The organism is Streptococcus sp. bf_0095 (genome assembly GCF_004166885.1).
Classification (GTDB): Bacteria; Bacillota; Bacilli; order Lactobacillales; family Streptococcaceae; genus Streptococcus.
The window spans coordinates 572606-630276 of record NZ_RCYU01000001.1; the positions used below are offsets into that span (position 1 = coordinate 572606).

Below are 57671 nucleotides of genomic sequence, written 5' to 3' on the forward strand. Positions count from 1 at the left end.
GCGAACGGTCAGTTTATCTCTCCTAATGACTCCTCTAGTTTTAGTAACCATGAAATCATCAGCCAGCCTAGTCAAACAAACCAACCAATTTCCGTCTCTGAAAAAGAACAGGCAAACTTTGAAACGTCCTCTGAGGCAAGCGAGACTCAAAGCGTCCAGTTTGAAAGCAATTTGAAATTTTAAAAATCTCTTCCATTTCTTCTTAGACATTTTCATAAAAATAACGTATAATGACTAAAGTGTTCACATAAAAGAACAAAAAATGAAATGAAGAGGAAATAGAATATGTCACAATACTCACGAAAAGAAAAACACCAAGACAGCAACAGACCATCAAGAAGCGAAAAAGTGAAACAGAGCCTTTCTTTATTCCAGATGATTGTCGCAACGATTGCTAGTCTTCTCGGTATTATCGTTACTTCCTTTACTATTTACAGTATCATGAAACCAACAGCTAAAACAGAGGAGAAAAAAGATGGCTCCACTAGCGTTGTTGTTGTCCATGAAAAGGATGGATCTGCTACTGATTCAAGTGCTACGGGAACAGATACCAGTGCTAGCAGTAGCCAAGCATCCGAAGCAAGCTCTGAACAAACTGACTCGTCACAGGTAGAAACCAGTGCCAGTGAAGCTCCTGCAGACACAACACCGTCTGCTACGGATACCGAATCATCTGCTAATTAATAAAAAGACCAGTTGGTCTTTTTATTATAGAAAAGAGTACTTTTAAAAAAACTTTCCTTAGGTGAGTACGGACGTCAGCGAACTTCGAAGAAGTTCCATGACTTAGTTTTGGACCTAAGGTTCCAAAACTCCCGAGTGCTTGAAACATTATTGTTTCAAGCACTTTTCTCACAGCGGAAAGTTTTATAACTACATAAATGAATCAAACCATCAAACATCACCTTTTTAAAAAAATTAACTAGTTATTTTATCAAAAAAAGTTTGTATGCATTCTAAAAAACAGTATAGTCTATTTTAAAAATATAGAAAAGCCTCTGTCGACCAGAAATCCTGATCAACAGAGGCTAATTTTTATTTGATCACTTCTTGTGTCTTCGCGTAATTGGCTTCGACAGCTTCTTTTTCAGCTTTCCACCAGTCTTGGTTGTCTGTGTACCACTTGATGGTTTCTTCTAAACCTGCTTCGAAGTTTGTGAATTGTGGTTCCCAACCCAATTCTTCACGCAATTTTGTTGAATCAATAGCGTAACGCAAATCGTGACCAGCACGGTCTGTTACACGGTCGTAAGCATCTTTTGGTTGTCCCATTTTTTCAAGGATGAGCTCAAGCACTTCCTTGTTATTCTTTTCACCGTCAGCACCGATCAAGTAAGTTTCACCAATACGACCCTTAGTAAGAATCGCCCAAACACCAGTTGAGTGGTCGTTGGTGTGAATCCAGTCACGGACGTTCTTGCCTTCACCATAAAGTTTTGGTTTGATACCAGACAAGATATTGGTAATTTGACGTGGGATGAACTTTTCGATGTGTTGGTATGGTCCATAGTTGTTTGAACAGTTTGAAATGGTTGCCTTAACACCGAAGGAACGAACCCAAGCCTTCACGATCAAGTCTGAAGCAGCCTTGGTTGATGAATAAGGGGATGATGGGTTGTATTTGGTTTCTGCAGTGAATTTTTCACCAGGACCTTCCCCATGTCCAGGAAGATCTTCGCGCAATGGAAGGTCTCCATACACTTCGTCTGTTGACACGTGGTGGAAACGAATATCGTATTTACGAGCAGCTTCCAAGAGTGTGTAGGTACCAATGAAGTTTGTGTGGATAAATGGTGATGGGTCATTCAATGAATTGTCATTGTGGCTTTCAGCCGCATAGTGAACGATCGCATCAGCCTTAGCAGCCAGTTGGTCAACCAATGCTGCGTCAGCAATGTCACCCACAACCAATTCAACACGGTCCCCAAGGATTTCTTCGATGTTGGCACGGTTACCTGCGTAAGTGAGTTTGTCAAGGACAATCACATGCACGTCTGGATGGTTGTTGTAGACATAGTGTACGAAGTTTGAACCGATGAAACCAGCGCCACCGGTTACGATGATGTTTTTGTATTCAGTCATTTTTTCTCCAAAAATATTAGTTTTTTAATCGTTCCTTAAATCAATCTTTTTTTAGCTTTCCTTAGGTGAGTACGGACGTCAGCGAACTTCGAAGAAGTTCCATGACTAAGTTTTGAGCCTAGTGTCTCAAAACTTCCGAGCACCTGAAATATTATGGTTCAGGTGCTTTTCTCACGGCGGAAAGCTAAGCATATAGCTCGCTTCGCTCGTTTATAGCAAAGCTAAAAACTATATAATGATGTACTTGATTGTTTTAAGAGCTTCATTTTTACAAATCTTCTGCTTTTAGGGGTTTGACGTCTTTGAGCAATGGGTGGTTCTTATCTGCTTCTGAGACTTCTGCTTCTTCCAAGTTTTCCCATTGGATGTCTAGGCTTGGGTCTGCATAGTTGACAAAGGCATATTTTGGCTTGAGCTCCAATGCCCAGTAGTCATTGACCAAATAGCTGTAGGCTACTTTGTCAGACAAAACTTGGAAACCATTGGCTACGCCACGAGGAACAAAAATCCCTTTAGAGGCATCGATCACAGTTTGATAGGTATTCCCAAATGTTTCACCTTCACGAAGGTCTACCCAAGTGCCAAGAACCTTTCCTTCATCTGCCACAGAGATGTACTTGTCCCAAGGTTCTGCATGCAGACCACGTAATACATGCTTGCGCGAGAAAGAAACGTTATTTTGCAACTTGCCTTCGGCAAAGAAGCTTTCAGGAAATCCAAGAGGAAGCATTTTTTCCTTTTGGAAGTTCTCCTTGAACCAACCACGGTTGTCCCCATGAACTGGAATATCAAACTCCAACAAGCCTGGGATGGCTTCAATCTTGCGGGCTGCTAATTCTTTTCCGAAAAATTGTTCTGTCATTAAGCTTCTCCAATCAAACGGAGCAAGTATTGTCCGTATTCATTTTTCTTAAGAGGTTGCGCCAATTCATGGACTTGTTCTTTGGTGATATAACCCATGCGATAGGCGATTTCTTCAAGGTTGGCAACTTGGACGTTTTGCAAGCGTTGAACAGTTTCGATATATTGAGAAGCCTGCAAGAGACTTTCGTGAGTTCCTGTATCCAACCAAGCAAAACCACGACCCATGAGCTCAACAGAGAGGTCTCCACGCTCCAAATAAGCCTTGTTGACATCGGTGATTTCAAGCTCTCCACGAGGACTTGGTTTGATGTTTTTAGCAATCTCTACTACATCATTGTCATAGAAGTAAAGTCCTGTCACCGCAAAGTTGGATTTTGGATGTTCTGGTTTTTCTTCGATAGAGATAGCATTCATATCTGCATCAAACTCTACCACACCAAAACGTTCTGGATCTTTAACTTGGTAACCAAAGACAGTTGCCCCTTTTTCTTTTGCTTCAGCCCGTTGCAACATCTTGGTTAGGCCATTTCCATGGAAGATATTATCTCCAAGAACGAGGGCAACATGATCGTCACCAATGAACTCTTCACCAATGATAAAGGCTTGTGCTAAGCCGTCTGGGCTTGGTTGCTCTGCATAAGAGAGGGAAATACCAAGTTCAGAACCATCTCCAAGAAGCTCTTCAAAACGAGGAAGATCTTGCGGAGTTGAGATGATCAAGATTTCTTTGATCCCTGCTAACATAAGAGTTGACAATGGGTAGTAAATCATTGGCTTGTCGTAAATGGGCATCAACTGTTTGGAAGCGGCACGAGTCAAAGGATACAAACGAGTACCCGAACCACCAGCTAAAATAATACCTTTCATAATGTTAGGCCTTTCTACGTATTCATTACCCCTATTTTATCATGTTTATATAAAAAAGTCACCTTGCATTTGTGTTGCAAGGTGATGACCGGAGATGAGAGTTGTAGAATTGTTAGCAGTGGTCTTACTCATAATTCAAATAGATTACTGCTCCTTGACTGAGTCGTCTGAAAGCCTTACCTTGTAGTAGAGCCCACTCAACCACTGCGTCTTGCTCGATAATCCAAAGACAATTGAGAGGCTAGGACTTTTGTCCCAGCCTACTTCTTCACATATTGTTCAACTGGATAATCTGCTGGATCTAAGCGTAGGTTTCCTCCTGCCACTAGTTGGGCTAGATGCCAACCAATGAGGGGACCTGTTGTGAGGCCGGACGAACCTAGGCCACTGGCAACATAAATACCAGCTTGATCGGGAAGAGCCCCCCAGAATGGTGAAAAGTCACTGGTGTAGGCCCGTGTTCCCACGCGCTCGCCGACAACTGTCGCTTGAGCTAGTTCTGGATAGTAGGCCAAAGCTTCTGTTTCCATCTGATTTAGCTGAGCTTGATCCACCGTCAGGTCAAAGCCCATCTCATTCTCATGAGTGGCTCCCATACTGATTTTGCCCTTTTGGAAGGGAATGATATCCAGCTCTCCTTCTGGCATGACCACAGGATAGTCATCAGTATCTAGGTCTAGCTGATAATCCCGCAACTGTCCTTTTTGGGGACGGACATCGACTTGGTAGCCAAGTGGCTCGAGCATTTGTCCCAGCCAGGCTCCTGTTGCTAGGATGACTTGGTCATAGTTTTCTCCTGCAATCTGATAGCCATGATCCGAGACTGAGAGAGCAACCTCTTCCTTAATCACTCTTGCCCCACTGGCTTTAAGGAGAGTTTCCGTGAGAAGCGCTCCTTCAACATGAGCTCCACCTGAGGCATAAAGGAGCTGTTCAAAACCATTTAGACCTGGGAATTGCTGGGCCACCTCTTCTTTGTTTAAAATCGCCAAGTCTCCAATCAAGGGAGATTCTTCCCGACGGCTCAGCGCCAACTGATAGAGTTCGTCTAATTTGTCCTCCTTTTTCTTGAGGAGATAGACACCGGTCTGCTGGTAAAAATCTGTTTTAATTCCGTCCTTGGCCAGGTCTTCTACCAATTCTTGGTAAAAATCAGCTCCCAGACGAGCGAGGCGATACCAGGCCTTGTTCCGCCGTTTGGAAAACCAAGGGCTAATAATGCCTGCCGCTGCCTTAGTTGCTTGGCCGACTCCATGGTCATAGACAGTCACATCCACTTGTGCTTCTTTGGATAAATAATAGGCTGCAGTGGATCCTACGATCCCTGCACCGATAATGGCTACTTTCATCATGACCCCTTAGATATGGTAAAAAGGATTGGTGCTAGCTTGACTGCCAATCACTTCAATCTCCCACGCTTCCTCAGCCTTCCACTGATTGAGCTTTTCTACTAGTTTCGAGACAAAGAGAACTTCGATATGGTGCCCTGGATCCAAGGCCAAGAGCCCATCGCTCAGCATGTCTTGAGCCGTGTGGTAGTAGATATCTCCTGTGATATAGACCTCAGCCCCTTTAGCGAGAGCATCCTTATAAAAGGACTGGCCACTTCCTCCACAGATGGCGACACGCGTAACAACCCGATCCAAATCAGTCTGGTCATAACTGACCAAGCGCAAAGCATCTAGTCCAAAAGTTTCTTTGACCTTTTCAGCCAACTGACCAAAGGTTTGGGCGGACACCTGACCAATCCGGCCGATTCCGAGTCCTTCCCCTGTCATGCTGAGGGGCTCTGTATCTTCAATGTCCAAGAGTTGGCAGAACCAATCGTTGAGACCATCTGGGACAATGTCAATATTGGTATGGCTGACATAGACTGCGATATCATGCTTGATCAGGTCAATATAGATCTGATTTTGAGCCCGATCTGCTACCAGATCTTTGATGGGACGGAAAATCGGTGCGTGCTTGACGATGATCAAGTCTACCCCATGGGCGATAGCTTCTGCCACCGTCTGCTCCCGAATATCTAAGGCTACCATGACCTTATGGATGTCTTTATGCAGCGTGCCGACTTGTAGACCACGGACATCTCCCTCCATGGATAGTTCCTGAGGACAGTAGGCTTCATAGCGTTTGATGACTTCACTTGCTAGCATTTAGGACCTCCTTGATTTGTGCGATGCGCTCTTCTAACGATGCTCTGGCAGATTGATTCTCAACTGGGACTTGCTCCAAGGCAAAGGCCAATTTTTCCACTTCCTTGGACCACTTTTGGACAAAGGCTGGAGTTTGTTCCCGCATCAAATAGGGACCAAAGCGCAGTTCCATAGCTGTCAACTCTTGAGAACCCTGTTCCACTACAAGGATCTCATAGAACTTCTCATTTTCTTCCAAGATCGCTTCATCAACAATGCGGAAATCATGGTCTACTAACCAAGCCCGCAATTCATCCTCTCGATTATTGGGCTGGAGGACCAAGCGGGAGACATTGGCTAATTTTTCAAGGCCTGCCGCTAGGATATCCGCAATCAAGCGTCCTCCCATACCTGCAATAGTGATACAAGAAATGCCGTCTGCTGGTTCAAAGGCAGCCAAACCATTGGCCAGGCGGACTTCAATCTTGTCCTCTAAGCCATTATCGGCGACATTTTGCAGGGCAGACTGATAGGGTCCCTCTACCACTTCACCAGCAATAGCAGCCTCAATCTTACCTTCTTGTAAGAGGGCGATTGGTAGATAAGCATGGTCACTCCCCACGTCCAACAGACGCGCTCCAGCTGGGACGAAGCTAGCCACTAAGTCCAAGCGATTTGATAATTTTGTAAATTCCATGTGCTACTTTCTAAACTTTTATTCCATCCCTTAGTATACCATGTTTGCACCATTAAAAAAAGGCGCGACGGCGCCCTTTTCTTATGCATTAATTTCCTTATAGTCCACTTCCAAGCCACGTTTCACAGCTGGGCGATTGGCGATTTTCTCTGTCCAGGCTTGCAAATGCTTGTATTCCTTCACATCTAGGAAAATTCCGGCACGATCCCAGACCTTGTCTTGGGCTAGACGGCCATACCAAGACCAGATGGCAATATCTGCAATGGTATAGTCATCCCCTGCGATATAAGGTTTGGTCGCCAATTCCTTGTCCAGCAGGTCCAATTGGCGTTTGGCTTCCATGGCAAAACGGTTGATGGCATACTCAATTTTTTCAGGAGCATAGTGGAAGAAATGACCAAAGCCTCCACCTAAGAATGGTGCCGCACCCGTCTGCCAGAAGAGCCAGTTGAGCACTTCTGTCCGCTTAGCAGGATCTGTCGGGATTAAATGGCCAAATTTCTCCGCTAGATACAAGAGAATATTGGCTGATTCAAAGACCCGAATGTCTCGGTCGCCTGATTGATCCAACATGGCTGGAATTTTTGAGTTGGGATTGATGGCTACAAAGTCACTACCAAACTGATCTCCCTCACCAATCTTGATGCGATAAGCGTCGTAGCCTGCATCCACTCCCAACTCTTTTAATTCTTCCAGCATAATGGTCACCTTAATCCCATTTGGAGTTGGAAGGGTATAGAGTTGGAAAGGATGATCCCCTTTTGGAAGAGTTTGTTCAAAGCGGGCACCTGCTGTTGGTTGGTTCAAGCCACCCCAGGCTCCTCCCATTTGGTTTGGTGCTTCCCATACTTCTGGTAATTGATAATCTGACATCTCTTTTCTCCTTTGTCTATGTTACTACTAGCATATCAAATCCAGTCGCTACTTTCAAAAATCTGCTACGCTGGCTTTACTTGACATTTCTTGGCAAAATGATAGTATAGAAAAAATACATTTTGAAGGAGAAAAAACATGTCCACGATCGACTTTCATAGTTTGGCAAAGACAGAACTACACTGCCACTTAGACGGTTCCTTGTCTCTTCCGACCATTCGCCAATTGGCAGCCATGGCCAATATTGACCTCCCTGCTAGTGATGAAGAGCTCAAGCACCATGTCACTGCACCTGCCCACTGTGAGAATCTTTTGGACTATTTGGAGGCCTTTGACTACATTCGCCCTCTCCTTCAAACCAAGGAAGCCTTGACCCTTGCTGCTTACGATGTGGCCAAGCAAGCTGCTCTCGAAAATGTCGTCTACATTGAGGTTCGTTTTGCCCCAGAATTGTCCATGGACCAAGGGCTCACTGTCCCAGAAACAATCGATGCTGTCTGTGAAGGACTGCGCCAAGCCCAGGATGAATTTGGCATTGTTGCAAAAGCCCTCGTCTGCGGCATGCGCCAGTCGGATCAAGAACTCACCTCTCGTATCCTAGCAGAAGCCAACCAAGTTAGGGATCAAGATTTTGTCGGCTTTGACTTCGCTGGGGATGAACACCACTACCCACCACAAGCCATTGATGCCCTCATCCAACAGGTTAAAAGTTACAACCGTCCCATGACACTGCATGCTGGCGAGTGCCACTGTCCAGCCAACGTCGCTCAATCCATGGCCTATGGCATCAAACGAAATGGTCACGTGACCTTGCTAGCGGATGAACAAGAGCTTCTAAAAGAGTTTGTGAAAAATGGTGTTACTGGTGAGCTCTGTTTGACTAGTAACCTTCAAACCAAGGCAGCTGCCACTGTGGCGGACTTCCCTTACCTCAAGATGAAGGAAGCACAAGCCCATATCAGCATCAACACCGATAACCGCACCGTCTCTGATACCGACCTGACCAAGGAATATGCCCTCTACCATCGCCACTTCCATACGACGCCAGCTGACTTTTACCAGCACAATGTCGATGCCATCCAAGCTTCCTTTGCTAGTGATGAGGAAAAACAAGAACTCCTAACCAAACTAGAAAAGGCTTACGCGGACTATTTATAAACAAAAAAAGCTAGCACTTTATGAGTGCTAGTATTTTTTTAATCTTTCCACAAATCCATCGCCTGTAAGAAATCATCTGAAACTGTGACATTTTCAGGCTGAAGGGCTTCCCGTTCTTGTTGTTTGATTTTTAATTGTGTCAAACTGGTAATGCCCTCCCGTCGCCAATTGCGCAGGATGGCCTGAATGTATTTCCAGTGAGGTTTGCCATTAAAGACAGCTTCTCTCAAGGCAGCCTTCACAATATCAGGGTCTGTTTGGTCCTGCTTGACTGTCTGCGTCAAATCTTCGATTTCAAATGGCGTCAACAAACGTCCTAACTCCTGCTCAAAAGTTTTGACCAAATTAGCCAGTTCATTTTCTGCTTGCTTATCTTGCCCGCGCTGTGCTACTTCTGTCTTACTTTGAAGCAGGTCATCCAAGCGTTCGAGGGCAATGGTCGCATCAAAAAGAACTTCAATCTCCCCATCTAGCTCAATGGTCCGATATTGGAGCAACCCTTGGTTGGTCAGGCGAGACATGGACTGGTTGACTTCTGCGACAGACTTGCCAATTGCATCTGCAATTTGATTAGGTGTGAGGCTGGATTGGTTGGTCGTGTTTTGCAAATAAAAGAACTGCCAAACCAGAAAATCCTCTGCGTCTTTAAATAAATGCTGATAATGGAAAAGTAAAGCACTTGGTAAAACCAAATTGCCCGACTTAAATGCTTGTGAATATGTCATACTACCCCTTTATAGGTAACCATAAAATGAAATATCTTTTTCTAACTCCTCCAAACGATAAGGAGTTTCTTGGTAAACTGCATAATTGATCCAATTACTAAAGAAGTTGGCTGCCGCTAAGTTCCACCGCATCCGTGGGTCACGACTACTGTCATCCTGATCGTAATAATTCTTCGGAAGATCTGGATTCAAGCCTGCTTTGACATCCCGCTGGTATTCCTTGGCCAAGGTATCACGGTCATATTCCAAATGGCCAAAACTATAGACCTCTCGAAGGTCTGGACTGGCCAGGATGGATAATCCTACTTCACCCCCCTGAGCCAGGACTTGCAAGTTACTCTTCTCTAGCACTTCCTTGAGGGGGACATCTGTATAACGTGAGTGAGGGGCCAAAAAAGCATCGTCAAAGCCACGCATCAAGCGATTCTGCGGATTCATAACTGTTTGCTCATAGATCCCTGATAGCTTGTCGCAGAGGGCTACTTTTTCAATCCCATAGCGGTAATAGAGACCAGCTTGCGCACCCCAACAAAGATGCAAGGTTGAAAAAACATGTCGTTTCGACCAAGCAAAAACCTTTGTTAACTCCTCCCAGTAATCCACTTCCTCAAAGGCTAATTTCTCTACTGGAGCTCCCGTAATAATCAAGCCATCATAATAGTTCTCTTTAATATCCTCGAAGGATTTGTAGAAGACTTCCATATGTTCTGCCGCTGTCGTCTTGGACTCATGGCTGGTCATATAGAGAAAATCCACATTGATCTGCAAGGGAGTATTGGCCAGGAGGCGTAAGAGTTGAGTCTCAGTGGCTACCTTAGTCGGCATGAGATTCAAAATCAGAACATTCATCGGACGAATATCTTGATGCGTTGCCCGAATATCATCCATGACAAAAATATTTTCTGAGCGAAGAATATCAACTGCTGGTAATTTCTTATCTAAGGTAATTGGCATAAAAAGCTCCCATCTTACAAGTTGTTACCTCTTATTATAAGACAGGAGCATATAGTTTTCAATTATGGTTTTTCTCTATCTAGATATAGCTCTAAACTATATTAGTAATGCATCAAGACCTTGTAATCGTAGTCTCCGATAGCTTCGCGGCCTTTGAGATCATCGAGCTCGATCAAGAAGGCACAACCTGCAACCACTCCACCGAGTTTTTCGATCATTTCGATGGTTGCTTTAACCGTACCACCTGTTGCCAAGAGGTCATCGACGATAAGGACGCGTTGACCTGGTTTGATAGCATCAGCATGCATGGTCAAGGTGTCAACACCGTATTCTTTTTCGTAGTCAGCTGAGATGACTTCACGTGGCAATTTGCCAGGTTTCCGAACAGGCGCAAAACCAATACCGAGCTCGAAAGCGACCGGACATCCAACGATGAATCCACGCGCTTCAGGGCCGACGATCATATCAATCTTCTTATCCGTCGCGTATTGAACGATTTCACGAATCGCATAACTATAAGCATTGCCATCTGCCATCAAAGGGCTGATATCACGGAAGGTAATTCCTTCTTGCGGATAGTTCTCAATGCTTGCAATGTAATCTTTTAAATTCATGGTTAACTTTCTTTCATAAAAAAATTTTTACATTCCATTATACCATGAATTCTACTAACGTGCATCATTTTTTACTAAATCATTTTCCCACCCTCCTACAAAGAAAACAAAATCCCACATCCAAAAAAGATGTGGGATTGGATTCGAAAAAATGTCTTACTTCTCTTCTAACAATTCATTGTACTGGATTTTCATATCGCCCAGATTTTTCATGGAATAACGAGAACTTCCATTTTTAAACCAGGTACCAAGGATGTATTGTTCGGCGACTTTCTTACTTTGGTCTCGAAGCCAAGTAAGGTCTTTGCCATAGGTAGCAAGTTTCTGTAAAAAATCACTTCCTTCAACTGTTTGATTATCCTCGTAAAGATACACTTTTTCTTGAATCAATGCTCTTTTTTTAGAATTGTATTTGAAGGTCATCCAAACGTATGCATTTTTGTTTAGATGGTATTCATACCATTAAACCCATTCAGAACTATCTCGAAACATCATGACGGATAGCTCTTCTTGACCACCAACGATTTTATCTGAATAGGGGTACATTTGAAATCCTTCATCCTCCTTCCAGATGCGATCACTCCCGATCGTTTCTGTAAAGGGCCTAAACATCACATAGCGCATCCAGCTGCCATTTTCAGCGTAGTTGATTTCTTCCATGGGATTTCTCAAACTCCAGTAGATCCCCAGCCAATAGAGGGCAAAAAGGAGGAAAGGGCTGAGCCAGAGAAATATTTTCTTTTTGTTCATTAAATCGATTCCGTTAAATAGTCATAAATTTCTTGCACAGATCCTAAAGCCATGAGTTCCTGGTCTTTGACCGTCTGCACCAAGTCCTGATAGATGGAACTAGAGGCAATCTCCTTCTTCTCCGCGTCCTTGTTGACCGTCATGATGCCATTTTCAATCTGGACAAAGCCCAACTCTTGGAAGATTTGGATCATCTTAATCAACAAAACTTGTGGAATCTTGAGGTAGTCAGATAGTTGGCTGAGCTTATGGCGAATATCAAACTCAGGGAACTGATACAGCGTTTTGTAGAGTTTGGCATACTGATCCCGACTACCATAGCCAGTCAAATAATAGGCCTTGTCTAGGTGATTTTTAAAATAGACCGCTTGGAAGCTCTGTTCTTGGAAGAGGGCTTTTAAGTCAGCCAGGTCATCCGGTATGCGATCGATGACAATGGCAGGAGAATCTTCCCCTTCTTCCAACTGACTAAAGAGGGGAATAGCTTGTGGGAGAGGAGCATTTTTCCCTCGGATATTATAGAGCTGTACTCCTTCTACACGGGCATCCACCACCATCAGTTGCAGGGTGGTCTGTCCATTCCACTGATTGACGGACAAGGATACCACCAACTCCAAGTTTTTCGCTTGGGAGTACTCCAATTCCAAATGGCCCTGACCAAAAGCCACCACATCAAAACGGGCATCGCCTTTTTGAATCTTCAACTTCAGATGGCTATTGCCGGCCCCCATAGTCCGGCTAGACTCAACTTGAAAATCACGAATGTAAAAGACTGGTTTCTTATGGTCCATCCCAAAAGGAGCGAGACGGTCGAAACTCTTCAAGGTATCCAAAGTCAGCTCTTCTAGGTCCAACTCCTCATCCACAAAGAGTGTGGATTTGGCCGTCAGGTCAATCCCTTTTTCTACAATATAGTCAGAAAAAATCTCGGTCAGACGAGGGAGCTTGTCAACTTCCAGAGTCATACCAGCTGCACCCGCATGGCCTCCAAAGGCGATAAAGAGATCACGATGGGGATCTAGGGCTTCAAAAATATGAACACTTTCAGGGCTACGTGCGCTCCCCTTGGCCTTGCCTTGGTCTATGGTGAGGACGATAATGGGCTGATGGAGCTCTTCAAGTAGTCGACCGGCCACGATCCCTAAGACACCTGGATTCCAGCCTTCCTTGGCCAAGATTTGGACGGGAAGACTTGGATCAACCATGGCTTTAGCTTCATCATAGATGGCTTGGACAATTTCCTTGCGCTCTTCATTCTTGGCTTGAATCATCAGCGCAATTTCTAGCGCTTCTTCGTCATCAAAACCTGTCAAGAGTTCAACCGCTGGATTTGGGTCATCTAAGCGCCCCAGCGCATTGAGACGAGGGGCAATCTGAAAACCAACTGTTTCTTCATTTACATCTTGAGGGGCGATGGAGGCCAGCTTGAGCATTTCCTGGAGGCCGATCCGTTGGGTTTGACGAAGGACACCAAGGCCATACTTGACTAGGATGCGGTTTTCATCTGTCAGACTGACCATATCCGCAATGGTCCCAATGGCCACCAAATCAAGGAAATCTAGGGGCACCTCTTCTAGGAGGGAACAAGCCAACTTAAAGGCAACCCCGCATCCTGCTAGGTGCTTGAAAGGATAGTCGGCATCTGGATGCTCGGGATGAATGATGGCATAGGCATCGGGCAAGACTTCTGGCATGGCATGGTGGTCTGTCACGATGACATCTACTCCCATGCTTTGGGCCAATTCAATGGCTTCGTGTCCAGCTACCCCATTGTCCACCGTGATGATGAGGGAAATCCCCTGCTGTTCGATAAAGTACTTGTAGACACTGGCATTGGGACCATACCCATCTGTAAAGCGGTTAGGCAGATAGACGGCTACTTCCGCCCCCATCTGCTCCAGGGTTTCCTTCATGATAGAAGCGGCCGTCATCCCGTCTGCATCATAGTCTCCGTAGATCAGGATCTGCTCATAATCTTCGATGGCCCGTCTGATGCGATCCACTGCCTTGTCCATATCGTGAAGCAGGTAGGGATCATGCAGATCTTCTAGCCGAGGTTCAAGAAAACGATCCAGCGCCTCTTCCGTCTGGATCCCTCGTTCTCCCAGTAACTTGGCTGCAGATGCTTCTAATCCTCTCTTCTTTGCTTGCGCCAAAAAAGTATCATCTGAAAAGGGCGCAGCAAATTGCCATTCATATTTTGACGTGATCATCTCGGTCCTTGTCTCCTGTTTTTCTTATCAGCATATTATAACATGAAAGCCGGGAATCCGGAAAATGAAAGCTAGCTTTGAATCAGTAGGGGTAAAATCTTTTATCCAAGGTCATAAAAATCAAGCTTAGTCCAGCTCCCAAACTGCCTCTGTTACAAGCCTTCTTCCTATTTTTTCTACCTTTTGATCTAACGATAATACTTCCCTATAAAAAAATCTTACTAAATTTTAGTATTTCGTTACAAATTACTTGACACTGCAAAGGATTGTAATATAATATAAGAGGCCTAAAATTATAGGGAAACAAAGCGATCGGTTTTTCAGCCGTCTTGGTTTGAAACTCTTGACTTTATGGCCCTTGGAGTTATTAATTCTGTGTGTGGAAAGGACAATCAGTTTTTTATTTTAAGATGTCACAGTCGACTTTCGCTTTTCTCTGGCTACAACGATGGTCTCTACCATTCAGTCCTAGCAGAAAAACCGTCATAAACATCTAGCCGACTTTTTGTCGGTATAGAACTGGACACGCTTAAAATGTGTGGAAAAAAAGTGATATACTTCCAAACCAGGAAAAAGGAATGGAGGAACAAGTGAAAACTTTCTATAAAAAATTATTCGCGTTTGTAGCAATGATTAGTGTAGTTGCTCTTGGCTTGTCAATCATTAAGCCAGTTTCTGCAGCAACTGTTACACCAACCATTACAAACCTTAAAGCAGATACATCTGGTCAAAAGGTCAATTTTTCTTTTGACTGGGACTTAACAGGTATTTCTGTTAAGGAAGGTGATACGTTTACTATCGACGCTCCAGAAGGTGTCAATATCACCAAACTTGCAACGGAGTCACTTCAAGCAAACGGTGCTGAAGTAGCTACCTTGTCGATGACAGACAAAAAGATTACTTTTACCTTTAAAAAAGCAATCGAATCCATGAACCAAAACGTTAAGGGTGGTTTCTCATACCAAGCAGTGTGGGATAGTACTCCAGGAAATCCTGGAAACAAAACCGCAACTTCTAAAGTTGGTTCAGAATCCGTTGTCATCACTCGTCCTGATGGACCTGGCGTATTTGAATCTGTTTTGAACAAGTACAACCTTACTGGTGACTATGTATCTAAAGAATTCAAACTCGATGCATCAGAAAACTATGCATGGATGAACGTTGGCGATGACTACTACCTTACAAAATGGTTCATCCGTATCAATGGCGATGGTAAAAAACAAGCCATCACAAATCCTGTTGTATCAGATAAAATCCAAGCTTCAGCTGTAGATTACTCAAAAATCACTTTTAAAACACCTGCTAATCACGCTGCAAGTGAATTCTTCGTTGGAACTTACTTGAAACCATCCTTCACATTAAGAAAAGGTGGACAAGTGGTTGCTTCCGGATGGGACTTCTGGCAACATGTGACATTTGATCCAGACGGTAATGGATTTACTGTGAACTTATCAGATGTCAGTGATGTCTTTAAAACAGCTTCAGATGAAGAAATCATTGTTGAATACCAAACAATCATTCCTAAAACAACTATCCGTGTTGATAACAACGCTACCTTGAAAGCTGACGAAATCACAACACCTCAAACAGACCCAGCATTCTGGAACAATACAGAGTTGAAATTCTGGGTATCTGGTGATACAACTGTGACAGTTCAGAAAGAGTGGGTTGGTGACGAAGAAGCTGACCGTAAAGATATCACTGTTCAATTGTATGCTGACGGCAAAGCTTTAGAAGGAATGACACAAACTCTTACAAAAGCTTCTGGTTGGCAAGCAGCATTTACGAAATTGCCAGGTATCAAAGACGGTAAGAAGATTGAGTACTCAGTAGTGGAAACAAATACACCTGAAGGTTACACTTCTAAAGTTGAAAAAATTGATGATGCAAACGTGATTAAGGTCGTCAACACATCAAACAAACCAACTACAACGACTACAACAACCACTACTACTACAACCACTACTACAACAACTACTACGCCTGGTGAGCCTAAGACTACAGTAACTACTACGCCTGATGAGCCTAAGACTACAGTAACTACTACGCCTGGAACACCACCTACACCACCTACACCATCTACACCATCTACAACACCTGAAGGACCTACTACAACACCTAGTACAACACCTAAAGGACCTAAAAAGAATGGTTCTACTACCACTACACCTGAAAATCCAACTGGACCGAACGCTGGAGGCAATGGTGGCGGACGTAAGAAACTTCTTCCAAGTACAGGTGAAGTTGTCGCAACAGGTCTTGTTCTTACAGGAGTATTGGTCTTGGCCGGTGCCGTTGTATTGAAACGTAAAATGACTGATAACTAATTCAGTTCAGAAAACTACTATTAGCTTGCACTAGCTCCACCTCCTAGTCACTAATAGCACGAGAGAGAATCACATTCTCTCTCTTTTTTATGGACCTATGACGATAGAATAAACTAGAAAACCAAGTCCTACCTCATTCTCATTTTTCTGTCCTAGAGGTTATATAAAAGAGCCTGTGAAAACTTCACTAGGCTCTTTTGTATCTTCACTTATATTCCAGTCTATTTCATATATGGGAATGTTTCTATTATTTTCTTCCTTAATTTTTCATTTTCTATCTTTTCAATATTGAGGACCTTTTGAAATTGGAGCACATCTTGAATCACATGTTCTTGCCCATCTTTTGAAAACTCGGCGGGAATGGTTAAATTTTTAAAAAGATCTCTCCTTATGTATCCTTCTGGTGTTTCTTCGTAAAATATATTCATAAGAGCCAACTCAAAATTAGTACTGTTTTTTTGAGGCTGAGATTTGAAGTATTGAAGAAATTCTTCTTTATTCTGAACAAGGTGCTCTTGCCCATCTATTGAATAATCAGCAGGAAGCGTGAAATCTTCAACAAATGAATTATAGGGACTTGTTAGTAATTCTAAAAAGGAGAGACGAAACTCTACATCTTCCTCGCCTAAGAAATACAAAACGGAGCGATAGTGATTTTTCAACATCTGATAGGCCTTTGGATAGGCTGCTGCTAGAGATATTTTGTATCTTTCAGTCTCCCTAAAACTTTCATTAAACCTAAGTTGTAATCCTCTAGAAATATAGTCATTTCCTCCGAAACCAGATAATCTCGTTTTTGGCATAAGAGCGAATGGATGTCTATTCTCAAGTCTCTGTTTTGACTCCGTTTTAACTTCTTCAACACTTTTACCAGAGGAACTCTTTTTAGATATTTTTCCTGTTTTTGCATCAATCAGCCCCACTCAACCGGATACTGTGAAGTCTCGTTAAACCCCTCCGTAACAACTTTCATAGTTCCATTTTCAATCACTGCTTTTGATTCCTTGGGTGCTAACATAGTAATAATAAAGTAGGCTTCATTATCCTCTGTTTCATATATTTCTCCTGAAATATCGAGTGGGATATATTTCTTATTATAGTCACGCACCATTTTAAAGACATCATAGGTTTTAGGTTTTAGTTTTCGATCCTTCGTGTCGTATACATCAATCAACCAATACTCCCCTTCTTTGGGCTCATTATAGCTTAGATAAGGCGCCGAATCTGGTGCAGTACGATAGCGTGAAAACTTATCACTACTCGCTTTTAACTTATAGCTTTCTTGCATGATATAGCGCTCACCACTTGCACCATCATGTGTATTAAGTTGGTACGCAAATTCTGGTTTACCTTTATTCACTTCTTCAATTAATTCTCTCTCATCACCATCGTCCCATTCGATAACTAGTGCTTCCCCGTTATGAATAAATTCATAGTCCTTAATTACTGGCCTCGGTTTCCATTGAACATACTGACGCAATTCTCTTATACGAATTTGTTCTTTGATAGAAGAGATCGATCCAACCACCACGACGAATAAAGTAAATAAAAACAACTTTGACTTAAATAACTTGGGCATAAACAACTCCTCCTATTCACTAGCTCCTACAAACTATTTTACCATGATTCTTATAAAGTGTCAGTGGTTGAAAAAAGGAATTCTATTCTTGGAAATCCTTGCATTATGTGAATACTGTCTGATAGAAAAACTCAAAGTATACAAACATCCGACTAAACCTACTCCTCTAGTCCATCAATTCCTTGCTAGAAGTATCCCTTATTTTTGAATGACCCATTTCGTGTCACCATAAACGACTCTAAAAGGTCCATCCCCATCTGTTAAATAGTTATTTTTATAGTTAGCTGACTCCCCCGCCTCAAGGACCGTTGGCTGGACGTCATTTAAAGTATTATTCAGCATATAAGCAGATTTTCCTTGGCCATCATAGAGTTCGACATTGAAATAATTCGAGGTATTTGAAACGGTTAGATGAGTTGGATTTGATATGGTTACTTTTCCATGAAGATCATTTTTGTTACACACTTCTGTGACAACCTCTTTGGCTTTTTGTAGTCACTAGGTGTCATGCACTTACAGCTAGTGACTACAAAGGCAAGAAAGAAAAAGCAGAAACCCCACCAATAGTTTGGAATAGTTGGATTTCATAACCTAACCTCCTTATGAAATTTACAAAATGCGTGTTCTCATTTTAGTTCTGATCGGAACTCTCTTTGAAATATTTGAAAAACTCTTCTTTATTCTTTACAACATGCTCTTGACCATCTTTTGAATATTCTGCTGGAATCCTGTAATTGTAAAATAATTTTGAAGTATCCGAACCTCCCATTGGATAGAACAGCTCTAGAATAGATATATCAAAGTTGAGATCTTCTGTTCCAAGAAAGTATAGGTAGGCTTCCTCACCCTTTTCATAGTCTCCATCTGTTCTTTCATTATGCCCCTTACTTAAAATAGAATAGACTTTCGGGTAAGTAGACTTTAATGGAATCGACTCGTTTTCATAATCTTTTATTTTATATCTTAAACGTGAATCAGAAAAAGAGATTTTCGAATCAAAATTATAATTAGGATTAGGATTAGATTCAAAGGGATGAGTTACTTTATAGTTTTTTTCATCATCATCTCGAAGTTGATCATACTCTTTTCCTGATGATGTTGTAAGTGAAATCTTTCCTGTTTTAACATTCATTAAGCCGACTTGGGTATTGTATTCCGTCTCCACATGAATGTCTCCTGGATCAAACACATATTTAACTTTCGATCCTACTAAAATACCGATAGAAAGATAGGTTTCTTGATCATCCTTATCATAATATAAAGAGCCAGTATTTGTAGCCAATGGAAGATAATCTTTATTGAGATCTCTTACAATTTTGAACATATCAAATGTTTTCTTTTTTATTCTATTATCTGAAGTGTCGTAAATATCAATAAGCCAGTATTCTCCTTTTTCCGGTTGCTTACTCCTATTATTGATACTATCGATACCAGAACCACCGAGAGTTTTATACTTTCTATAACGCCCAGGAGTCCAAGCATCTGTTTTTAACTTGTAGCTTACTTGTGCAATATAATTTCCACGATGACTTCCCTCTATAGGTCTCTCTACACTAATTTCCCTATCGTAATCTTGTGCCTCTAGAGCCTCAGCTAATTCTTTTTGAGTTTCCCATTGGATTGCAACTGCTTTTCCATCTCCTATAAATTGAGATTCAACCAGTTTAGGACGAGGTTTCCAACTGATAAATTGTGTCAGTTCCCGTTTATGAAGTTCATGCTGTATTTGCAATCCCCCGATTAGTAGGATAAAAATCAACAATAGATAAAACTTAAATGATTTCAAAATCTTCTTCATTCCATGGCCTCCTAATCTCACACTCATTTTACCATCAATCCCCTCTTTTGTCAGTCAAATATATAATAGAGAGTGGGACAGAAATCGGTAATTCGTTAGAATTCGATTTCGTCGTCCCACCTCCGCACAGTTGAGTAGGGCTGTAAAAGCTGATGAAATCAGCGTAATAGAGCCCACTCAACCACTGCGTCTTGCTCGATAATCCAAAGACAATGGAGAGGCTAGGACTTTTGTCCCAGCCTCCATTTAAGTAGCATTATAAAAATAGATTTATTAAATCTTATTAGGATACCCAAGAAGTCTCATTTTAGTTTTGATCCTCTAGTTCATCCTTTTGATCTTCATAAAAAACAACTTTCCCATCTTTCACTTTGAAGGAGTAACTGAGCGTGTCTTCCGAATCATCTTTATGATTGGAATAGTAGAAACTATAGGAACCATTCGGTAGTTTGCTCGCATCTAGCTTTTTAGCTGCTTCTTCTAGGTCTTGCTCCTTAACGGACACGGCATCATCTACATAAATGGTCATACGGATTAACTCCTGATCGATCAAGGTTTGAAAAGGAATTTGATAGTAGCCGGCAAAGTCTTTTTTCCCTTCTTTGAGATTTTGTCTTGCAATGCTATCCAGGATTTCCTCTTTTTCTTCCTGATAAAAGTTACTTAAAAAGATAGAGAATTCAATTGGAAGGCCGAGAGATTGCTTCTTTATTTCCTTCTCTAGTTTTTCCTCGATATTTTTTATGGATTTCTGCTCTAAAAACACTTTCTTATAGTCTGGAAGAAAAATAATAGATGAACTTGACCAGTCATCATGAAAAGTTGTTTCATTTTCCAATCGTACCGTTTGATCATCGTAGGTTTTCTCAGAGTAGGTGTAGCTTACATGATAAGTTGGGAATTCTAGGGCAGTCCAAGATAACTTGGTGATGGTTACTTTTCCATGAAGACCAGCTTGAGCAAGCTCACTGCTAACAACTTCTTTAGCCTTTTTGTAATCACTCGATGTCATGATCTTACAACTGGTTAGAACCATCGTTAAGAATAAAATGGGAACTAGGAGTAAAAGGGAATAACCTTTGTTTTTCATAGGTCTACCTCCAAAAATAGAAAATTTCCAAAAGTTAGATAGAGGACTATATAGGATGAAAGATTCTCACAAGTTGAATTACTCATCAACGTATTTATTTATCTAGCTCTATTCTACCATTATTTACAAGGAATGTCAGGAAAAACAAGAAAAGAGGCTGGGACAAAAGTCCTAGCCTATTAATTGTTTTTGGATTGTCGAGCAAGACGCAGTGGTTGAGTGGGCTCTACTACGCTGGTTTCATCAGCTTTTACAGCCCTACTCAACTGTGCGGAGGTGGGACGACGAAATCGAATTCTAACGAATTACCGATTTCTGTCCCACTCTCTCTCCGTCAATTACTATAAATCATCCCTGTACAGGCTTGCTCTGAAAGTTCAACAAAGCCCAGGGATTGGTAAAAGGCAAGATTCTTCTCGCTCCGTTCAGTGGCGAGGAGTCGTTGGTAGACAGTGGGAAAGGTCGCTAAAGCCTCTTTTAAGAGTTTCCTTCCGATACCTTGGCGCTGGTGATCTGGTCGTACCAGGAGGTCCTGCACAAAAATGACTGAGTGACCATCTCCTACCAAGCGGATGTAGGCAACGAGCTCTTTCTCATCATAGACGGCCAACTGCCAGAGACTGGCTTTGACAGCTTCTGCTAGCATAGATGGGTTCTTGGTATAATTGGTCCAGCCGACCGAGCTGTAAAGTGCGACTAAGTCTGCCATCGCTGGAATCTCTTGTTTGTACTCTAACATCTTAACTCCTTTTTAAGGTATAGTGCTGGAAGAAGGCTATATCCCGATAAGGGGACTCCTGACAAACGGCCAGCTCCATCTGAAGCATGGACTCTCGCCAGCCTTCTTGGCCTTTGAAGCGATTGTCCTGCAAGGAATAAAAGACACGAATTCCCTGGTAGTCCTGTACTTCGAGGGTTAGATCTTCTACTACTGCACCGAGATCATAGGCCTGTGCCAAGCCCATGGAGTGGGTTTCCAGATTTTGGCCGGCTAAGAGATCAAGCGCCTTCTGAGTATCATTTTCAAAGACGACAGTCTGTAGGACGCGCCCAACTTCATTGTGCTTGACAATGGAGAGCAGGCCACCTGGTTTCAAGAGCCGGGTGAATGCCTTGAGGACAGCCTCGCGATTCCCTACATACTCCAAGACATTGTGGCAGAGGATGACCTCAAAGCTGGCATCTTCAAGACTTGCCAACTGATCCAGACTTCCGACCAGTTGCTGGTAGGGATGGTCTTGGTCCCGCAAGGCCAACATTTCTTCATTTGGTTCCACAGCAAGGACCTCATTGTCTTTCGCTAGGTGGTTGGCCACCAGTCCAAAGCCACTGCCAAAATCAAGCACCCGTTTTCTCTTGATGTCTTTTAATTGAGCAAAAAGAATATCATAATAGATCTGTCCCCAGGGTTGCCGGAGGTTTTCTAAATAAGCTTGAATATTTGCTGCCATCTGGCTCCTCCTATTTGTAATTGAACATTTTGCTGGCTAGCTTGTCCGAGATACGAGGGAAAAGGGTATAGAGCTTGTGGGTCAGGTTCAAGAGCCAAGGCAAATTGAGCTCACGTTTTGCTTTTCCAAAGTGTTTGACAATCTTCTTAGCCACGAAGTCTGGTTCCAAAATATAACGGTCTACAGCCTTGACATAGCTTCCATCGGGGTCTGCCTGGTCAAAGAAAGCGGTCCGAATAGGGCCTGGATTGACCGTCGTCACATGGACACCAAAGGGCATGAGTTCCAACCGCAAGGCGTTAGAAAAACCAATGGCCGCAAATTTGGTCGCCGAATAAAGGCTGGATTTGGCAGTTGCGACGAGACCCGCCATGCTGACGATATTGACGATGTGACCCTTACCTGCTTCCTTCATGCGGGCACCAATTAAGCGTGAGAGATTCATCAGGGCAAAGGTATTGACTTCAAACATGGCATGGATCTGCTCATTGGTAATCTTGTCAAACTCTTCAAAGATCCCATAGCCTGCATTGTTGACCAAGACATCAATCTGCCCATAGCGCTGATAGAGGTCTTCTACCAAGTCTTGGACAGCTGAGGAATCCGTGATATCGATCCCAATGCATACTTTCTTAGGATGTTCAGCATAGACTTGTTCCAGTTTTTCTTGATTTCTGCCTAAGAGAATAAGCCGGTCCTCAGGAAGGAGCTTGACCATTTCCTGGGCTAAGCCTCCACTCGCTCCTGTGATGATGATAGTTCGCATCTTAGATCTCCACTTCTTCCAAGTCCTTGACCACATGGACCTTCTCAAACACAGTCGCGGCATCCTTGCGCAATTGACTGACGTCCTTGGAGAGGAAGCGGGCACTGATATGGTTGAGTAGAAGGCGTTTGGTTCCTGCTTCACGCGCCACTTCTGCCGCCTGCATATTGGTCGAGTGGCCATGCTTACGAGCAATCTTCTCATCGCCCTTGCCATAGGTAGACTCATGCACGAGAACATCTGCATTAACGGCAAGTCTGACGCTGGCATTGGTCTTCCGGGTATCGCCCAGGATGGTGATGATCTTACCAGGTCGAGGGGCGGAGATATAATCCGCAGCAATGATCTTGGTGCCATCTTCCAGGGTAACATCTTGGCCATTTTTGACCTGGCCAAAAAGTGGTCCAAATGGAACCCCTGCTGCCTTGAGCTTGTCTGCGTCGAGGGTCCCTTCCAAATCTTTCTGCATGACCCGGTAGCCGACACAGAAAATGGTGTGATCCAAGGCGTCGGCATAGACCGTGAACTTATCGGTCTCCATGATTTTCCCAAGTGAACCTTCATCGAACTCATGAAAATGGATCTTGTAAGGCAGGCGTGAACCGGAAACTCGAAGGCTGGTCAAGACAAAGGATTTGATCCCAACCGGTCCATAAATCTCTAGATCCGTCTGCTCTTCATTGGCCTGAAAGGCGCGGCTAGAGAGGAAACCTGGCAAGCCAAAGATATGGTCCCCGTGTAAGTGGGTGATAAAGATCTTGCTAACTTTTCGAGGACGGATGCTGGTTTCTAAGATTTGATTTTGTGTCCCTTCTCCACAGTCAAAGAGCCAAACTTCATTGATCTCATCCAAGAGTTTGAGCGCTAGACTTGAGACATTACGAGATTTGGACGGCTGGCCCGCACCCGTTCCTAAAAATTGAATTTCCATTGTATTCTTTCTAACTAATATAGATCATAGCAGTCCGATTCTTCGATCGAACGGCGATTTTTCCTGGGTAGGCCCTAGCTAATTGAGCCAATTCGTCCTGGTTGTAGCCAGTCAGGCGGATGCTCCCATCTGCCAACTCTTCAAGATTAGATAGAGGTGACAACTCCTTGGTATCCACCACCTCTTGATCCGTAACATGACGCATCAAGATGAAGCCTTCCTCATCATATACCAGGTAGTGAGGGAAGATTTGCGCAATCTCAAACAAGAGGTCCATGCTGATGGCTTCTGCTTGCTGGGCAAAGACTTGAGCTAATCCCTTTTCTCGGTAGCAAAAGCCATAGGCCTTGCCAGAGAGATTGAGACGGACAAAGGGTTTGTCCTCCTCGAAGCTGGGACTGGTCTGATAGAGATCAAAGACCTCAGTGACTTGTTCATAGTAGTCTGTTGCTGCATCGGGGCTCTTCTTTTGGTAAAGCTCAGCGAAGTAGGCATTGATTACACTGGGCGGTGGCGTGATAAACTGGAGCTTTTGCTCTTCTGTCAATCCCGCTAAGACCCGCTCCAAATAGACCTTGTCTAGACTGGTATAGCCCCCATAGCTGAGAGCGATATTAAGATAATCCATGATGATAAAACTCCTCTAGTCTCCATGCATTTTTAGGGGCGATGTAGCCTGTTATGACCTCACCAGTCTCCTCATAGGAACGCTCAGCCAATATGGCAATGGTCTCCAATTCATGGATGCGGTAGGCTTGATCAAAAGGAACCTGAATCGTAAAGGGATGGAAGAGCTCCTGCATCTTTTCAAGTAGAATGTCATGCAGTTTAGTCCGACTATCGGGATCCTTGGCCGAAACCAGGCGATAAGGTGTCTGAGTCGGAGTAAAGTCCGCGACTTTATCAGCTTTATTGTAGAGAGTTAAGCGTGGAATCTCCAGCATCTCCAAATCCTTCATAATCTGAAGAACTGTCTTTTCATGCTCTTCATGGTTGGGATCAGAGGCATCGATGACATGGACCAAGAGATCCACATTCTTGCTTTCTTCCAGGGTCGACTTAAAACTGGTCACCAACTCTGTCGGTAAGTCCTGAATAAAGCCGACTGTATCTGTCAGAGTTACTTGTAGATTGCCTGTTAGATGAATACTCTTGGTGGTCGCATCCAAGGTCGCAAAGAGTTCATCTGCCTCGTATTGGGTCTTACTGGTCAAGGCATTCATAATGGTTGATTTGCCGGCATTGGTATAGCCAATCAAGCCAATCTTAAAGATGGGGGATTCTAGGCGTTTTTCCCGTACCACTTCACGGTTCTTCTCGACCACCTTGAGTTGACGCTCGATATCGGTGATTTGATTGCGGACACTCCGGCGGTTCAACTCCAGCTGACTTTCTCCCGGTCCACGGGAACCAATCCCCCCGGCCTGACGGCTGAGCATGATCCCTTGACCCACGAGACGGGGCAAGAGGTACTTGAGCTGGGCCAGATGAACCTGGAGCTTACCTTCGTGGCTTCGTGCCCGCATGGCAAAGATATCCAAAATCAACTGCATCCGGTCGATGACCTTTACACCTAAGATTTCTTCTAAATTCACATTCTGGCGAGGGGTCAAACGGTTGTTAACGACAACTGTCGAAACCTCATCTGCATCGACCATTTGGGCAATCTCTTCTAGCTTTCCAGAGCCGACAAAAGTCTTGCTATCGTACTTTTCTCTCTTTTGGGTGTAGATCCCTACGACTTCTGCTCCGGCTGTCTTGGCTAGACTGGCCAACTCCTCCATGGACATGTCAAAGTTCTCCATACCTTGGAGCTCGACACCAACAATGAGGACCCGCTCCTGTTTTTTCTCAGTTTCTATCATCTAAAAATCTTTCTATATTTTGAAGAACCCGCTCCTTGAAGCCTTCTTCTCCAATCTGGTAAAAATGAACTGTCATCCGATTGCGAAACCAAGTCAACTGGCGCTTGGCAAAACGGCGCGTATTTTGCTTGAGCTGTTCAAGAGCCTCTTCTAAACTTTGCCCCCCCTTGAAATAAGGAAAGAGCTCCTTGTAGCCAATCCCTTTCGCAGCCTGAACCTCAGGATGGTTGTCATAGAGCCACTGGGCTTCTTCTAACAAGCCCTGCTCAACCATGAGATCCACCCGTCGATTGATGCGGTCATACAAGGCTTGGCGATCATCGTCTAGACAAATGATATAGGGTTCATAGGCTGGAGCTTGATTTTCCAAGTCCTGACCGAAATGGGAGATTTCCAAGGCCCGCATTGCTCGTCTACGATTGATCTGCGGAATTTCAATTCCCTCTTTTGCTACTCGATCAAACAGTTCTTCATCAGTGAGAGGGGACAAGGACTCCCGATAGGCTAGAATGTCCTCGTGGGCAACATCCCCTCCTAGGTGATAGCCTTCTAAGAGACTCTGGACATAGAGGCCTGTCCCTCCAGCAATAATAGGAAGGTGGCCTCGTTCTTGAATCTCCTCGATGGCTTGGCTGGCTTCTGTCACAAAATCGTAGGCTGAGTAAGTATCTGTCACCTCGCGGACATCGATCAGATGATGGGGAGCTGCTGCCTGCTCTTCTGGACTAGCCTTGGCCGTTCCAATATCTAGGGTGCGGTAGACCTGCTGGCTATCTCCGCTGATGACCTCCCCCTGAAAGCGCTGGGCCACCTCGATAGCGAGGGCTGTTTTCCCAACAGCGGTCGGTCCCACTATCACAATTATCTTGTTTTTCATCGTTTTTCCTTGCAAAAATCGCATTTTTTCGTTACCATATATTATAACATAAAAATTTAAAGTTCTAAAAAGGAGAAATTCTCATGGCTAAAGGATTTGGTAAAGGTTTTGTTACTGGTGTTGCTGGTACAGTTGCTGCTGTAGCAGGTGCAGTTTACACATTCAAGAAAAAAGTAATCGAGCCTGAAGAACAAAAAGCAGCTTTCATCGAAGAAAACCGCAAAAAAGCAGCACGTCGTCGTGTATCACACTAATCAAAAGAAAAAACTCCGGGAAACCGGAGTTTTTTTTGTGAATGTAGACAAACTATTTTTACATTACTAGCTAGATAATTTTTTCAAAAAAGTTATTTATTATTTAAGATTTTAAGCAAGTCAAAAACTTTCCGCTGTGAGAAAAGTGCTAGAAACACGATTGTTTCTAGCACACGGGAGTTTTGGAACCTTAGGTCCAAAACTAAGTCATGGAACTTCGTTGAAGTTCGCTGACGTCCGTACTAACCTAAGGAAAGTTTTTCAGAAGAATTTATCTTTAATCTAAAAACTCCGGAAAACCGGAGTTTTTTGTGTTCTTATCGTTCTTTTAACATCTTGGTAGCAAGGTCTAGCATCTCTACTGCCTTTTGGTAGTGCTCGTCCAACAAATCGTAGACGGCATCTTCCGATAAGACGCCACAGTAGACCTCTTCAGGGAAGTCTGGCTGATTGGACAATTCGACATCGTCCATGTAGACCTGGCTAGTGTAGTAATCGCGAAGGGCGATATAGCTAGACTGGCCAGCTTCTACCCGTTTCAAACATGCTTCGAGCTCTTCGATTAAACTTTGGTAGGTGTTGAGATGGCCTTCCATCTCTTGGATTCGTTCAATTGGGGTCATGAGTTGTCCTTTCTATCTGCTAAAGAAACGACTTGCAGCTGCTCACCGCCTAGTAAAATCAAATAGGATTCAACCTGCTCCACACCATATGAACGGCGGAGGGCTTCTGCGTAGAGTTCCAGTTGGGCTTGGTAGCGATCCAGCAATTCTTGAGGGTTCCGGTAACGGTCTGTCTTGTAGTCAAAGAGAAGAATCCGATCTTCCAATAGTAGGTAGCCGTCTAAGATCCCCCGGACCACAAAGTCCTGGCCACTAGCTGGATCTGTCTTGAGCATGGCAAAGGGCGCTTCACGATGGACCTTGTCGGACTCTTTTAGCAAGAGTTGGCCCAAGTCGGTCTGGAAGAAGGCCAAAACCTTCTTGAGGTCGATCCGCTTCTTGACAGCCGGACTGGCATTGACCTCTTGGAGGACCATTGCTAGGCTCTCCATGGTTGGAATCGTCGTCAATGGAATCCGTTGCATCAATTCGTGCAGGGCACTACCGACTGCTGCTCCTGTCACAGCTTCTTCCTTGCCAAAGGTTGGAAACTCAAAGCTTGGTAAGGCAAGATCCGCTTTTTCCATGAGGTCCACTCCGTCGATATCTTGGATAGGTTCATAGAATTTCTTAATTTGGCTCGGAGTCCGCACACTCGGAAGTTGGATGGCTGCTTGGTACTGGGTGTTGAGCCGGTCCACTGATTCTAAGACATCCAGGGCACGGCGGATCTCTTCTGATTGCCGGTTGTCCTTGAGGTCATCGACTGGGAGAGAAGACTTCAACTCCAAGTGACCGATTTGCTCCGGCGTCAAGTCTTGGTCGGTCACAAAGCGGGTCTGATAGGACAAGTGTTGCTGGGCAAAGACTGCCTGGATGGCATAGAGCCAGTCTTGGAAACAATTGATCTCCTTACGAAGAGCTGGGCTCAAGCGTCCATTGACACTGGATCCCCATTTTTTCTCTTCCAACTTATCCTGCCGGCCCTTGCCCACCAGATAGAGCTTGCGCTCTGCCCGGGTCATAGCGACATAGAGGAGGCGCATCTGTTCCGACAAGGATGCTAGACGAATTTCCTCAACATTTCGCTGATAAGGCAGGGTCTCAATGACCAAGCGTACCGACTCGGGAAGTCCCTCTTGATCTGACTCGACGGGGAGATTCGCAACATACTTGATCCCGACCCCATTTTTCCGACTGATGACAGCATTGGTCGATAGTTCCTTGCCGACAAACTTTTTGTCAGTATTGAGGATAAAGACATAAGGAAACTCAAGTCCCTTGCTCTTATGGATGGTCATGAGTTGGACAGCATCCTTAGGAACTGCCTGGGCGACATTGGCCAAGTCGTGTTGGTTTTCCAAAATCTTATCAATCATGGAGATGAAACGTGGCAAACCTTTGAAACTAGAGCTTTCAAAGTCATTTGCCCGCAGGGTCAAGGCATAGAGATTGGCCTGCCGTTGGGCTCCATTTGGCAGGGCACCCACATAATCATAATAGTGGCGATCTTGGTAAATCTTCCAGAGCAGGTCATAGAGAGAATGAGTCTGAGCATAGTCACGCCAGGCATCTAGTGTCTCCATAAAGCGGGTGAGCTTCTCTCTCAAGCTAGAATCGATCAAATGAGGAGCACTCCCTGTCTGGTCTAGGGCGTGTTGCAGTTTCTCATAGAGATTCTCTGCCTTCTTTCCTTCAACTCCCTGTAAGGCTAAGCGAGCCAACTGGTCCTCATCAAACTCAAACATGGCTGATTTCAGGAGGGCCACCAAGGGATAGTCCTGCAAGGGATTGTTAATGGTTCGGAGGGTGTCCAAAAGGACCATGACTTCGACCGACTGGAGGTAGTTTTCCTCTCCCCCGTCTGCAACGATAGGAATTTGATAGGCTTCAAAGGAAGACAGTACCTTGTCGTTGCGGGTCCGAGACGCCGTCAAGAGTGTGATATCCTTAAAGGGAACCCCTTCTTCGTTGTGGAGGCGGATGATTTCCTTGATGACCAAAAGGACTTCACCTGAGGATAGGCTATCCCCTTCTTGCTCTTCTTCTTCAGTTGCTTCAGCCACATCCTGACTGCCATCGTAGAGCAGGAACTCTGTCTCATAGGCGGGTGTCGGCTCTTTCTTCTCGGGATTGCCCGCAATTAAGCGGTGGCTCTGGTCATAGAGAATCTCCCCAACTTCCTCATCCATGAGGCGTTCAAAGACATGGTTGGTCGCCTCTAAGACCTCTACGTGGCTTCGGAAATTCTCCTTGAGCAGGATCAACTTACCATCAGCCCCTTCTTCTTGATAGGCCTTAAACTTATCATTAAAAATTTGAGGATCTGCCTGACGGAAACGGTAGATGGACTGCTTGATATCTCCCACCATGAAGCGGTTTTGGCCATTGGACAAGAGTTCCAACATCCGCTCTTGGGTATGGTTGGTATCCTGGTACTCATCGACCATGACCTCGTGGTAGCGCTCTTGATAGAGACTACGGATATGGGGGAATTCTTCAAGGATCTGGATAGCAAAATGGCTGATGTCGCCAAATTCAAAGGCATTTTCCTGCTTCTTGCGCTCTAAATAAGCAGTAGAGAAAGCTTGGACAAAGTCCCTGAGCAAGACCAGCAAAGGCAAGGGTTCATCCTTGAAGCGAATCTGATAGGTTAGTTGGTAGTGCTGGGAAGCTGCTGCCCGCAAGGCTTCGATGCGTTCTTTGCGTTCGTCATTGAAGGCCGTAGCTAACTCTTTCAGGTCTTCTTTTCGTGTCGTGATGGCCAGACTTCGTCCTCCGCTAGCACGGGAGATCAAGACCACCCGCTCTAAGACCTCAAAGATAGCTTCCTGGCTGGATTTCTCATTGAGACTAGCGATTAAGTCTTGAATAGCGGTGACATTCTCTTGGTACTTGGCCCCTGCAAAGGCTTGCCCCTCATTGGCCAGGTGGAAGGTAAAGAAAGATTCCAGTTCAAAGAGTTGCTCTTTTACCCCTTGGGCCAACTGGTCCAAGGCTTCATCATAGTCCAGATCCTCATAGCCTTTGAGGAAGGACTCCTTCAACCAGATGAGAGGATCCGCAGTGGATTGGAGGAAGTCTACTAGTGCATAAACCTGCTCCTTAAAACCAGCTAGCGACTTGCCCTTTCCTGTAAAGTTCTTAACTAGACGACTAAAGAGGCGGTCAGGCCCTTGCTCCTCATAAAAGCGCTCAAAGACTTGTTCAAAACAGTCATTCTTGAGTAAGGACTGCTCGCTCGCACTTTGAAGGATGCGGAAAGTCGGCGAGAGGCCTAATAAATAGCCGTATTTGGAGACCAGTCGCTGCGTGAAGGCATCCATGGTCCCGATATCACTAGTTGGTAATTCTGCGATTTGTTGAGCCAAGTGGCGCATGAGCTCCTCATCCTTGGTAGACTTGAGGCTCTTCTCCAACTCCTTTTCTAAGCGTTCCTTGAGCTCAGTTGCTGCCTTAACCGTAAAGGTCGAGATAAACAATTGCTGGATGGAAACCCCTCGGTGCAATTGATCCAGGATCCGTTGGACCATGACAAAGGTCTTCCCAGAACCAGCCGAAGCTGATACTAGGATATTGGTTCCTGACGAATAGATGGCTTCTATTTGCTCAGGGGTCCGTTTTTGTTCCTTGTCAGACAGGGCCTCCTGGATTTGGAGGTCTTGAATCTGACTGTGACTTAAAAATTCAATTGGTTTCATTGATTCAATTCCTCCTTCATTTTTTCTATCCAGGCCTGACGGAGCTTGTCACCGACTGGGCGTTTGTCATACTGACTTGGATCCAGTTTCTTCAAGAAACGGGCTTGTCCTAGGTGGCGATTGGCTTCAAATCCCGTAATCGATTTATATTGTTCTACATACGGAGCAATGCTTCGACCATTTTCAGTATAAGGGTTGATAGCAAAGTCACCCGACAAGATACCTTCGGCTGCTTGTTGATAGAGATGGGCATTGTAGAGCAAGAGCAGATCTAGCTCCTCTTGACTCAGCAACATGGCCTTGTTTTTCTCATAGCTCTCCCCTAATTGACTGGCTTGGTCTGCCAAGAAGAGCCCCTTGTATTGTTGGGATTTTAGAACCGCTTGGACAGCATCTTCGACCGCCTTGGTATCCTTGAGAGGCACCAAAGGATCCGTCATCTGCAAATACATGGCACCGAAAATCCCCTTGTCAGGATCAAAGGCCTGAAAGTCTTTGATAGCAGATAGATAAGTTGGCAACTGGGAGTTGAGGCCATTATAGAACTTCTCAAAGTTAAACTTAGTCTCACTGGACTTATAGTCCACCACTCCCAAGGCCCCTGTCTCAGACAGCCGATCAATCCTATCAACCTTGCCCTTGACCAAGAGCGGACGACCATCTTCTAAGGTTAAGAAGGGGCGATCTTCTCGGCCGAAGAGAGCTTCCTCTCCAATGGTTTCAATACTGTCATTGTGGGCGAGGACACGACCAGTCGCCCGAGCTGTATCCAGGAGCAATTCTTTTGAAAAAGCGGCCATAGCATTCTCCTGATAAAGGAGGGCAAACTCTGTCTCCTGGCTGGTTTCGCGAATGGCCTTGTGCAAGCGCTCATCAAAATCTCCTTCTGAAGGATCTTTCAGCACCCGTTCAAAAATACGGTGCAAGAAATTCCCATGGCTTCTCGCGTCTGGGCGCAAGTGCCACTCCTCCTGCAAACCTAGGACATAGTGAAGATAATAGCTATATTGGTTTTGGTAGTAGGTGTTGAGAGCTGAGGCAGATAAAGACAGAGCCTGCCCTTTTGGATAAAGGACTTCCAGCGTCTCATCCTCTAAGACCTTGGTCGTCAAGCTGTGGCTGATTTGCGGGATATGCAAGCCTTCTGAAGCTAATTTCTTCCGAAGAATGCGAATGGCAACTGCCCAGAAGGTCGCTTCTTCCTTGCTCAACTCCTGGTCAATTTCTCCCTGGTGCAATTCAATCAGTCGAGCTAAGAGGGCCTGGTAAGACCCCATATCTTCACTAGAGGCCCTTGCCTTCTTCTCAATGACGGGTAGAGCAAGCGGTGCCTTGGTCAGCTCGAACAAGTAAGGGGACATCTTATCGTCCACCTCATTGACAAGAATAGGGCTGGATAAGACCAGCTGTTTGGTGGCCGCATTGAAGAGAGATAGGGCGACGAAGCGATTCTTCCGTAAGTTGTCCTGACTGGCAATTTGGAGATTAGCCTGTTGGTCTGAAGCTTGGTTCAGGACCTGACGCTCCTCATCCGTCAGCAAGGATTGGTCCTTGGCAATCTTAGGGAAACGCTCCTGGGTCAAGCCAATGGCATAGACATAAGGAGCTGATAGAGGTTCGATCAAATCATAAGACTGGACTGTCACCACATCCACTGTCGCTGGGACCGTTCGATAACTTGCCAACAAGATCCCTGACAAGAGAAGGCTAAGAAAATCATCTAAGGTCACCTTGATTTGATCAAAGACCTGGGCAAATTGTTCTAGCACATGGCTAAAGGACTTCCATACCTGGTCATAGCGTTCCATTTCCTGTTCAGAGCCACGACTGGCTAACTGTTGCATGTTTTGCGCCAACTGGGCATCTTGACAAAACTGGGCAAACTTTTTCAGTAGCCCCTGGCTGGTCTGGCTCTTGGTCTTGTAAAAATCCTGAAGGGGACCGATGACCTGCTGGCGAATCTGGTTGAGACGCTCTAGGTCAAATTTGTCATGGTGATTGGCTGTAAAGTCACGAGAAAAGGCAGCTAAACCCTTGATTTCTGCAAAGCGAACATATTGTTCAAAATGGTCGATGTCCTCTCGCGTTAGCGCCCCATAGAGCCCCGTCTTCAAGAGATTGACCACATCCTCGGTCAAAAACCGATAGCGACGAAGACGGTCCAAGGATTCCACCCATTGGACCAGGGGATGCTGGGACATGGACTCACTCTTTCCAAGATAAAAGGGAATCTGGTACTGGTCAAAGATGGTTTTGAGCTGGAGCTGATAAGCATCCACATCCCCCAAGAGGACCCGAATGTCTTTGTACCGTGCGCCCTCATACAGACGCTGGCGAATGGAGCGGGCTACAGCCTCTAATTCTTCCTTTTGATGGTTACAGGTCCAAATCTCTACTGCTTCTCGATCTTGATCAAACAGCTCACCCTCTACCTCTGTAAAGTCATAACGAGCTTCCAAGATCCGCGTCATACGACTAAAGGCATCCTCTTTTCCTTGACCGACATAGCTTGGCGTGACCTGGTAGGTCCTAGCCAAGTCTAGCAGGAAGTCGACACTTGCCTGGTAGAGGTTTCCTTCACGAAAGGTCGAGCGATAGGCTTTCTCACTGGCGTATGCCCCAATAATGATCTCGACGCCCTTGTCATGCAGCAAATGAACCAGGTAGTCCTCCTCGGCTGAGAAACGCGTAAAACCGTCAATTACTAGGGCCAAGTCTTTCAACTCCTCATCCAAATCTCCCTTGATAAGATGAGAGGCAAAACTAGCCAACTTAGACTCAGACTCAAAAGAACCTGCAACTAACTGGTCTTGAACAGCCTTCAAGATATGGATCAAGTCTTCTCTCTTCTCCTGATCTGGCAAGGCATCCAAGTCGGATGCTGTCATCTGGGCTGTCTGCAACTCATGAAAGAGCTGGATCAATTGTTGGATAAACTGGGGATCCTTCTTAAGACGTGCATAAACCTTGAGCTCTTCATCCGGCATCTGAGAAAGCACCTTAAAAAAGAGCATGCCAAGACCGATATCATCGAGCGACTGCTGCTGGTGACTTTCATTGAGTGTAAAATAGCGTGCCATCTGAGCAAAGCGCGTAATGGTGATGGCAAAAGAAGCCTTCTGGTCTATGAGTTGCAAGACTTTGTGCTCCTTCTCAAAAGATAGAGAGTTGGGCGCGATATAAAAGACCCGCTTCCCTTCTTCAACCAATCGATTGGCCTCATCCACCAAGACCTGGGTTAAAGGCGTTCGAATATCTGTATAGACTAATTTCATAATGTTAGGATTCCTGTAAAATGATAGTTCTATTATACCATCTTTGCGCCTTTTCTACAGGGATTTTCCCATCATTCAGGAGTTTCAAAGCAGATAAAAAAGAGGCTGGGACAAAAGTCCTAGCCTCTCAATTGTCTTTGGATTATCGAGCAAGACGCAGTTGTTGAGTGGGCTCTACTACGCTGATTTCATCAGCTTTTACAGCCCTACTCAACTGTGCGGAGGTGGGACGACGAAATCGAATTCTAACGAATTACCGATTTCTGTCCCACTCTCTTTTCAACTATTTTTTTAGCTTCCCCAATTGATCAAAAGATAGAGTATGCTAGAGCCAAACATATCTGCCAAAGCATGCATGAGGAAGAATGGCAAGAGGTTCTTGATTACCTTCTTGTAGAGGACATAATAGAAGAGTCCATAGATGACACCGATGACCACTGCCCAAAGCAAACCTTGGTAGGTATGGAAGGAAATCCGAATCAAGGTCGAATAAGCCAGTGCCCACCACTTGTACTTCTGATTAACAGATGTCATGACTCCTAAGAAGAAGAACTCTTCGTAGAAACCATTGAGCAAGGCATAAGCAATCGCCATGGGACTGAGCGCCAAGAACTTGTGAATAATCTGCATAGGATCGATATAAGCAAGGAGATTAACATTGAAGTAATCATACTCTCCGCTCACCGTCGTCACGATATCCCCAAACAAACCGACGATGGCAAAGATAAAGGGTACCCAAAAGAGGACAGACCATTTGAAGCGAATCGGCAGCTGTTTAAAATCGAAATTCCGGAGAAGCAAGTAAGCCAAGGCAAGGGCTAATAAGATGATCTGCAAGGTGAAGTTGCTGGAGTATGTTGCTCCATCCGTGGCAGTATTGGTAGCTGTTTCCGTGGCTGGGCTAACGGCTTGAGCAACCGGCTGAAAGCTTGCTATAAAGTATTGCGTCGACCAGACAATAAACTGCCCAAACATAATGGCGGTAACAATAGCGATATCATACCATTTGAGCTCTTTCAAAGGCTTTTCTGGACGTATAAACTTAAGAATTTTCATCATTCATCCTTCTATTCCCACATTGGAAGTATTTTTGATAGTTCTACTATAAAAGAATAGGCTTAAAGAAACTTTAATTCTTAGCTAGTAATAAAATTGTTATAAATAATTTGCTGTTATTACAATATAAAGATAAATTTTATTAATAACTTTCCTTATGTGAGTACGGACGTCATGGAACTTCTACGAAGTTCCATGACTTAGTTTTGAACCTAATGTTTCAAAACTCCCGAGTGCCTGAAACAATTGAGTTTCAGGCACTTTTCTCACGGCGGAAAGTTTTAATCTATATTGAAAAGACTTTAAAATAAGAAATCGTTGATTTCTTTGAAGAATAATCTAGGTTAATTTATGTATAGAACAGTTTGTCTATATAAAAACGACCAGTTGGTCGTTTCTTTATTTCTATTCCTCTAAGAGGTCTTGGATTCTATCTAGATACTGGTTGTCTGTCACTGCCATCACGCGTACCCCTTCTGGCCAGATAAAGTCAGGATGAAGCTGAATTTGAAGTGGTTGGCTTTCCGCATCTCGATAACCAATAATATTGAGATGGTACTCTTCTCTGACCGCCAAGTCTTGAAGGCTTTTTCCTACCCAGCTAGCTGGAACCGTGAACTCAGCCACCACCACTGCTTCATCCAACTGGAAAACTTCAATCCCGTGTTGGAAGAGGATCATCTTGGCCAGAGACATCCCAGCTTCCACCTCAGGTAAAATAACCAAATCGGCCCCAATCTTCTCAAGAACGTCCTTGGTCACTTCATTCTTGACCTTGGCAATGACTCGCTCAACACCAAGTGCCTTACAGTGCATGACAGCTAGGACACTGGACTCCAGGTTTTCACCTGTCGCAATCACGACTGTGTCGCAGTTCCCAATATCTGCCGCATCCAATAGGTCCATTTCCGTAATGTCTCCAACGATTCCAGTTGTAATCATAGATTCATATTGGTTGATCACATCTGCATGATCGTCAATTGCAATGATATCCACATCCTGGTCCTGCAGGGTTTTTAAGACACTCTGTCCAAAAATCCCTAAGCCCAGAATTCCAATAGTTCGATTTGCCATAAGTCTCTCCTATCCGATAATGATGTCTGCCTTGGCATACTGCAAGGCGTCTGCCTTCTTGGCTTTGTAATTGTTCAAGCTGACCATGAGGGTCAAGGGACCGATCCGACCGATAAACATGAGAATCATGATGATACTAAGCCCTGCTCCATTTAAGGTTGAGGTCACATTAGCCGTCACTCCGACTGTCGCTAAAGCTGATACCACCTCAAAGACCAAATAGATAAAGCGTTGGCCATCCGGCGTCACCAAACAGATTCCTAATAGACCCAGTAAGAAGGTCAACTGGAAAATCACCGCCGTCCCAAAGGAACGTTGAACAATGTCTGGCGCGATCGTTCGTTTTCCTAAATTGGTATGTGGCAACCCGAGCAGTTCCTTGCGAGCCAAAAGAACTAAAACCAGGAAGGTCGTAATTTTCATCCCTCCTGCTGTCCCGCCTGGTGCTCCACCTAGAAACATCTGCAAGAGATAGATAAAGAGTGTCACTGGCCGGACTGCTGTATAATCTAAGGAGGCAAAACCGGCTGTCCGCATGCTGACGGTCTGGAAAAAGCTGACCAAGACCTTCTCTCCCAATGGCAGAGACCCAATGGTTGCTGGATTATCAAACTCGGTCAAGAGACTGGTTACTGTCCCAAAGAGGAGAATCGCAGCTGTTAACCAGAGAACCACCTTGGTGTGAAAGCGAAGAGTCCGTCGTCCGGATTGGTTACGAGTCTTTGAAGCGAGGTCAAACCAAACCATAAAGCCCAAACCGCCTGTGATAATTAGGGCAGACAAGGTTAGGTTGACCAGCCAATCAGTCTGGAAACTCATCATGCTATCGCCCCCAAAATTATCAAAGCCCGCATTACAAAAGGCGGAAACCGCGACAAAGATAGAGTTAAAGATTCCATGGCCCCAGCCGAAGCGAGGGATAAAGCGGGTCATGAGGAACAAGGCTCCCAACCCTTCGATGGTAAAGGTAGTAATGAAGATGGAGCGCACAAAACGGGCCAAGCTCTGGTTATTCCTAAAGCTAAAACTGTCCCGGATGGTCTGCCGGTCCTTGTAACTGAGCTTTTGTCGGCTCTCCATAAAGAAGAGACCGATAAAGGTCAAGATACCTAGGCCTCCGATCTGGATCAAAAGCATACAGATCAATTGCCCCCAACCATTATAGGTCGAAGCCACCGACTGGGTAAAAAGCCCTGTCACACAGACCATGGATACCGCTGTAAAAAGATGGTCGACATAGCCTGCTGTTGAGCTTGCTTGCTGGACAAAAGGCAGACTCAGTAAGAGCGAGCCGATTATGATAACCAAGGCAAAGCTGAAAAAGATCCGCCTTGCCGGAGACAGACCTTTGATCTTGGACTGCCACTGTTTAAAAAATGATTTGACTAACATAGCTTCATTGTATCATAAAAGTGGATTGGACTCACAAGTGATGAATCATTTCTAGGCATAATTCTAAGGCCTTCTCAAATGCCTCAGATCCCCAGTCACGCTGATCATAATTTTCCAGGTCGGCAAGAGAATCTGCGGTAAATAGGAGCAAGCCCCAAACCGCCCCACGAAGCTGGGCCACTGCAGCAAGAGAGGCACACTCCATCTCCACCACACTACACCCTTCTTCGATGCGATAGGCGACCTTATCAGGCGTTTCTCTATAAAATCCGTCCGTCGACCAGGTCATGACCTCTTGATAAGGAATTTCTTTTCCTTTCAAGACCGTTTCAATAGCGGTCAGTGCTCGCCTATCCACTTCGATATAACGGGAAGGCGCTACATAATGGTAACTAGCTCCCTCATCTCGCAAGGCCTTGGTCGGGATCAAGAAGGCATTTTCTTCCATGTCCACCAAGACGCCACAGCTTCCTGCCGAAATGATCTTCTTCACCCCATAGCCGATCAACCAATCCATGAATTGGGCTGCTGCTGCAGATCCAACTGGCGCTTGAGCCAAGCAGATTTCCTCTCCTTGGTGCTCCATGACATAAACCGGATAGGTCTTGGTAGCTGAGACAAAGCTAGCTACTTGTTTGGCTCCAGCAACTTTGGCAAAGCGGTCAATCTCATCCTCTAAGAAAGCATAAACGCATTTATCAGGCAAATGCAGGTCTAACCCCTCATGGGTCGGCATAATGACTGCCTGTGGGTTGTCGTCAAACTCTAAAATAGGAATTTCATGTTTATGGATCATCTGTTGCCTCCAAACTTGTTTGTAACATTATATAAGTCTATCTAGCCGGTGTCAAGAAGAGATAGCAAAAAGGACTATTTTTCTTCCATAGTAACTCCCTTTCTAATGAATACCTTCAACTATGATATAATGGGGACAGTACAAGGGAGGAAAACAATGTTACAAGAACTAGCTTTTACAGGACAATGGAGACACTATCAAAAACGCGTTCTCGATAAGAGTGAGGCTTTTATGGCGGATGGCCACCTGCATTTGGTAGCAGCTCCTGGCTCTGGAAAAACAACCCTAGGAATTGAATTCATCCGACGCTTTGGGCAACCAACCCTGATCTTGGCACCTACGGTCACCATTCGTCAACAATGGGTCGACCGGATTATCCAAGCATTCTTGAAAGATGAAAGCCAAGCGGAGCAATTGATCTCTCAGAATCTTAAACATCCTAAGCTGATTACAGTGGCTACCTATCAAGCCCTACACAGTGCCATGAACCAAATCGTCGGTCAATCGCAAGCTGAAGATACCGATGACCAGGCAGAGATTGAAACATTTGATTTCAAAGGCTTTGACATCTTTTCTACTTTCAAAGAAATCTCACTTGGAACCCTCTGTTTAGATGAGTGTCACCACCTGCGCAATGAATGGTGGAAGAGTTTGGAAGCCTTTCGCCAAGCCTTCCCTGACTTAAAGATGATCTCCCTCACTGCTACCCCTCCCTATGAAGGGGACCCTACTCTTTGGGAACGCTATATCCGCATGTGTGGGGAGATTGATGAGGAAATCACGGTTCCCGAATTGGTAAAGGAAGAGACCCTTTGTCCCCACCAAGACTATGTCTACTTTGCCTTTCCAACCAAGGAAGAGCAGGCTCAGTTGGACGCCTTTAGCCAACAAAAGAATGCTCTCTTACAACAATTGACTTCCGATCCCCTCTTTTGCCAACACCTGCAATCCTGTCAGGCCTTATCTGGTCAGATTAGTGATGATGAATTGCTCAATGAGCCCAAGTATCTCTCTGCTACCCTGATCTTTCTTCGGAGCAAGGGAATCGCCTTTCCCAACCGTTTTCAGGACCTTTTAGGAGCTAAAAAACTACCTGCCTTCACCATGGACTGGCTTGAAACTCTTCTGCAAGGCCTGCTCTTTCAGGTTCCCCACTGGTACAATCTACCAGAAGAATACGAAAAGCAACTCCTCCATGAATTAAAAGCAGCTAGCTTAATCGATCGAAAACAAGTCAAACTGGTCCGCAACAAAAAACAAGACCTCCTGCTGAACCAATCCCTTGGAAAACTCAATGCGGTTCGAGAGATTTTCAAGGCGGAATACCAGGCTCTTGGAAGCCAACTGCGCCAACTGGTTTTAACAGACTATATTCGCCAAGACTTTGAAGTTCATCTAGGGGACACGGACGCCCAATTCACTCAGTTGGGAGTTCTCTCGTATTTTGAATCCATTCGCAGGGAAAGCATAGAGCTAACGACCCCTCCTGCCATCGCTGTCTTAACAGGTACTATCGTCATCATCCCAACAGTTGCTAAGCCAAAACTAGAAGAGCTTCTAGGAGCGAATCGACTGACTTACCAAAATGTCGGCCAATTATCTCCTGATGACTTTCTCAAGATTCGCTTGGTTGGTTCTCAACATGATTTGGTGACAGCTGTGACTCAGCTCTTTCAAGAGGGACTCATCCAAGTCGTGATTGGAACCAAGTCTCTTCTAGGAGAAGGCTGGGATGCTCCTTGTGTCAACTCCCTGATCCTAGCGAGCTTTGTCGGTAGCTTTATGCTCAGCAACCAAATGCGAGGCCGTGCCATCCGAGTGTGGCCTGAGGATCCAGACAAGACCAGTAACATCTGGCATCTGGTCTCCATCAATCTTTCCTCAAAGAAATGGTATGAAAAGTCAGATCTTGAAAAGGAAGAGATCGAAGCCATCACTGATCAACTGAAAGAATACAGTCCTGATCTAGAGCTTTTAGAGAGACGGATGAAGCAATTTTTAGGCCTCCACTACAAGGAACCCTTTATCGAATCCGGAATCGAACGTCTATCCTTTGACAATATCCGCTATACTAAAAAACAGTTACAGAAACTCAACGAAGAGTCCTTAGAGCGCTCCACTCATCGTCAAGAACTTCGGGATGACTGGCAAAAAGCTCTTCCGATTCTTGAGAATATGGAGATTGCAAACGAGGTCCAAGTGGATAAACACTTCCTGCCTCTGGCCCTATTTTTTGATGCCAGAAAGCTAGCTCGCTGGCTGACGGCTGCTGCTTTGACCGATGCTTTCGCCAACCTTATTTACTACTCACATAGAGGTGGAAGGAACACTGTTTCTCTTATTCTTCTATTCGTCTTAGCTGTTCTCGCACTCCTTGCTTGGCTACGCTACTACCTCTATAAGAGTCCTTATAAACGCATGGAAGTATTTGGAGAAGCTGTCCGTCAAGCCTTATTAGCTTCTGGCCAGATTCAAACCCAGGAGACCCGCATCCAAGTGGTCCGAGATAGGAAGGATGCCATCAACACGCTGATCTATATGAAGGGCGGAACCATGCGAGAGAAAGAACTCTTCTCGCAAACCATGATCGAATTTTTCGCACCGATTGAAAACCAGCGTTACATCCTAAAAGCTCAGGAAAAAGTATCCGACCAGACAGAATACTTCGCCGTGCCAAGCCTCTTTGATAAGCGAAAAGAGGAGGCCCAAGCCTTTGTCGAGCAAATCCGAAAGAGCCTAGGTAAGTATGACCTCGTCTATACCAGAAGCGCCGAAGGCCGTGCTGTTCTTTTAGATGCACGCATCAAGGCCTTGGCTAACAAACAAGAGCGCACCTTCACCAAGAAACAAGTGATGTCGGATTTGAAATAAGAACTGATTTCACTACAAAAAAATTCTAGTAGACAACCTCTACTAGAATTTTTTCATTACTCAATGACAATCATAGCCTTAATGGTCTTGCGTTCATCCATGTCTTTATAAGCTTGATCAATCTCGTCCAAGCTATAGCTATGGGTAAAGACGCGTCCTGGATTGATATCGCCGTCAAGCACTGCTTTCAGCAAGAACTGTTTGTCATAAGTTGTCACGGAAGCAGCGCCTCCTGCAACAGAAATATTTTGCGCAAAGGTCGAACCAAGAGCACGGTTATTGTAGTGAGGAACACCGACAAAACCTAAACGTCCACCATTGTGAAGAACCCCAAGGGCCTGATCAACAGCTGCTGCGGTACCGACACATTCAAGAGCCGCATCTGCTCCTCCTCCGAGGATTTCACGGACCTTGGCAATGCCTTCTTCGCCACGCTCCGCTACGACTGCTGTCGCACCAAATTCCAAAGCCATTTGTTGACGATCTTGGTGACGGCTCATAAGGACGATTTGCGATGCACCACGCATCTTGGCTGCGATAACCGCACATTGACCAACGGCACCGTCCCCGATGACCACTACTTTGTCACCAGGCTTCACGTCTGCTACACGCGCCACATGGTAACCGGTTGGCATGACATCCGCTAACGTCAAGAAGGATTTGAGCATGGCTTCTGTATAATCTGATGGTTGCCCAGGAATCTTGACAAGAGCCCAGTTAGCATACTCGAAGCGCATGTACTCTGCTTGAACCCCATCAGACCAGTTAGTGCCGATATGGCGGTCACACGTCCCATCATAGCCTGCACGACAGGCATCACACTCCCCACAGCCATGGGTGAAAGGCGCGATGACAAAGTCTCCTGGTTTGACCGTGGTAATGGCCTCACCGATTTCTTCGACAACCCCAATAGCCTCGTGGCCACTATTTTGGTGCCCCGCTTCAATATCTGGATTGCGGTAGCTCCAGAGATCGGATCCACAGACACATGTTCGGACGATGCGGAGAATAACATCATCCGGTTCTTCGATGTGTGGACGTTCTACTTCTACTAGACCCACTTGCCCAGCTTTTGTATAGACTGTTTTCTTCATAGGAACAACCTACTTTCTATTGCTTACCTACCTATAGTATACACTTTTTATCGAGCTCTAGCCCACTTCCTGATTTAAAACTCCATCTTTTAATCATATTTTTTTCCATACTTCTTTTCTAGCATTTTCTTAATCAAATAGGGCATTTTGACATTATCGCGGCCTTTCTTATCAATCAATTTTCTGACAAAATCGGGCATTTGAATATCTTTTTCTGCTTCCAAAATCTGACCTGTACTTGAAGGAGCTTCCAACTCATCAAAAGTCTCTAGCTGAGGTTGATAGTCACTATAGTCACCATCTATATGAGACTGAATGGTTGACAGAAGGGCTTTAATCAGTCGTGAATCGCTATTTGGCATAGGAGGTCGATGATAAGCCACTCCGAGCTCCTGACATAGCTCCTGACACTCCACATCATTATCAAAAAGAACTTCAATATGCTCACTAATAAAGGCAATCGGAACAAAAATATAGTGGTCAGGATGCTCCCTCTCATCTCGCAGGTATTCTAAGACATCTGGCTTAATCCAAGGAATACCTATATCACTCTCACTCTGCCAAGTATTGGTGTACTGCTCCTCTTCAAGCCCTAAAATCTCTGCAATCATGCGACTATTGTCATAAATCTGGTCGATATAAGGGTCACCAAAATCTAGTGCCAAAACTGGGACACTGTGGGCTGAAAAAATCACCTTATAACTGTCGTCTCCAATTTGATCTACAATCTTTTGGATCTCATCAGCCCAATAGTGGAGTAGGTCAGGTTCGCGGTACCAGTCCTTGATGATTTGGAACTTTATCTGCTCACTTTCTAGAAATTTTTCATAACCCATGACAGAATAGTAGGAATAATGGGGCTCTAGAATCAAACACAAACACTCTTTAATTCCATCTAACTCCATTTCTTTGATCACATCTGTGATGAAAGGGCGGGAAAATTTGTTGGCAAAGTATACCGACGCTTGATTTCCAAGAGCAGTAGCAACCAAGTCCACTTCTTCTCTAGTTATCCTTTGGAGCGGCGTTCCACCGATTCGGACGTAATTGTCATATAAAGTCTGAATTTCATGTGGTTCAGGACGAACCCCACGGCGTATATTCGTGAAAAACTCTGCTACTCCTTCGTAGGTAATCTCTTCTGGCGACCCAAAGGTCATCATCAACACAGCTCTTTTACTCATAACTACTCCTTGTTCCATGTTTGTTCTATTTTACCATGAAAAGGCTTACTTTAGGGGACTTGGTATCAAAAAAACTCTTAGCTCTGAGCTCTAAGAGTTTGCATAACGATTCTTAATGATGATGATTATGTCCATGACTTTGACTGGCTTCCAGCTCTTCGATCTTGCGCTTGTGAGCACGGTGGGTTGCCAAGTCTTCATCTACCTCAATGGTGACGTTTTGAAAGCCACAGTCTTTAAGCAAGGTGCGGATAGACTCTTTACAGCCTTCCATATGCTTGACATGCTCTAAACAAACATGGACAATGGCGTTTTTTTCCAGGCCATCCATGGTCCAGAGATTGAGCTGATTGATACTAGTCACATGGTCCAACTGCTCCAAATCACTCTTGATCTTCTGGATATCCACTCCTTCTGGCACAGCATCGAGGAAAATCTTGAGCGTACTCCAAAAACGTGGAAGGGCTTTGGACAAGATGAACGCAGAAATTAAAAGAGATAAGAGGGGATCGAGGAAGTACCAATCAGTGTAGCGCAAGATGATGGCGACGACAATCACTGCCAACCAACCTAGTGTATCCTCAAGGAAATGGAGACTCAGGATGGATTCATTCTTAGTCTGCCCCTTACGGACGATGAGACTGGCTGTTAGATTTATGGCAATCGCAATGACTCCCAACCAAAGCATCCCCTCATGATCCACCGGCTGAGGCTCGATAAGCTTGCTGATATTTTCTAGAATGACTAGACTAGAGCCTGTTATGAGGATGACTGCTGTCAGGATGGCCCCCAAGAGGCTAAAGCGCTTGTAGCCCAGGGTATAGTGGCTGTCCTCCTCTCGATTGGAAATACTTTCGAGAAAAGCTGAGATACCAATAGCCAAGGCATCTCCCAAGTCATGGACAGCATCCGCTAAGATTGCACTGGAGCCAAAGAGACCGCCAAAGATAAATTCGATGATGGCAAAGCTAAAATTTAAGACAAAAGCTAACCAAACAGCAAATTTAGAACTCATTTTTGACCTCCTTTAATATATGGTATAATGGGAATAGATGATTCTCTCACTAGTATTATCTCCTACTCTATTTAGAAAGGATAGAAGCAAACCGTTCTTTGTGTACGTTACCGAACAGTTTGTTCGAATTGTCTATATGAGTCAAACCGACCGGCGGATTGCTAAAACAAAAAAAGCGATCTATACAGCCTTCTTAGAACTGTTAAATAGTAAAGGTTACCAAGCGACGACTGTTCAAGATATTATTGATCGGGCAGATGTTGGGCGATCTACCTTTTACAGTCATTATGAAAGCAAGGAACTCTTGCTTGACGAACTCTGCCACTACCTATTCCATCACTTGTTTGAGAGAGAGGCACACCTAGCTGCAGAAGACTACCTGGCTCACATCTTTCTCCATTTCCGAGAAAATCAAGACCACGTGACCAGCCTCCTTCTCTCCAAAAATGATTACTTTCTCCGTCAACTTCATAAGGAATTAGAAGCCCATATCTTTCCTATGGTGGCAGATGATTTAAAAACAGCTCATCCTAGGATTCCAACTTCTTACCTCAAGCACTTTGTCGTTACTAACTTCATCGAAACCCTGACCTGGTGGTTGAGGAAAGGGAAAGCTTATAACGAGCAAGAAGTTGTTAGCTTCTATTTAGATGTTATGGAAATGACAGCTAAACAAGAATAAACATCATTTTTCTAGCTAGAAAGGAAATCTTATGAACCTCCTTATTCTTCTTGGTATTTTTACAGCATTCTTAGCCCTTGCCTTTCCCCTCCTTCATTTATTGGCCAGCCTTTCAGAATTAAGAAAGGGCAAGAATACTCTAGGAAATCGACTTCTATTCATCGGAAGTTGCCTTGCGACCTTTTCTCTCATCCTCTACTTCTTTTTACCGATTGTCGCTCTAGTTCTTTGGATGATTGGCTGTGGTTTGATTTGCTACGGGGCCTATTGGAATGGAAAACACAAAGGAAACTTCCACCCAGCCTACCACCTGATTCGGATGAGCATCGCTCTGGTGATTACGCTTTTATTAGCTCTCATATAAGAAAAGCTCAAGTTTTTTGAAAACTTGAGCTTTTGTATTTTCTATTTATTAGCCCATCAACAGCATGAGAATAGGGATCACCACCATGGTTGCAAGGGTCGTCTCTGTCACCATGACTGCTGCATAATCACTATCAGCTCCGTAGAGTCTGGCAACAACTGGCGCATTGGTCATCACAGGCATGGCAGACTGGATGATAAAGACTTGCTTCATCAAGCTTGGAAGAGGGGCCCAGTAGACGATGGTCGCCATCAAGAGAGGGGCAACCAGGAAGCGACCTAGTAGAATCAATAGATGATCTTTTCCCAGAACAAACTGCTTCACACCTATATGAGACACTGACAAACCGATGAATATCATAGACAAGGGGGTCGTTAAATTACCCAGATACTGCAAATCACTGGCTATAAAGGCTGGCAGCTTGATATGCAGCATCACCATGACTAGCCCCAAGATAAATCCCATCAGGGGCGGAGAAAAGACTTTTTTCAGACTAGTTTTGAGATCAAACTGTGCTTCTCCCTCACCATCGCGCTGTATGAGGTATGTTCCCAAAGTCCAGAAAAAGGTCGTATTACACATGTAATAGATCAAAACATAGGGAATGCTGGCATCTCCAAAGAGGGCTTGGTTAATAGGGAGCCCAACGAAAATGGTATTGGAGTTAAAAAACATGGAAATAAAGAGGCCACGACGGTCCTGTTTCACCGCAAAGATCCTAGCTACTCCTGTCGCGATGCCAAGCAAAATAACCATAGACAGGGCAGGAAACCGCAAGGCTGGCAACATTTTAAGTAGATCTGCTGCTGTGAAGCGCTGCGTGATGGTGTAGAGCATATAGCAGGGAAGAGCAACTTGAGTGACCAGTTTAGCGAGTAGGCCACGTGACTTGTCATCAAACCAACCTTTTCACCGATGACAAAGCCCACTAAAATCATGCCCAGGATAACGAGAATCCCTGATATGCTCCTCAAAAAGATGTCCATGTTCTCTCCTCTTACTTTTTTGAAATGACAGTTTTTCTACAAGTCTCAAAAACTATTCTAGTATATCACAAAAAGAGGTGGGACAAAATGCCCCACCTCTAATGAGTTTTTGGTAATCCGTTTTTCTCCTTCTTAGTAACCTTTAAGCATTAAATAGATCAGGTTCATAGAGAAATCCTAGGTAAGTAACTTAAATAAAGTTTTTTTCAATTTAAAATTCGCATTATTACTTGATGATCCCTTCCTGAATCAAAAAATCACGTGCCACTTGATTAGCTGACTTGCCTTCTACTCCGACTTGGTAATTCATCTGGCTCATTTGTTTCTCTGTGATTTTACCAGCCAACTTATTGAGAACAGCTTCCAACTCAGGGTGTTTTTCGAGCAATGCAGTTTTCATGAGGGGCGCCCCTTGATAAGGTGGGAAGAGTTGCTTGTCATCTTCAAGGACCACCAGGTCATAGCGAGCCAGCTCGGCATCTGTTGAGTAAGCATCTGTTATCTGGATATCGCCAGACTGGATAGCTTGGTAGCGAAGGGCTGGTTCCATGGTGGAGACTTGTAGATGAAGACCGTAGACCTTCTGCAAGCCCTTGTTTCCATCCTCTCGGTCGTTAAACTCTAGCGTAAAGCCCGCCTTTAGTTGCCCTTCCACCTTTTTCAAGTCGGAAATGGTCTTGAGGCCATACTCTTGGGCAATTTTCTTAGGCACTGCGACAGCATAGGTATTCTGATAAGCCATGGGTTTGAGCAAGGCTAGGTCGTCTTGTCGCTTGATCCCATCTCGGGCAGCTTTGTAGACTGCTTCTGGATCATGACCGACTTGTGGTGCTGGCTTGAGGAGACTTTCGGTCACGGTCCCTGTAAACTCTGGATAGATAGCGATGTCCCCTTTTTTCAGGGCTTCATAGAGGAAGGTAGTCTTTCCAAAATTCGGTTTGACCGTCACTGTCATATCCGTATTTTTCTCGATCAATATCTTATACATGTTAGCTAGAATTTCGGGTTCTGGTCCTAACTTCCCAGCAATGACTAGGTTCTCTTTTTCCGGTTTGGGAAGAAGACTTGGTGTATAGCTAGCTCCCAATCCCAGGATCATGACCGCAAAGGCCGCAAAGATGGTCCGCAGTTTGGCCTTTTCCATCCATTTAAGAAGAAGGTTAAAGGCGATAGCTAAGAAGGCAGAAGACAGGGCACCGATCAAAATCAGACTGGCATTATTGCGGTCAATCCCCAGAAGGATAAAGGAACCGAGTCCCCCTGCTCCAATCAAGGCAGCTAGGGTAGCCGTCCCGATAATCATCACAGCTGCTGTCCGAATCCCAGACATGATGACGGGCATGGCCAAGGGAATCTCAAACTTCTTGAGTCGCTCCCACTTGGTCATCCCAAAGGCGATTCCCGCTTCTTCAAGGCTTGGGTCAATCCCTTGTAAACCGGTGATGGTATTTTGAAGGATGGGGAAAATGGCATAGATAACGAGAGCTGTCAAGGCAGGAAGTGTTCCAATTCCCATGATGGGAATGAAGAGCCCCAAAAGGGCCATGGAAGGAATGGTCTGGAAGATCCCAGCTAGCTGTAAAACCCAGTTGCTGGCTCTCTTGCGACTACTTAAATAAATAGCCAGTGGAACAGCTAGAAAAATCGCAAGGAGCAAGGTCAGTAATGACAGTTGCAAATGTTGCCCCAGTGCAGTGAGCCAGTCTCCAAAGCGTTCTTGAAAGGTTGCAACTAGTTTAGACATGGTGAGCACCTCCAAATAAATCCGCAACAAAGTCGTTGGCTGGTTGGGCTAGAATGGTATCAGAATCCGCCACCTGCACAATCTCTCCTTCTTGTAGCACCGCAATCCGATCACCTAATTTCAAGGCTTCATCTGTATCATGTGTTACGAAGATAGTCGTCATACCAAATTCTTTGTGCAAGTCTTTGGTGAGAGCCTGCAACTGCTTGCGTGAAATAGCATCCAAGGCTGAAAAGGGCTCATCCATCAATAGAATCTTTGGCTCTGCAATGATGGCCCGCACAATGCCAATCCGTTGTTGTTCCCCACCCGATAACTCGCTTAGCTTGCGATTTGCATACTCTGCAGCAGGCAGACCAACCTTGTCCAAAAGTCCTTCGGTTTTAGAGGTGATTTGCTCCTTGCTCCAGCCCTTCATCTCAGGAATCAGAGCAATATTTTCCGCAACAGTTAGATTTGGAAAGAGAGCAATGGCCTGCAAAACATAACCAGTAGAAAGACGTAACTCTCGTTCATCATAGTCCTTGATGCGTTTTCCGTCCATATAAATATTGCCATCTGTCGGCTCCAAAAGACGATTGATCATCTTGAGCATGGTGGTTTTTCCAGATCCTGAAGGTCCCACAAGAACCATAAATTCTCCATCTTCAATACGGAGATTGACGTCTTTTAAAATGTCTGTATCCGTGTAGCGCAAGGCTACATTTTTGTATTCAATCATATTCTTCCTCACCATCTCCTTAAAAGCTAAGATCCTTATCTCACTTTTTATAAGAGTGTAATCATTATTATAACATTGTAATGCTAGATATTACATCTGTCAACAATTTTGATTTGAAATCATATATAAGAAAAGGAGCTTGGCCAAGGCCAAACTCTTCATTATGATGGACTATTCTTCTTCTACCAAACGTTTAAACTCCGCTTGGATTTCTGTATTTTCTGTTGGTTTTAAGTACATGACCCCACCATTAGTCGTCTGTGAATGAAATACAATCGCTTCTCCTGTATTGGTTATCGCAAAGAAGTAACTATGAACATCCGGGTACTTATCCCAATTGCTATAACACTCTACTATTCGGTACTGGGCATTTCCTAGACCTGTATCCGAGTACTCAGCATTCATTTTTTCACTTGGTCCATCATCCCTAAGTGTATAGAGGTGGTCAGGACCAACATCTCCTCCTACGATCCCCTTTTGGTAATTGGGCTGTCCTAGTCTTTCCACCCAGTCCTTTATAAAAGCTTCTAGCTTGGCAGATTTGTTGAGATTCCATGGTGCTTTTTGCTCAGTTGTTGACTTAGATGAACGACTTGGAACTTCAAATTCCTGCCAATCGAGGCCTCTTAAGTCAATTTGATCCGATGCATTTTTTCCAAAATCAGCAGCAATATCATTTGCTTGTATTTGAATCTCTTTTTCTTGGAGGATAGTTGCTTGCTCTTGCTTGGCATTAAGCTGATAAAGAGTTCCATAACCTTGACCCGTTCCTGAAGACCAGCTAAGCTCTAGGACTTCTCCTCCTTTATAGACAAGCGTAGCATTTCTTGCTCCACCATGACCTGCCACGAACCCTTCTGCCAAAAGGACAGGTTTCCCGGCTTGCAAATAGTAAAGACCGGTTAAGAAATATTTGCCACTCAAATTTAGGTCCGCAATCAGAAGTTCCTCTATCCCATCGTTATTTAAATCTGCAAAGGCATAACGCATTTCATCTGCCTGGTTAACCGCATTTTCGATTGCCCAACTATTGATTGGACGCTCAGTTGCATGTAAACTTTGAGAGAGACTTGCGATGCTTGCTGTATCCTTTGGCGAGGTCAAAATCTTTTGATAATCCTCAAATACAGGCTGGTACAACTTCTTGTAATCTTTTTTTACTTCTTTTTTAGTGACCTTTTTACTAGAAGATGATAAAGTCGTTGTTTCCGCGCTGTTATTCAACTGACTAGAATGTCGAGGAGTTCGTTTGCTACAACCAACCGTAATAAGTCCTGCTAGTAAGAGAATAAAGGCTCCTAACTTCTCTTTTCGTTTCATAAGCTTCTCCTTTTGTGCCATCCTTGACATTTGTACTTTTCTCTTTATATTATACCAAAAAAGAAGGCTACACCTGATGATTTGTGTAAAACCTTCTTATTCCATTTCATTTTGATCTAATTTGGGTCCTTTTGCTCTCGACGACCCAGATTGTCCTGACTTTCGATATGTTGCTTGATCAAGGCGACCACTTCATTATTGCTTGGAAGACATAATCCTTGTTCACGATTTGGTCATCACTAGCCTTAGCAAAGCGAAAAATCTGACCGATTAGAATATCAAAACATTATTTTTCGACCATACCACTGTTAATGAGACTTTCTTTCGTTACTGAATAACTAACTGTTTTGTCATCTAGGGGATTAAAGCCTGGGACGATTTCTTTTAATTTATTAAAATCGATTTTTGTGTAATCAATGGTATTGCGGATATAAAAGATTCCATCTTTGTATTCTGATGTTAGTTCAAATCCTTGTCCCATCAAATCTTTGAACATTTCTTGGCTCTTAGCAACGGCTTCTTTCATGGATTCAAGAGGGTTTTCACCAGGAACTTTTGAGACGTCGTAATCATCAACTTTTTCTTGTACTAACAAGGTATCTCCCTTGTAATACAAGGTTACAGTGGACTTACCTGCTTCATCACTCGATTCAAGAACCGTTTTTTGAGCACCTGCTAGTGCATCCTCTTTTTGGCTTTCATCCGTTGATGACTCTTTTGTCTTCTCTTTAGCGGATGATTTGCTTGTTGCTTTACTAGTCGCCTTAGTGGACGATGGACTAGTAGATTTTGTACTCTCTTTTTGTGCGCAACCAGCTAAAAGAAGACCCGCTGTCAAGAAGACGGCTAACATTTTTGTGGTTTTATTCATTTTGAATACCTCACTTTTTTATGATGGTTAGGGAAATGACTGACATCTGAAACGAGTCATTTAGCAGGATCAACTGTCGTTTTAGATGTTATTAGAAAAGTCTCAAAAATAATGTTCGCAGTCCCCTACTTATCGATCATTGTAGCCATCTGGGTGGCTGGAATGCCATTCCCAGGCTGTTTGGATAATGGTTTCGATATTGTCAAATTTTGGCTGCCAGCCGAGGATGGCACGCGCCTTCTCAGATGACGCGATCAGGGTATCTGGATCTCCTGGTCTACGATCTGCAATCTCCAGAGGGATTGGATGTCCCGTCACCTTGCGGGCTGCTTCTACGATTTGAAGATTGGAGAATCCAGTCGACGAGCCCAGGTTAAAGGCAGTAGATGGGTTGCCATTACGCAGATACTCCACTGCTAAAAGATGGGCATCCGCCAAGTCAAATGGATGGACATAGTCCCGAACATTGGTGCCATCTGGTGTCTGGTAGTCATCTCCAAAAATAGCGATCTTCTCGCGTTTTCCTTGGGCCACTTGTAAGACGATCGGTAAGAGATGGGTCTCTGGTCCATGGTCTTCCCCAATAGATCCGTCAGGCTTAGCACCCGCAACATTAAAGTAACGAAGGGGCACATACTTGATGCCGTAGGCTTGATCAGCCCAACGCATGATGGTTTCCATCATGAGCTTGCTTTCGCCATAAGGGTTGATTGGTTTTTGCGGAGTGGTTTCAAGAATCGGAATTTCTTCTGGAATGCCGTAGGTGGCAGCAGTCGAAGAAAAGACGATGTAGTGCACCCCACATTCATGCATGACTTCCAAGAGTTTGACCATGCCTGCTGTATTGTTGTCAAAATATTTCAATGGATCTGCCATAGACTCAGCGACCAGTGAGTAGGCCGCAAAGTGGATGACCGCATCGATATCTTCGTGTTCTTTAAACACAGTGCGCATAAAGTCTTGGTCCGCCAGGTCTCCTTGGTAAAAGACGGCATCTGGATGCACCGCTGCACGGTGGCCTGTGACCAGACTATCCACCACGACGACTTTTTCCTGTCCTTCATTGACCAAGCGGTCCACCATATGGGAACCGATATAGCCAGCTCCTCCGAGTACGAGTATTGCCATTTGTTTTCCTTTCGCTTCTTTGTCTTCTCTCTTATTGTACCAAATTTCTGCCGCTTCTCCACACTTAAAGTGTCGCAACAAAGCGTCTAAAGGCCGCTTGACCTTCTGCGGTTCGCTTGTAGACACCGGCATCTTCCAGCACTCGCGCAAAGATCTGGCCAACCGATTCACAGACAAGGGTTTCTGCCTCTGCTCCATCTGTGATGGCTGGGTGAGTAGCTTTCAAATCATCTGCCCAAGCCTGGTGGTAGGTTGCCACTGTGCTCTCACGTCCAAGCAAATAGTCTTGAACCTGCTTGAGCTCTTCCTTGAGGCGAGGTGGCAAAATGGCCAGGCCCATGACTTCGATCAGGCCGATATTTTCTTTTTTGATGTGTTGCACATCCGCATGTGGATGATAAATGCCATCTGGATGCTCTGGTGAGGTTTGGTTGTCACGGAGCACCAAGTCCAATTCATAATGCCCATCACGAATCCGTGCAATGGGGGTAATGGTATGGTGAGGCTGACCATCGGATACCGCTAAAACTTGAACGGCTGGATCCGAGTAGCCTCGCCAGGCTGTTAGGATATGGTCTGCCAGGGCAATCAATTGCGCCTTGTCATCTGATTGCAAACGGAGAACCGACATGGGCCAATTAACACTTCCTACCGATACAGCCTCAAAGCCCTCAATGGTAAAGCTTTCCTGCACAGGAGCTAGCTCCATAGGGAAGGTGTGGCGTCCGCCTTGGTAATGATCATGAGTCAGGATAGATCCCCCTACAATGGGCAGGTCTGCATTGGACCCTGCAAAATAGCCTGGAAAAGTCTCGACAATGGTCAAGAGTCGCTCAAAAGTCTTGCGACTAATGGCCATGGGAACATGCTGGCTATCGAGGAAAATGCAGTGTTCATTGAAGTAGGCATAAGGGGAATACTGAAAGCCCCAGTCATGACCGTCCATGTCAAAACGGATAATCCGATGATTGGCCCGGGCTGGATGGTCTAGGCGACCTTGATAGCCTTCATTTTCAAAGCACAATTGGCAGGCTGGATAATGACTGGCTTTGGCAAGCTTGGCCGCTGCAATGTCTTTAGGATCTTTTTCAGGTTTTGACAGATTGATGGTGATTTCAAGAGAACCGTAGGGAGTTTGTGTCTCAAAGGCAATATTTTGCGCAATGGCTTTGACCTTGATGTAATCATTGCGCTTCGAGAGGGCATAGAAATCCGCAATCGCGTCTTCCTTAGACTGACGGTAGGTCTCCCAAAAGCGATGGTTGACTTGACTAGGACTAGGGGTAATCCAATCCATCAATTCCGCACCCAGGCTGTCCTTGGCGGCCATGCTGTCTTGGATCTTGCTATTTGCAACAGCGATCTCTACCAGCTGATCTTTGAGTGCGATCAAGTCTTCTTTTTGAGCTGGGGCGTCTAGCCCTTCTTCTCCAACGCGACTCATGATGCGATTTTTTAGATAAATCCGATCCATCTCTTCGTAGTCACTTGCCGCAATGACGGCTGTGACAAATGCATCCAAAATTCCCTGATTCATTGATTCTCCTTCTTACGTTTTAAATAGTCTCTGACAGCATCTAAATCCTGGAAAACTTGTTCCGCTTTAGTTAAGAAAGACTGTGCTGGTACTTTTAAATCTGGAACACATATGACTGGTATTCCAGCCCGATAGGCTGCTTCAATCCCTGCCTCACTATCCTCTAGTACTAAGCAATTCTCTGGTAAAGCATTCAAATCACTACAAGTCTTTAAAAATATATCTGGGTAAGGTTTACTTCGTTTGACATCTTTTGCAAAAACTAAATGGTCAAATAGGGACAGTACCCCATTGCTATCCAAGATCATTCTAGCCCGAGATTCAACACTTGAAGTTGCTAAGGCGATTGGAATGTCCTCTGTTTTCAAAAAAGTAAGCAAATTTTTAGCACCTTTTTTTAAATGAACACCTTGGGCTAAGATTCGAGCTTCTAATTCATAAACTTTAGCCAGAGTTTGTTCGAAATTCCAAGGTAAATCATAGGTATCTAAAAATCGTTGAACATTCTCCTCTTCTCTATGTCCACTGTAGTCTCTAGAATAAGTTTCTTCTGTGAAAGGAATTCCAAAATCTCTAAGTAATTCTTGATAAACTTTTAGAGAAATGATTTCAGTATCGGCTAATAAGCCATCTAAATCAAATATTACAGCTTCCATTATTATCACCTAGTCTAAAACTCGTGTCCCTGCCGCAACTTCTGCAATATAAAAGCTTGGCGCATAGCCAACGACTTCTTCATAGCGGTTGCCGACAGCTTCTTTAAAGGCTTCAACCTTATCTTTGTTTACAAGGGCGATGGCGCAACCACCAAAGCCTGCTCCTGTCATACGAGCGCCCAAGACACCTTCTTGTTCCCAGGCTGTATGCACCAAGGTATCCAATTCTAGACCTGTCACTTCGTAGTCATGCTCCAAGGATACGTGGGAAGCATTCATGAGACGGCCAAAGCCTTCCAAATCCCCTGCTTCAAGTGCCTTACGAGCTTGGAGGGTCCGTTGGTTTTCAAGTACAGCATGGCGAGCTCGTTTGATGCGATTTTCATCCTTGATCAAGTAGCTGTAGGTATCAAAAGCCCAGAGATCCAGTTCCCCTAAGGTTTGGATATCCAATTTTTCTTGGAGTTCAGAGACGGCGGTTTCACATTCTGAACGACGTTCATTGTATTTTGAATCCGCTAATTCCCGGCGTTTGTTGGTATTCATGATGACTACGACATTGTCTTTGAGGTCCAGCGGTACCAGATCATACTCTAGGGTGTTGGTATCGAGATAAATAGCCCGTTGATCAGCTCCCATACCGATGGCAAATTGGTCCATGATCCCAGAGTTGACTCCGATGAAGTGATTTTCGGTTTGTTTTCCGATCTTGACCAGATCTAGACGATCTAAGTGAAGATCATATAGTTTCTCAGCGATGACACCAATCAAGAGCTCAAGGGAAGCTGAAGAAGAAAGACCGGATCCATTTGGAATATTGCCATAAACATAGACATCCATACCGCTATCAATGACATGACCCGCTTCTTGCAAGAAGTGGAGCACGCCTTTTGGATAGTTGGTCCAGTTGTGCTCTTTTTCAAAGTGGAGATTTTCAAGTGGAACTTCAATGATCCCCTTGTCTTCAAAGTTTCCTGAGAAGAAACGCAAGACCTTATCCTCGCGCTTTCTTGCCGCTCCGTAGGTACCAAGTGTGATGGCTGCTGGGAAGACATGCCCACCATTATAGTCAGTGTGTTCACCGATCAGATTAATCCGTCCTGGTGAAAAGAAAGTATGATCCGCTTCTGCTCCAAAGACTGTTTGAAAAGCGTTCCGAAGTTCTAGAGTATTCATTGAGATTACCTCACTTATATAGTTATTTATCTTTAGTGTAACCCTTTTCATCAAGCAAATCAATTCATTTACTAAAATTTTAGTAAAATACATTAACCAGGCCAAAGCTATGATATACTAGAAGACAGAAGGAGAAAACTTATGGCTACATTAAAGGATATTGCCAGTCTCGCTAACGTATCCATCGCCACTGTTTCACGTGTGCTTAATCAAGATACTAGTCTTTCTGTAACGGAGGAAACCCGCCACAGAATTTTGACCGTTGCTGACGAACTAGGCTACACCAGACATCAGAAAAGTGGGAACTTTAAGAAAGAAAAACAACAAATTGTCATCATCCAATGGAAAAGTGAAGAGGGAGAACTGGACGACCTTTACTACTACAACATCCGTTTAGGCATTGAAAAAAGAGCACAGGACCTCGACTATGGCATCCTCCGCTATTTCAATGATATTCCTTTTCGATTAGGGGAGGAAATTGTTGGGGTCCTTTGTATCGGAAAGTTTAGTAGGGTACAGATTATCGAACTAGAAAAGCTAGCCAAGCCTCTGGTTTTTGTTGATAGTAACACTCTCAACCAAGGGCATCCTTGTGTCACTACTGAATTTGAAAATGCTGTTCAGACTGCTCTTCACTATTTAAGAAAACAAGGGTGTCAAACAATTGGTCTCTTAACCGGTGAGGAAAAAACGACCGACCTATTGGAAAGTATTCCCGATCCCCGGCGTAGAGCTTATCGAAACTACTGTATTGAAAGAAACATGTATCACCCTGAACTCATCCTCACAAGTAGTTTTACAGCTCAATCAGGCTATGACCTCATTTCCTCTCAACTTCAGTCTGGCTCACCCTTACCAGATGCCTATTTTGCTGCCAGTGATAGTTTGGCAATTGGGGCTCTTCGCGCCTTTCAAGAAGCCGGCATCAAGGTCCCTGATAACATCCAACTCATCTCCTTTAATGATACCAGTTTAGCCAAACAAGTCTTTCCTCCCCTCTCGACCATCACTGTTTTTACAGAAGAAATGGGACGAACCGCTATGGACGTCCTCAATAAACAAGTCCTAGCTCCGAGAGAAATACCGACCCTTACCATGCTAGGAACCAAACTCACCTTAAGAGAAAGTACCAAGAATGGATGATCTTCCATCCTTTTCGAAAATAAGATACTATGAAAACACACGAAATTTTATACCAAACTTTGGCCCAAGCCCAGGATTATGTCAACGGCGAGCAACTAGCCCAGGAAATGGGCCTGTCTCGCACCTCTATCTGGAAGGCCATCCAGCGTCTAGAAAAAGAAGGCATCGAGATTGAGTCTGTTAAAAATCGAGGCTACAAGATCCTTTCTGGAGACCTCCTAATCCCCCAAGTCATCGAAGACCTTTGTCCATTGACAGTCTCCTATAATCCCCAGTGCCAATCCACCCAGTTAGACGCTAAGAATGCCATGGAAGCGGGTGGCCAATCTGCTACTCTGTATCTAGCTCCTTTCCAAACAGCTGGTAAGGGGCGTTTTGGGCGCGACTACTTCTGTCCTTCTCAAGGGGGAATC

51 protein-coding genes and 2 pseudogenes (2 of these 53 running past the window's edge) are annotated in these 57671 nt (G+C 44.5%); 10 read left to right on the forward strand and 43 right to left on the reverse strand.

Translation table 11 applies throughout. From position 1 onward, the window contains the following. Both EAI95_RS02960 and EAI95_RS02965 read left to right on the forward strand, forming a co-directional pair. On the forward strand, positions 1-183 hold the 3' portion of the coding sequence (locus EAI95_RS02960) for a hypothetical protein (RefSeq protein WP_048716731.1). Its footprint begins 381 nt before the window's first position; 183 of the gene's 564 nt are visible here — the last part of the coding sequence; its start codon lies off the left edge, out of view; its stop codon occupies positions 181-183. Positions 184-285: 102 nt separating this feature from the next. Continuing rightward, complete coding sequence (locus tag EAI95_RS02965; protein WP_048716729.1) at positions 286-684, forward strand: DUF6556 family protein; 399 nt, start codon at positions 286-288, stop codon at positions 682-684. Positions 685-1035: 351 nt separating this feature from the next. Here the strand turns inward: EAI95_RS02965 and rfbB are convergent, their stop codons facing one another. From rfbB to yghU, 7 genes are all read right to left on the reverse strand, one after another. Further along, positions 1036-2082 (reverse strand): dTDP-glucose 4,6-dehydratase, encoded by a 1047-nt coding sequence (rfbB, locus tag EAI95_RS02970; RefSeq protein ID WP_048717358.1) that lies wholly within the window; start codon positions 2080-2082, stop codon positions 1036-1038. A 268-nt stretch (positions 2083-2350) separates the two neighbouring features. Beyond that, complete coding sequence (locus tag EAI95_RS02975; RefSeq protein WP_006596503.1) at positions 2351-2944, reverse strand: dTDP-4-dehydrorhamnose 3,5-epimerase family protein; 594 nt, start codon at positions 2942-2944, stop codon at positions 2351-2353. Continuing rightward, the gene (rfbA, locus tag EAI95_RS02980) at positions 2944-3813 is read right to left on the reverse strand and encodes a glucose-1-phosphate thymidylyltransferase RfbA (RefSeq protein WP_048717356.1); all 870 of its coding nucleotides are present in this window, start codon (positions 3811-3813) and stop codon (positions 2944-2946) included. The genes EAI95_RS02975 and rfbA overlap by 1 nt, the downstream gene beginning before the upstream one ends. A gap of 260 nt (positions 3814-4073) precedes the next feature. After that, positions 4074-5165, reverse strand: a complete 1092-nt coding sequence (locus tag EAI95_RS02985) for an FAD-dependent oxidoreductase (protein WP_048717354.1) — start codon at positions 5163-5165, stop codon at positions 4074-4076. Between the two features lie 6 nt (positions 5166-5171). Further along, complete coding sequence (locus EAI95_RS02990; protein WP_048717353.1) at positions 5172-5969, reverse strand: Nif3-like dinuclear metal center hexameric protein; 798 nt, start codon at positions 5967-5969, stop codon at positions 5172-5174. Then, positions 5956-6645, reverse strand: coding sequence for a tRNA (adenine(22)-N(1))-methyltransferase TrmK (locus tag EAI95_RS02995; protein WP_048717351.1), 690 nt, complete (start codon positions 6643-6645; stop codon positions 5956-5958). Before EAI95_RS02995 ends, EAI95_RS02990 begins: the two co-directional genes overlap by 14 nt. Positions 6646-6726: 81 nt before the next feature. Further along, complete coding sequence (gene yghU / locus EAI95_RS03000; protein WP_048717349.1) at positions 6727-7518, reverse strand: glutathione-dependent disulfide-bond oxidoreductase; 792 nt, start codon at positions 7516-7518, stop codon at positions 6727-6729. A gap of 138 nt (positions 7519-7656) precedes the next feature. On the opposite strand from yghU, the gene add reads away from it, so the two are divergent. Continuing rightward, entirely contained in the window at positions 7657-8676 is a 1020-nt protein-coding gene (add, locus tag EAI95_RS03005; protein ID WP_048717348.1) for an adenosine deaminase, read from the forward strand. A 38-nt stretch (positions 8677-8714) separates the two neighbouring features. On the opposite strand, the gene EAI95_RS03010 is transcribed toward add, so the two are convergent. The 5 genes and pseudogenes from EAI95_RS03010 to recJ all read right to left on the reverse strand — a co-directional run bounded on the left by EAI95_RS03010 (position 8715) and on the right by recJ (position 13932). Next, entirely contained in the window at positions 8715-9401 is a 687-nt protein-coding gene (locus EAI95_RS03010) for a DnaD domain-containing protein (protein WP_048717346.1), read from the reverse strand. Between the two features lie 9 nt (positions 9402-9410). Next, positions 9411-10355 carry a homoserine O-succinyltransferase gene (gene metA, locus EAI95_RS03015; protein WP_048717344.1) on the reverse strand — a complete coding sequence of 315 codons (945 nt, stop codon included), beginning with the start codon at positions 10353-10355 and terminating at the stop codon, positions 9411-9413. 101 nt (positions 10356-10456) lie between these two features. Beyond that, on the reverse strand, positions 10457-10969 hold the full coding sequence (locus EAI95_RS03020; protein ID WP_003002788.1) for an adenine phosphoribosyltransferase: 513 nt from the start codon (positions 10967-10969) through the stop codon (positions 10457-10459). A gap of 156 nt (positions 10970-11125) precedes the next feature. Beyond that, positions 11126-11719, reverse strand: a pseudogene (locus tag EAI95_RS03025) (TipC family immunity protein). Next, positions 11719-13932, reverse strand: a complete 2214-nt coding sequence (gene recJ / locus EAI95_RS03030; RefSeq protein ID WP_129822149.1) for a single-stranded-DNA-specific exonuclease RecJ — start codon at positions 13930-13932, stop codon at positions 11719-11721. The pseudogene EAI95_RS03025 and the gene recJ overlap by 1 nt, the downstream one beginning before the upstream one ends. A 578-nt stretch (positions 13933-14510) precedes the next feature. Between recJ and EAI95_RS03035 the strand changes: the two genes are divergently transcribed. After that, positions 14511-16259 (forward strand): Cna B-type domain-containing protein, encoded by a 1749-nt coding sequence (locus EAI95_RS03035; RefSeq protein WP_155223219.1) that lies wholly within the window; start codon positions 14511-14513, stop codon positions 16257-16259. Between the two features lie 221 nt (positions 16260-16480). On the opposite strand, the gene EAI95_RS03040 is transcribed toward EAI95_RS03035, so the two are convergent. From EAI95_RS03040 to miaA, 12 genes are all read right to left on the reverse strand, one after another. Next, entirely contained in the window at positions 16481-17182 is a 702-nt protein-coding gene (locus tag EAI95_RS03040; RefSeq protein ID WP_129822150.1) for a hypothetical protein, read from the reverse strand. Beyond that, positions 17173-17838, reverse strand: a complete 666-nt coding sequence (locus EAI95_RS03045; RefSeq protein WP_129822151.1) for a hypothetical protein — start codon at positions 17836-17838, stop codon at positions 17173-17175. The genes EAI95_RS03040 and EAI95_RS03045 overlap by 10 nt, the downstream gene beginning before the upstream one ends. A gap of 198 nt (positions 17839-18036) precedes the next feature. Beyond that, entirely contained in the window at positions 18037-18303 is a 267-nt protein-coding gene (locus tag EAI95_RS03050; RefSeq protein WP_129822152.1) for a hypothetical protein, read from the reverse strand. Between the two features lie 166 nt (positions 18304-18469). After that, on the reverse strand, positions 18470-19636 hold the full coding sequence (locus EAI95_RS03055) for a hypothetical protein (protein ID WP_129822153.1): 1167 nt from the start codon (positions 19634-19636) through the stop codon (positions 18470-18472). 307 nt (positions 19637-19943) lie between these two features. Continuing rightward, positions 19944-20726 carry a hypothetical protein gene (locus EAI95_RS09960; protein ID WP_155223221.1) on the reverse strand — a complete coding sequence of 261 codons (783 nt, stop codon included), beginning with the start codon at positions 20724-20726 and terminating at the stop codon, positions 19944-19946. Between the two features lie 334 nt (positions 20727-21060). Beyond that, positions 21061-21465: a GNAT family N-acetyltransferase gene (locus EAI95_RS03070; protein WP_048717338.1), complete on the reverse strand. Its 405-nt coding sequence runs from the start codon at positions 21463-21465 to the stop codon at positions 21061-21063. Between the two features lies 1 nt (position 21466). Further along, positions 21467-22177 carry a class I SAM-dependent methyltransferase gene (locus EAI95_RS03075; protein ID WP_048717336.1) on the reverse strand — a complete coding sequence of 237 codons (711 nt, stop codon included), beginning with the start codon at positions 22175-22177 and terminating at the stop codon, positions 21467-21469. Between the two features lie 10 nt (positions 22178-22187). Beyond that, complete coding sequence (locus tag EAI95_RS03080; protein ID WP_048717334.1) at positions 22188-22943, reverse strand: SDR family oxidoreductase; 756 nt, start codon at positions 22941-22943, stop codon at positions 22188-22190. A 1-nt stretch (position 22944) separates the two neighbouring features. Further along, positions 22945-23874, reverse strand: coding sequence for a ribonuclease Z (gene rnz / locus EAI95_RS03085; protein WP_048717333.1), 930 nt, complete (start codon positions 23872-23874; stop codon positions 22945-22947). A gap of 10 nt (positions 23875-23884) precedes the next feature. After that, positions 23885-24502, reverse strand: coding sequence for a cystathionine beta-lyase (locus tag EAI95_RS03090; RefSeq protein WP_129822155.1), 618 nt, complete (start codon positions 24500-24502; stop codon positions 23885-23887). Beyond that, positions 24489-25739, reverse strand: coding sequence for a GTPase HflX (gene hflX, locus EAI95_RS03095; RefSeq protein WP_129822156.1), 1251 nt, complete (start codon positions 25737-25739; stop codon positions 24489-24491). Before hflX ends, EAI95_RS03090 begins: the two co-directional genes overlap by 14 nt. Continuing rightward, positions 25726-26616 (reverse strand): tRNA (adenosine(37)-N6)-dimethylallyltransferase MiaA, encoded by an 891-nt coding sequence (miaA, locus tag EAI95_RS03100; protein WP_048717327.1) that lies wholly within the window; start codon positions 26614-26616, stop codon positions 25726-25728. The genes hflX and miaA overlap by 14 nt, the downstream gene beginning before the upstream one ends. Before the next feature lie 83 nt (positions 26617-26699). On the opposite strand from miaA, the gene EAI95_RS03105 reads away from it, so the two are divergent. Beyond that, complete coding sequence (locus tag EAI95_RS03105) at positions 26700-26870, forward strand: DUF3042 family protein (protein ID WP_003002781.1); 171 nt, start codon at positions 26700-26702, stop codon at positions 26868-26870. 317 nt (positions 26871-27187) lie between these two features. Here EAI95_RS03105 and EAI95_RS03110 read toward each other — a convergent pair whose 3' ends face one another. From EAI95_RS03110 to EAI95_RS03145, 7 genes are all read right to left on the reverse strand, one after another. Further along, positions 27188-27493 (reverse strand): DUF4298 domain-containing protein, encoded by a 306-nt coding sequence (locus tag EAI95_RS03110; protein ID WP_129822157.1) that lies wholly within the window; start codon positions 27491-27493, stop codon positions 27188-27190. After that, complete coding sequence (gene addA / locus EAI95_RS03115) at positions 27490-31173, reverse strand: helicase-exonuclease AddAB subunit AddA (protein ID WP_129822158.1); 3684 nt, start codon at positions 31171-31173, stop codon at positions 27490-27492. The genes EAI95_RS03110 and addA overlap by 4 nt, the downstream gene beginning before the upstream one ends. Continuing rightward, positions 31170-34448: an ATP-dependent nuclease subunit B gene (gene rexB, locus EAI95_RS03120; protein WP_129822159.1), complete on the reverse strand. Its 3279-nt coding sequence runs from the start codon at positions 34446-34448 to the stop codon at positions 31170-31172. Before rexB ends, addA begins: the two co-directional genes overlap by 4 nt. A gap of 291 nt (positions 34449-34739) precedes the next feature. Further along, complete coding sequence (locus EAI95_RS03130; RefSeq protein WP_129822349.1) at positions 34740-35504, reverse strand: CPBP family intramembrane glutamic endopeptidase; 765 nt, start codon at positions 35502-35504, stop codon at positions 34740-34742. A gap of 405 nt (positions 35505-35909) precedes the next feature. After that, the gene (locus EAI95_RS03135; RefSeq protein WP_129822160.1) at positions 35910-36578 is read right to left on the reverse strand and encodes a TrkA family potassium uptake protein; all 669 of its coding nucleotides are present in this window, start codon (positions 36576-36578) and stop codon (positions 35910-35912) included. A gap of 9 nt (positions 36579-36587) precedes the next feature. Beyond that, complete coding sequence (locus tag EAI95_RS03140; RefSeq protein WP_129822161.1) at positions 36588-37970, reverse strand: potassium transporter TrkG; 1383 nt, start codon at positions 37968-37970, stop codon at positions 36588-36590. A 31-nt stretch (positions 37971-38001) separates the two neighbouring features. Further along, positions 38002-38766 (reverse strand): nucleoside phosphorylase, encoded by a 765-nt coding sequence (locus tag EAI95_RS03145; RefSeq protein ID WP_129822162.1) that lies wholly within the window; start codon positions 38764-38766, stop codon positions 38002-38004. A gap of 156 nt (positions 38767-38922) precedes the next feature. Here EAI95_RS03145 and EAI95_RS03150 point away from each other — a divergent pair, with 156 nt between their 5' ends. Then, positions 38923-41637, forward strand: coding sequence for a DEAD/DEAH box helicase family protein (locus tag EAI95_RS03150; RefSeq protein WP_129822163.1), 2715 nt, complete (start codon positions 38923-38925; stop codon positions 41635-41637). A 56-nt stretch (positions 41638-41693) separates the two neighbouring features. On the opposite strand, the gene EAI95_RS03155 is transcribed toward EAI95_RS03150, so the two are convergent. The 3 genes from EAI95_RS03155 to EAI95_RS03165 form a co-directional block, all read right to left on the reverse strand. After that, a complete protein-coding gene (locus EAI95_RS03155) occupies positions 41694-42731 on the reverse strand; it encodes an alcohol dehydrogenase catalytic domain-containing protein (RefSeq protein WP_129822164.1) in 1038 nt (345 codons plus the stop codon). Positions 42732-42820: 89 nt separating this feature from the next. Beyond that, the gene (hemH, locus tag EAI95_RS03160; protein ID WP_129822165.1) at positions 42821-43915 is read right to left on the reverse strand and encodes a ferrochelatase; all 1095 of its coding nucleotides are present in this window, start codon (positions 43913-43915) and stop codon (positions 42821-42823) included. Between the two features lie 112 nt (positions 43916-44027). Further along, positions 44028-44930, reverse strand: a complete 903-nt coding sequence (locus EAI95_RS03165) for a cation diffusion facilitator family transporter (protein ID WP_129822166.1) — start codon at positions 44928-44930, stop codon at positions 44028-44030. 136 nt (positions 44931-45066) lie between these two features. Here EAI95_RS03165 and EAI95_RS03170 point away from each other — a divergent pair, with 136 nt between their 5' ends. Both EAI95_RS03170 and EAI95_RS03175 read left to right on the forward strand, forming a co-directional pair. After that, complete coding sequence (locus EAI95_RS03170; RefSeq protein WP_129822350.1) at positions 45067-45612, forward strand: TetR/AcrR family transcriptional regulator; 546 nt, start codon at positions 45067-45069, stop codon at positions 45610-45612. A 31-nt stretch (positions 45613-45643) separates the two neighbouring features. Then, complete coding sequence (locus EAI95_RS03175) at positions 45644-45976, forward strand: glucuronide permease (protein ID WP_129822167.1); 333 nt, start codon at positions 45644-45646, stop codon at positions 45974-45976. 48 nt (positions 45977-46024) lie between these two features. On the opposite strand, the pseudogene EAI95_RS03180 reads toward EAI95_RS03175, so the two are convergent. From EAI95_RS03180 to EAI95_RS03220, 9 genes and pseudogenes are all read right to left on the reverse strand, one after another. After that, positions 46025-46962, reverse strand: a pseudogene (locus EAI95_RS03180) (AEC family transporter). A 226-nt stretch (positions 46963-47188) separates the two neighbouring features. Further along, entirely contained in the window at positions 47189-48706 is a 1518-nt protein-coding gene (locus tag EAI95_RS03185; protein ID WP_129822168.1) for an ABC transporter permease/substrate-binding protein, read from the reverse strand. Then, the gene (locus EAI95_RS03190; RefSeq protein WP_129822169.1) at positions 48699-49427 is read right to left on the reverse strand and encodes an ABC transporter ATP-binding protein; all 729 of its coding nucleotides are present in this window, start codon (positions 49425-49427) and stop codon (positions 48699-48701) included. The genes EAI95_RS03185 and EAI95_RS03190 overlap by 8 nt, the downstream gene beginning before the upstream one ends. A 171-nt stretch (positions 49428-49598) precedes the next feature. Beyond that, a complete protein-coding gene (locus EAI95_RS03195; protein WP_129822170.1) occupies positions 49599-50747 on the reverse strand; it encodes a DUF4767 domain-containing protein in 1149 nt (382 codons plus the stop codon). A 286-nt stretch (positions 50748-51033) separates the two neighbouring features. Further along, positions 51034-51618: a DUF1307 domain-containing protein gene (locus EAI95_RS03200; protein WP_006596546.1), complete on the reverse strand. Its 585-nt coding sequence runs from the start codon at positions 51616-51618 to the stop codon at positions 51034-51036. Between the two features lie 129 nt (positions 51619-51747). Continuing rightward, positions 51748-52746: a UDP-glucose 4-epimerase GalE gene (galE, locus tag EAI95_RS03205; RefSeq protein ID WP_129822171.1), complete on the reverse strand. Its 999-nt coding sequence runs from the start codon at positions 52744-52746 to the stop codon at positions 51748-51750. 64 nt (positions 52747-52810) lie between these two features. After that, positions 52811-54283 (reverse strand): UDP-glucose--hexose-1-phosphate uridylyltransferase, encoded by a 1473-nt coding sequence (gene galT / locus EAI95_RS03210; RefSeq protein ID WP_129822172.1) that lies wholly within the window; start codon positions 54281-54283, stop codon positions 52811-52813. Further along, positions 54280-54939 carry an HAD family phosphatase gene (locus tag EAI95_RS03215; protein WP_129822173.1) on the reverse strand — a complete coding sequence of 220 codons (660 nt, stop codon included), beginning with the start codon at positions 54937-54939 and terminating at the stop codon, positions 54280-54282. The genes galT and EAI95_RS03215 overlap by 4 nt, the downstream gene beginning before the upstream one ends. A gap of 9 nt (positions 54940-54948) precedes the next feature. Further along, a complete protein-coding gene (locus EAI95_RS03220) occupies positions 54949-56115 on the reverse strand; it encodes a galactokinase (protein WP_129822174.1) in 1167 nt (388 codons plus the stop codon). 141 nt (positions 56116-56256) lie between these two features. On the opposite strand from EAI95_RS03220, the gene EAI95_RS03225 reads away from it, so the two are divergent. Continuing rightward, the gene (locus tag EAI95_RS03225; protein WP_129822175.1) at positions 56257-57258 is read left to right on the forward strand and encodes a LacI family DNA-binding transcriptional regulator; all 1002 of its coding nucleotides are present in this window, start codon (positions 56257-56259) and stop codon (positions 57256-57258) included. A 29-nt stretch (positions 57259-57287) separates the two neighbouring features. Continuing rightward, positions 57288-57671, forward strand: partial view of a bifunctional biotin--[acetyl-CoA-carboxylase] ligase/biotin operon repressor BirA gene (gene birA / locus EAI95_RS03230; RefSeq protein WP_129822176.1) — the beginning only. Its footprint extends 558 nt past the window's final position; only the first 384 of its 942 coding nucleotides appear in the window; it begins with the start codon at positions 57288-57290; its stop codon lies beyond the right edge, outside the window.

Bases quoted from the DNA above. Each gene is read 5' to 3' on its own strand.
- EAI95_RS02965 (WP_048716729.1), top strand. From the start codon at position 286: ATGTCACAATACTCACGAAAAGAAAAACACCAAGACAGCAACAGACCA.
- rfbB (WP_048717358.1), bottom strand. From the start codon at position 2,082: ATGACTGAATACAAAAACATCATCGTAACCGGTGGCGCTGGTTTCATC.
- EAI95_RS02975 (WP_006596503.1), bottom strand. From the start codon at position 2,944: ATGACAGAACAATTTTTCGGAAAAGAATTAGCAGCCCGCAAGATTGAA.
- rfbA (WP_048717356.1), bottom strand. From the start codon at position 3,813: ATGAAAGGTATTATTTTAGCTGGTGGTTCGGGTACTCGTTTGTATCCT.
- EAI95_RS02985 (WP_048717354.1), bottom strand. From the start codon at position 5,165: ATGATGAAAGTAGCCATTATCGGTGCAGGGATCGTAGGATCCACTGCA.
- EAI95_RS02990 (WP_048717353.1), bottom strand. From the start codon at position 5,969: ATGCTAGCAAGTGAAGTCATCAAACGCTATGAAGCCTACTGTCCTCAG.
- EAI95_RS02995 (WP_048717351.1), bottom strand. From the start codon at position 6,645: ATGGAATTTACAAAATTATCAAATCGCTTGGACTTAGTGGCTAGCTTC.
- yghU (WP_048717349.1), bottom strand. From the start codon at position 7,518: ATGTCAGATTATCAATTACCAGAAGTATGGGAAGCACCAAACCAAATG.
- add (WP_048717348.1), top strand. From the start codon at position 7,657: ATGTCCACGATCGACTTTCATAGTTTGGCAAAGACAGAACTACACTGC.
- EAI95_RS03010 (WP_048717346.1), bottom strand. From the start codon at position 9,401: ATGACATATTCACAAGCATTTAAGTCGGGCAATTTGGTTTTACCAAGT.
- metA (WP_048717344.1), bottom strand. From the start codon at position 10,355: ATGCCAATTACCTTAGATAAGAAATTACCAGCAGTTGATATTCTTCGC.
- EAI95_RS03020 (WP_003002788.1), bottom strand. From the start codon at position 10,969: ATGAATTTAAAAGATTACATTGCAAGCATTGAGAACTATCCGCAAGAA.
- recJ (WP_129822149.1), bottom strand. From the start codon at position 13,932: ATGATCACGTCAAAATATGAATGGCAATTTGCTGCGCCCTTTTCAGAT.
- EAI95_RS03035 (WP_155223219.1), top strand. From the start codon at position 14,511: ATGGAGGAACAAGTGAAAACTTTCTATAAAAAATTATTCGCGTTTGTA.
- EAI95_RS03045 (WP_129822151.1), bottom strand. From the start codon at position 17,838: ATGCCCAAGTTATTTAAGTCAAAGTTGTTTTTATTTACTTTATTCGTC.
- EAI95_RS03055 (WP_129822153.1), bottom strand. From the start codon at position 19,636: ATGAAGAAGATTTTGAAATCATTTAAGTTTTATCTATTGTTGATTTTT.
- EAI95_RS09960 (WP_155223221.1), bottom strand. From the start codon at position 20,726: ATGAAAAACAAAGGTTATTCCCTTTTACTCCTAGTTCCCATTTTATTC.
- EAI95_RS03070 (WP_048717338.1), bottom strand. From the start codon at position 21,465: ATGTTAGAGTACAAACAAGAGATTCCAGCGATGGCAGACTTAGTCGCA.
- EAI95_RS03075 (WP_048717336.1), bottom strand. From the start codon at position 22,177: ATGGCAGCAAATATTCAAGCTTATTTAGAAAACCTCCGGCAACCCTGG.
- EAI95_RS03080 (WP_048717334.1), bottom strand. From the start codon at position 22,943: ATGCGAACTATCATCATCACAGGAGCGAGTGGAGGCTTAGCCCAGGAA.
- rnz (WP_048717333.1), bottom strand. From the start codon at position 23,874: ATGGAAATTCAATTTTTAGGAACGGGTGCGGGCCAGCCGTCCAAATCT.
- EAI95_RS03090 (WP_129822155.1), bottom strand. From the start codon at position 24,502: ATGGATTATCTTAATATCGCTCTCAGCTATGGGGGCTATACCAGTCTA.
- hflX (WP_129822156.1), bottom strand. From the start codon at position 25,739: ATGATAGAAACTGAGAAAAAACAGGAGCGGGTCCTCATTGTTGGTGTC.
- miaA (WP_048717327.1), bottom strand. From the start codon at position 26,616: ATGAAAAACAAGATAATTGTGATAGTGGGACCGACCGCTGTTGGGAAA.
- EAI95_RS03105 (WP_003002781.1), top strand. From the start codon at position 26,700: ATGGCTAAAGGATTTGGTAAAGGTTTTGTTACTGGTGTTGCTGGTACA.
- EAI95_RS03110 (WP_129822157.1), bottom strand. From the start codon at position 27,493: ATGACCCCAATTGAACGAATCCAAGAGATGGAAGGCCATCTCAACACC.
- addA (WP_129822158.1), bottom strand. From the start codon at position 31,173: ATGAAACCAATTGAATTTTTAAGTCACAGTCAGATTCAAGACCTCCAA.
- rexB (WP_129822159.1), bottom strand. From the start codon at position 34,448: ATGAAATTAGTCTATACAGATATTCGAACGCCTTTAACCCAGGTCTTG.
- EAI95_RS03130 (WP_129822349.1), bottom strand. From the start codon at position 35,504: ATGAAAATTCTTAAGTTTATACGTCCAGAAAAGCCTTTGAAAGAGCTC.
- EAI95_RS03135 (WP_129822160.1), bottom strand. From the start codon at position 36,578: ATGGCAAATCGAACTATTGGAATTCTGGGCTTAGGGATTTTTGGACAG.
- EAI95_RS03140 (WP_129822161.1), bottom strand. From the start codon at position 37,970: ATGTTAGTCAAATCATTTTTTAAACAGTGGCAGTCCAAGATCAAAGGT.
- EAI95_RS03145 (WP_129822162.1), bottom strand. From the start codon at position 38,766: ATGATCCATAAACATGAAATTCCTATTTTAGAGTTTGACGACAACCCA.
- EAI95_RS03150 (WP_129822163.1), top strand. From the start codon at position 38,923: ATGTTACAAGAACTAGCTTTTACAGGACAATGGAGACACTATCAAAAA.
- EAI95_RS03155 (WP_129822164.1), bottom strand. From the start codon at position 42,731: ATGAAGAAAACAGTCTATACAAAAGCTGGGCAAGTGGGTCTAGTAGAA.
- hemH (WP_129822165.1), bottom strand. From the start codon at position 43,915: ATGAGTAAAAGAGCTGTGTTGATGATGACCTTTGGGTCGCCAGAAGAG.
- EAI95_RS03165 (WP_129822166.1), bottom strand. From the start codon at position 44,930: ATGAGTTCTAAATTTGCTGTTTGGTTAGCTTTTGTCTTAAATTTTAGC.
- EAI95_RS03170 (WP_129822350.1), top strand. From the start codon at position 45,067: ATGAGTCAAACCGACCGGCGGATTGCTAAAACAAAAAAAGCGATCTAT.
- EAI95_RS03175 (WP_129822167.1), top strand. From the start codon at position 45,644: ATGAACCTCCTTATTCTTCTTGGTATTTTTACAGCATTCTTAGCCCTT.
- EAI95_RS03185 (WP_129822168.1), bottom strand. From the start codon at position 48,706: ATGTCTAAACTAGTTGCAACCTTTCAAGAACGCTTTGGAGACTGGCTC.
- EAI95_RS03190 (WP_129822169.1), bottom strand. From the start codon at position 49,427: ATGATTGAATACAAAAATGTAGCCTTGCGCTACACGGATACAGACATT.
- EAI95_RS03195 (WP_129822170.1), bottom strand. From the start codon at position 50,747: ATGAAACGAAAAGAGAAGTTAGGAGCCTTTATTCTCTTACTAGCAGGA.
- EAI95_RS03200 (WP_006596546.1), bottom strand. From the start codon at position 51,618: ATGAATAAAACCACAAAAATGTTAGCCGTCTTCTTGACAGCGGGTCTT.
- galE (WP_129822171.1), bottom strand. From the start codon at position 52,746: ATGGCAATACTCGTACTCGGAGGAGCTGGCTATATCGGTTCCCATATG.
- galT (WP_129822172.1), bottom strand. From the start codon at position 54,283: ATGAATCAGGGAATTTTGGATGCATTTGTCACAGCCGTCATTGCGGCA.
- EAI95_RS03215 (WP_129822173.1), bottom strand. From the start codon at position 54,939: ATGGAAGCTGTAATATTTGATTTAGATGGCTTATTAGCCGATACTGAA.
- EAI95_RS03220 (WP_129822174.1), bottom strand. From the start codon at position 56,115: ATGAATACTCTAGAACTTCGGAACGCTTTTCAAACAGTCTTTGGAGCA.
- EAI95_RS03225 (WP_129822175.1), top strand. From the start codon at position 56,257: ATGGCTACATTAAAGGATATTGCCAGTCTCGCTAACGTATCCATCGCC.